The organism is Janthinobacterium fluminis (genome assembly GCF_028595325.1).
Lineage (GTDB): Bacteria > Pseudomonadota > Gammaproteobacteria > Burkholderiales > Burkholderiaceae_D > Janthinobacterium > Janthinobacterium fluminis.
The window spans coordinates 168,847-225,081 of the sequence record NZ_JAQQXR010000001.1 but is presented as its reverse complement, the minus strand read 5'-3'; the positions used below and the strand labels follow the sequence as shown (position 1 = coordinate 225,081).

The following is a 56,235-nucleotide window of genomic DNA, read 5'->3' as shown; positions in this document are numbered from 1 at the left end:
AGCAGCGTGCCGGCGGCCTGGGCGCTGAGCAGCACCTGGCCGCCGTCCGCCTGGATCAGCCCGCCGTTCTGCACCAGCGCCCGCAGCGCGCCCTGGTTCACGGCCACGTTCAGCAAGCCGTCGCCGGCGACATCGAGCGTGACGGCGTTGCCGGCGGCCAGCGCCACCGAACCGAGGCGGGCGTTGATGGTGCCCTCGTTCGTCACCTGGGCGCCGAGCAGCGCGACATAACCGCCGGGCGCGCTGATGCTGCCCTGGTTGAGCACCGCACCGGCGCCGGCATTGCCGAAGCGGTAGCGTCCGGCCATGAAATCGGCATCGGCAATGCCCAGCGTCGACGCCGCCAGCCCGCCGACATTCACCGAAGCGCCCTTGCCGAACAAAATGCCGTTCGGATTGACCAGGAACACCTTGCCGTTGGCCGACAGGCTGCCGAGAATGCTCGACGGCTGCGCCCCCAGCACCCGGTTCAGCGCCACCGCGTTCGCGTTGGGCTGGACGAACTGGACCGCCTCGCCCTGGCCGATATTGAAGCTGCTCCAGTTCAGCACGGCGTTCTGGCTGCCCTGGGTCACCGTCAACTTGCCGGCGCCGCTGGCCACCGTGGCCGCGCCGGCGGCGACGCTGGCGCCCGTCGGCAAGGCCAGCGCCGGCGCGCCGAAGGCCAGTAACAGCGCCGCCGCCAGCGCCTTCAGCGCCGGGCGCGTGCCGCCGGCGCCGGGCAGCGCCCGCTTGCCCGCGCTCTTGACCAATTCCGAGACGGCCACGAAAGTGCCGGCGCGGCGGCTCCAGATCGAACGATAGATGCGATTCATGATGCGAGCTCCCCAGGCCGGCGCGCCGGCGCGTATCCAGTGCCGGCAATGGCGGCGTTAAAAATATTTGACGGCCTGCAGCCAGACGCGGCTGGCCGAATCCGGCGCCGACGTCGCCACGGCGCCGCCCAGTTTGTGGGCGTAGTACAGCTTCAGCGCCAGGCCGTTCTGGCCCATCCAGGTCAGGCCGAGGCCGGCGCCGCTGAGCGTCTTGCGGTTCTCCCCGGCGGCCCAGGGATGCTTGTTCAGGCTGACCGTGCCCGTGTCGACGAAGGCGAGCGCTTGCAGCTGACCCGGCAGCGCCGCGCCGAAATCGGGCAGGTTGCGGCGCAGCTCCAGGCTCAGCACATAACCCTGGTCGGCATAGCCCTCGCCGCCGGGATAGGCGCGCACGGCGCCGACGCCGCCCAAGCCCATTTTTTCCGAAATATCCAGGTTCTTCGAGGCCATCTGCACGCTCAGCGAGGCGAACAGCGAGGTGTTCTCCGCCAGGCTGTGCAGGTGCATCAGGCTCAGGCTCCACTTGTCGAAATGGCCGTTGCTGCCCACCGTCGCCTGGTCCGCCGCCAGCGCCGCCGCACTGCGGATGTCGACCTTGCCGCTGGTCCAGGTCAGCGAATAAGTGCTGGCGCCGCCGCTGCCGCGCCGGTCGCCGTTCAGATTGGCCATCCACACCTTGACGTGCTTGTCGGCCAGCGCGCCGCTGACGTCGGCCTTGTCCTGGAAACGCTTGCTGTCATAGTTGAGCTGGGCATACAGGCTGTTGTTGCGCGAGCGGATCAGGGGATAACTGCCGTACACGCTGGCGATCCTGGCCGTGCCGTTCGCCTCCAGGCTGGCGAATTCCTCGCCGAGACGGTAATGCATGGCCGTGTAGGCCAGCCCGCCCTTGGCCAGGCCGAACTGCCCCTGGTAGGACAGGCGCGCATAATTCAAGCCCTCGGCCGAAGTGAAGGCGCGCACGGTGGCGACGTCGGCGTAGCCGAGCAACTCGTTGACGTTCAGGGTCGCACCGACGCGCTTGGTGCCCGTGTAGCGGTTGCCCTGGTTGTCGGCGTCGACGCTGCCGTTGACGCGGCTGCCCGGCACCACCTCGACAATCAGGTCGGAGGCGCCGACGGAGGCGCCCGGCACCAGCGTCGACCTGACCTCGACGCCCGGCATGTCCGACAGCAGCAGCAGGCGGCGCTCCAGCGGGGCGGTGGCGATGGGCTCGCCCTGCCCCAGGCCGCCCAGCACCGCGCCGGCCAGGCCGTCGGCGACGCGGCTGCTGTTGCGCAGGCTAACGTTGCCGTAGCGCCCCTCCAGCACGGCGATGGTGACGCCGCCATCCTCGATATCCTGGGCCGGCAGGAAGGCTTGCGCCAGGAAATAGCCGCGGCTGTGGTACAGGTCGGCGACCTTGGCCGCCATCGCCCGCAACTGCGCCAGCGTCAGCTCGCTGTCCGGCTGGAAGCCCGTGGCGGCCAGCAGCTCGGCCTCGGGCACGCCGCCGCCGGCCTCCACGCGCAAGCGCTTGACGAGAATTTTTTCATGGTCGTCCAGCACGGCGGGCGCCACCGCACCTTGCTGGATGCGGATTTCCGGCGCGCGCTTCTGCGGCAGCGGCACCGGCGGAACCTGCTGGATCTGGCTGCCGGCACCGGGCGGGTCGACGGCGAAAGCACCCTGACTAACGGCCAGCAGCGCCAAAGGAAATAATTTGCTTGCCAATCTCAGCCCCCCTTAAATCCGATACCGGCGCCGCGCACTTGCACGCAACCGGCAGATGAAGAGTTCCAATGGAGAAATAGTCTAACAAAGCGAGGGTGGGAAAAGTAAACCGTGTTGAGATTTCGCAAAGTCATGCCGTATTAACATGAAATACGCTTGGCGGCGCCGCCGCCGCCCTATGAAAACGGGGAAAACCGCGAGCTTGCGGCAAGCGCTTGCCTGTGACAAAAATGCCACAGGCAAGGCTATCGACATGGAAGCGACTGGCGCCGCGCGGCTGGCGGCGGAAAACGGGCGGCGGGCGCCGCCCGAGGGACTTACTTAAGCAGCTTGGCGCGCGGCGCGTGGCTGTTGAGCTTGAAGATGCTGACGATCTGCGCCAGGCCGGCGGCCTGGTCGTTCATGGCCTGGGCGGCGGCGGACGCCTGCTCGACCAGGGCCGAGTTTTGCTGCGTCATATTGTCCATCTCAACGATCGCGTGGTTGATCTGGTCGATGCCCGAGCTTTGCTCCTGGCTGGCCGAAGAGATTTCCGCGACGATGTCGGTGACGTGCTTGACGCTGGCGACCACCTTCTCCATGGTGCTGCCGGCCAGTTCGACGAGTTTTTCGCCGGCCTCGACCTTTTCCGCCGAGCTGTCGATGAGCACCTTGATTTCCTTCGCCGCCGAGGCCGAGCGCTGCGCCAGGTTGCGCACCTCCGAAGCGACGACGGCGAAGCCGCGGCCCTGCTCGCCGGCCCGGGCCGCCTCGACGGCCGCGTTCAGCGCCAGGATATTGGTCTGGAAGGCGATGCCGTCGATGACGCTGATGATGTCGACGATCTTCTTCGACGATTCGTTGATCGAGCCCATCGTGTCGACCACCTGGCTGACCACGTTGCCGGCCTGGGTCGCCACCGCCGAGGCGGAAATGGCCAGCTGGTTGGCCTGGCGCGCATTGTCAGCGTTCTGCCGCACGGTCGAGGTCATCTCTTCCATCGTCGAGGCCGTCTCCTCCAGCGAACCGGCCTGCTGCTCGGTGCGCACCGACAGGTCGTGGTTGCCCGAGGCGATCTCGCCGGACGCCGTGGAAATCGAATCGGCGTCCATGCGCACCTGGCTGACGATATTGGCCAGATTGTCGCGCATGGCCTTGATCGCGAACAGCAGGCTGGAACGGTCGTCCGCCTTCGTGTCGATTTGCGTCGTCAAGTCGCCCTTGGCGATCTGGCCGACGATGCCGGCCGCGTAGTCAGGCTCGCCGCCCAACTGGCCGAGGATTTTGCGCAGCATATGCCAGGCCAGGCCGCCGACGACCAGCATCAGCGCCACGCCCAGGCCCAGCAGGATGGCGGCCTGGCGCCAGAACTGCGTGTTGATGTCGTCGATATAAGTGCCGGTGCCGATCAGCCAGTCCCACGGCGCGAAGCGGACCACCGCATACATCTTGTCGACCGGCTCCTTGACGCCGGGACGCGTGCCCTCGGCCTTGACCAGGCCGATGCGCTGCTGCGCCAGCACGGTGCGGTAGCGGTCGCCCGAATCCTTGGCGCCCTTTTGCGGCACGCCGACGCGCGCCGGGTTCGGATGGACGTACAGGATGTCGTTGCTGAAATCGCGCACGAAATAGTACATCTCATCCTTGTGGAAGCTGCCGACCACCTGCTTGGCCTGGCGCTGCGCCTCTTCCCGCGTCAACTTGCCGGACTGCTCCAGCGCATACGCCTTCTCCACCGCCGCATTGGCCAGTTCGACCAGGGTCGTGATTTGCGCCGCGCGCTCGGCCATCATGGTCTGGCGCAGCGAGAACAGCGATACCGTGGCGATGATGACGATGCCAAGCAAGGTGCTAATGCAAAGCAAGAGGATGCGGGTGCTGAGTTTCATGTTTTCCTCTGAAAGAGCGATCTTTTGTTATTGGATATGGCGTGCGCGCGCCAAACGAAGCGCTCGGCAACGGTCAGGCAGCGTCAGGTCGGCCAGGCGGACGGCGCCGCGCTGCAGATGCGGAAAGGCCAGACCACGACAACGAATAATTGCCTATGATAAACTAAATGCCCGACCCAGCGCCAGCACTAGCACAAAGTGTGCGCCGGAAATTCCTGGGGGAACAGCTCTAAACTGAGGGAAATGCCGCGCGGTGTGGCGGCGCGGTGACAGCCTGCTATTTCCCTATTCCAGTGGCCGAGCTCACTGAGGAATATATTATCCTGGGCGCCGAGCACCCTGAAGAACGGGCGCAACATTGCCATATATCCTAGACAGCCGTTTTTTGGCCGGGGGCACGGAGCAGGGCCATGCTGCGACGGGGCATATGATCGAGGGGCGCCGTGGTGCCTGCCCGGAGAGGAAAAGACTCCCCTGCCCGTCCAGAGGTTGTGATGATGCGCTATTGAATGCATATTTACATCATTGCTGATTCAAGGAGTCCCCATGAGAACCACCGTCACAATCGACGACGAACTGTACAACAAAGCCCTTGAGGTCGCAGATCCGTCCATGGACAAAACGGACCTCTTCCGCGAGGCCATCAAGACCTTCGTGCGCGTGCGAACTGCCAAGCGCTTGGTAGCGTTGGGAGGCGCGATACCAGGAATACCTGAAGTGCCACGTCGCCGCCCAGAGCCAGTTCAATAAGTGGCGTGTCCGTTAATACTTTCGTGTGGATAGACCACTTTCGGAACCGCAACGAGGCGCTTGAGAACTTGCTCAACCAGGACTTGGCACTCACGCACCCTGTGGTAGGCAGATTTGCATGGACGCAGTTAATTTCGAAGCATTTTGCATGGACCGAAATTGCGGATTCACAAAATCTCGCCGAGCTTGCGAGTGTCAAAGGCCGAAGGGACTCATACCTGGGTTGATAAAATGTCTTAAATGACAATTTCAAGCTAGAATACTCTTCAACACAACAACGCACTCTGCGGAGATATCAATGACTGACTTAGCTTCCCAAGCTGTTCCATTGATTGCGTTACTGCTCGGCGCTTTCTTCATGTGGCTGTTGATGAATAGCCGAATTAAATCAGCCGCTTTTGCAGCGGCGGCAGCGGCGACAACTGCGCTTCAAGTTGAATTAGCCCAGGCGACCGAAAAAATTCGGTCAGCCACAAATGAGTTGGACGCGGTGAAGGAGGATTCTCAGCAGAAATCGCAGCTACTTACCACTGTACGGGCGAGCTTCGATGAACTGAAGGATGAGCAAGCGCGCATGACTGAGCGCTTACTGAGGTTGCCCTTAGTTGAAGCCGAGCTACGTTCTACGATGGAACAACTGAAGTCCAGCATTGATGATGCTCGGCGACTAGCTAGTAGCGAAGCACAAAAGGCACAGTCCATTGAGTCGTTACAAGAGCATTTGGAGGCGCTTCAGTTAGCTAAAAAATCACTCGATCAGCAGTACCGAGATGAATCAGTTCGCTTACAAGATTCTTTACAGCGCAAGGCCACGCTCGAGGAACAAGTGGCCCGCATTCCTGAATTGGAGACAAAACTTCTCGAAGGCGGGCGACAGTTTGCTGAGTCAAATTCCAAGCTGCAAGCGTCGAACGAGTGTCGTGTCGCACTTGAGCAGCAGGTTGCTTGTCTACCGTCGCTTGAGTCCAAGCTAGTGGACTCAACAAAACAGCTAGGTGAGCTTAATGTGCAGCTTCGAGAGTCAGCAGAGCGCCGTGTAGCGTTAGAGGAACAGGCTGCTCGCCTGCCAGGTTTAGAGAGCCAGATAAAGGACTCGGCACGACAACTTGTCGACACAAATATGCAATTGACCGACCTCCGGGAATCAAGTGCGCGCGATAATGGAAAGCTTAGAGCAGAGTTGGCCGCAGAACGTACGGCCGCGGCTCTCGTGGTAGCAGAGCTAGCGACAGCAAAGACGGCATTTTCGCAAGCCGACTCGCAGGTGAACGGACTCACGGACCAGCTCACCCAACTTCGGACTCATGGCGAGGCTGAGCAAAAGAGCGCGGTCGAAAAACTTGAACTTTTGCTACAGGCCAAGACGGCACTTTCAGATCAATTTAAGACATTGGCCAACGATATTTTGGAAGAGAAGTCGAAACGCTTCGCGGAGCAAAATCGTGAAGGTATTAGCCAGTTGCTCGAGCCATTGAAAACGAAATTGACTGAATTTCAAGGCAAGGTCGAAGAGGTCTACGTTAATGAGGGCAAAGACCGCTCAGCGCTTTCGGAGCAGGTACGCCAACTCGTTGAACTTAACCAGTCACTCAGCCTGGACGCGAAGAATTTGACCCTGGCACTCAAAGGCTCCGCGAAGACACAGGGCAATTGGGGCGAGCTCATTCTCGAGCGTGTGCTAGAGGCATCAGGACTACGCAAGGGCCATGAATACCACGTGCAGGACAGCCAGACCCGCGAGGACGGTTCGCGCGGCCAAGCCGACGTCATCATCGACCTGCCTGAGGAGAGAAAGATTGTGGTCGATGCCAAAGTCTCGCTGGTAGCGTATGAGAAATTCACCTCTGCAGACACTGATGAGGCGCGAGCCCTGTCGCTTAAACAGCATTTAGACTCCGTACGCTCGCATATCAAGGGCTTGTCGGAAAAGCGCTACCACATGATGTATGGAGTTAAATCTCTCGATTTCGTCCTCGCATTTGTGCCCGTGGAACCCGCCTTTATGACAGCGGTTACGAACGACGACAACCTTTTCATGGACGCATGGAATCGTAACGTTCTGCTAGTTAGCCCATCCACATTACTATTTGTCGTTCGCACTGTGGCGCACCTGTGGCGCCAGGAAGCTCAGAGCAAGAATGCCCAAGAGATTGCGAAGAAGGGAGGAGACTTATACGACAAGCTTTGCGGGTTCGTTGAAGACTTGGAGTCTGTGGGCAACCGCCTGAGCCAAGCTCAGAAAGCATATGATGCTGCGCATGGAAAGCTGTCGGTCGGGCGCGGAAATGTTATTCGCCAAGCAGAAATGTTACGGGATTTAGGGGTAAAGCCGACGAAGGCTATGTCGTCGGCGACTCTCGCAATGTCAAGCGACGAAGCGCACCAACTCGGCGATAATGTAGTTACGCTGCCCCCGCTTACGACGCCCCAGTCTCCGAACTCCTCCGCATAAGTCCTTAAGACTGCGCGGAAAAATTACACAGGTGCCCCCCTGCTCAACCGTTCAAGTTACTTTGAATTTTATAGCCTGACTTCGTAACACTTGTGCAAAGAGCGCGCTGGCCTTCCCGTTTTCAAGTCGGGATAGCGCAGCGGTCGAGATTTGGAGATTGCTTGCGAGCGAAGCAAGTTCGGTGTTGCCATTTTGCACCATGACTGCCTTGAGCGAAAATGAAAAATTTCCTGCAGGGGCCTCAGGCGAGCGCCTCCTTAGCCGCCTCTTCCGGCGTCAAGCCGTCATAGAACTGGTCGGTGAACCACTCCACCTGCTCTTCGATATGTTCCTGCGCCTGGGCCTGCGTTGCGCCGCCCGCCACCAGAAAACCCTCGACTTCGATACACCAGTGTATCAAGGCCAGCGTTTCCGGATCCAGCTCTTCTTTCTTTGCCATCGTGCAACCTTTACATGTCTTGTAACAGGCCACAGTTTAACAGCAACGGCGCGCGCGCCCCAGGCCCGCGCCGCCGCCAGGCTCACCGCTCCGGATACAGGACCACCTGGACATAATTGTCCAGATTGAAGTAACGCCGCGCCGCCGCCTGCACATCGGCCGGCGTGAGCGCCCTCACCTCGTCCTCGTAGCGCAAGATGTCGGCCGGATCGCTGCCTTGCACCAGGGCCGTCTGCAAACGCCCCAGCCAGTAGCCGTTTTCGCGCAGCGCCTTCTGGTGGTTCTTGATCCAGTTCTCTTGCACCTTGGCCAGGTCTTCCGCCAGCGGGCCGTTCTCCTGCATCTGCCGGATCGCGGCAAAGGTCGCGGCGATCACCTTATCGACATGTTCCGGCCCCGTCGGCAAGCCGGCGCTGATCGAATAATTTCCATATGGCAGCTTGTTCAATGCGCCCTGCATGCCGCCGCCATAAATCAGGCCCATCTTCTCGCGCAGCACCTCGACCAGCTTGATGTTCATCACCTCGACCAGGGCCTGCAGGCGCAGCTGCGCCGCTTCCGAATACGCGGCGTCGCCGCTGAACGTCAGCGAAATACTGCTCTTCGCCTCCGTCCCCTTGCGCACGGTTTTTTTGACGACGCCGCTGACCGGGCGCAAGCCCAGGTCCTTGTAGGCGCTCGCCACTTCGGCGGCCGGCAGGCTGGCCAGATAGGTGGCGATCAAAGGCTTGACCTTCTCCACCTCGAAGCTGCCGACGAGGAAGAAAGTGCTGCCGCGGGCGCTGGAAAAGCGCTCCTTGTAAATTTCCAGCACGCGCTCCAGCGACACCTTGTCGAAATCCTCGGGCCGCGCCGCCCGCGCCAGGCGCGGATGGTTGTTGTACAGCGTAGTCTGCACCGTGTCGACGAACACCGACTCGGGCCGCGACATGGTGTGCTTCGCCAAGTCCTGCTGCTTGCCGACGAAGGAACGGTACAGCCCGTCGTCCTTGCGCGCGTCCGTGTAGCGCAGATACACCAGTTGCAGCATGGTTTCCAGGTCGGCGACGCTGGAACTGCCGCCCAAGCCTTCGCTCAGGTTGCCCAGGAAAGCGCCGACATTCACCGTTTTGCCCGCCAGAATTTTCTGCAAATCCGTCGGCGTATACGTCTTCAAACCCATCTGGCCAATGATGGCGCTGGCGTAGCGGGCGTTATAGGTGTCGGCGTCGCCGAACAGCGACTGGCCGCCGAAGCGGGTCGAGCCCAGCAACACCTGGTCGTTCTTGAAATCGGTCGGCTTCAACACGACCTTCACGCCGTTGCTCAAGGTCAGCTCAGTCAAGCCCAGGGCCGCGTTGTGCGTCTCGGCGACGATGCCGCCGGGCTGGGGCGGCGTCTCAAGCAGCGTGCTGCCCAACAGCTTCTCTTCCTTCGGCTTGAGCACCTGCCGCTCCGCCGCGTCGACGGCCGCCAGCAGGGCCGCGCTGGACGGCGCCGCGCCGCCGTCGGCGCCCATGTACACCACCAGCTTTTTCTCATGCAAAGGCATGGCCTTGGCGAATGCCTGGTTCACCTCGGCCAGCGTGATGCCGGGCAGCATTTCCCGCACATAGTTGTACTCATTCTCGATGCCGGGGATGGCTTCCTGTTCGAGGAAGTTGCGCACGTATTCGGCCACGTAGCCGGCCGAATCGGACTTGTCGCGCTCCAGGTAGGCGCGCTCGAAATTGCGCAGCATATCCTTCTTGCTGCGCTCCAGCTCGATGGCGCTGAAACCGAAGCGGCGCACCCGCCCGTCCTCCTGCAGCAGCGCGTCGACGGCCGGCGCGACGCCGCCCTTGCCGAGCAAGGCATAGGCGTTGAACGACTCGTAGCCGCGCACCAGCTTGCCCATGCTGCTGCCGCCCTGGATGAAGGGCGGATTTTCCTGCTGGCTCAGCTCCTGCATGCGCGCGCTGAGCATATCGCCGTACAGGCCCTGGACCAGCTTGTCGCGGTAGCCGCCGAACGTCGCGTCGGTCTTCGACTCGCGCACCGGATAACGGATGAAGACGAGGCTGTTGCTGGCCTCCTTGTCGGTGATCACCAACCCCTCCGTCTGCGTGCGCGTCGGCACCTTCGCATACGCGCGCGGGCGCGCCGGGACGGGATTTTTCAGCTTGGCGAAGTGTTTGGCGATCAGCTTCTCGGCCTCGGCCGGCTCGATGTCGCCGACCACGACGACAGCCATCAGGTCAGGCCGATACCAATCCCGGTAAAAGCGCTTGATCGCCGCGTACTTGAAATGCTTCAGGGTCGCCTCCTTGCCGATCGGCAGGCGCTGGGCGTAGCGCGAACCGTTGAACAACTTCGGCATCAACACCTTGTTCATGCGGTCCTCGGCGCCCTTGCCCAGGCGCAGCTCCTCCAGCACGATGCCGCGCTCGCTGTCGATGGCGGCCGCGTCGAAGGACAGGCCGTGGGCCCAGTCTTCCAGCACGAGAAAGCCCTGCTCGATGTTTTCCCGCTTGTCGGTGGGGATAGGCAGGATGTACACGGTTTCATCGAAGCTCGTGTAAGCGTTCAAGTCCGCGCCGAACTTGACGCCGATCGACTGCAGATAGGAAATCAGCTCGCTGCGCTTGAAATGGCGCGAACCGTTGAACGCCATATGCTCGGTGAAATGGGCCAGGCCCTGCTGGTCCTCATCCTCCAGCATCGAACCGGCCTTGACGACGAGGCGCAGCTCCAGCTTATTGGCCGGCTTGCCGTTGCGTTGAATGTAATACGTCAAACCGTTGGCCAGCTTGCCGACCTTGACCTGGGGGCCGAGCGGAACCGGATCGTCCAGGCGGATCTCGGCGCGGGCCAGCAGCGCCAGGGCCAACAAGGCCGCGCCGGAAAGAATGCGGAGGGAAGACAGTGTCATTTTTGCCGTGTGAGAGGAAAGAATTTTTCTACGGTACACCGAAAGCCGGGGACAGACCACGATTTTCGGGTAATAGTTTCCCGGAAATCGTGGTCTGTCCCCTAGTTTGCGCTTCTCTGCTACACTAATGCCGCCGGCAACTTTGCCGGTAACACAATACGTCTTCGGGGCGGGGTGCGATTCCCCACCGGCGGTAAGACCGGCAACGGTCAAGCCCGCGAGCGCCCGCCGCGCAATCGGCGGGGTCAGCAGATCTGGTGTGACTCCAGAGCCGACGGTATAGTCCGGATGAAAGAAGATGTGCGGTATCCGCAGTCCCGCGCCGAGCGATCGGCCCGGCTCATTGCGGCTGTTCGCTTGCCCTGAAGCGTTTTTCGCCATGATGCGAGGAGCGTTTCACATGTTAGTCAATCAATACACCCTGATCTCCCACGACCTCGACGGCCGCATGCACGCGGCGCTGGCCGCCATGCGCGCCGGTGTCCCGGTCATCCTGCTCGACGATTTCGACCGCGAAAACGAAGCCGACCTGATCATCGCCGCCGACAAGCTCACCGTCGAGACGATGGCCCTGCTGATCCGCGAGTGCAGCGGCATCGTCTGCCTGTGCCTGCCGGCCGACACCGTCGCCGCGCTGGAGTTGCCGCCGATGGCGCCGGAGAACGGCAGCCGCTACGGCACGCCGTTCACCGTGTCGATCGAGGCGCGCGACGGCGTCACCACCGGCGTCTCGGCAGCCGACCGCGTGACGACGATACGCGCCGCCGTCGCCAGGGACGCCAAGCCGCAGCACCTGGTGCGCCCCGGCCACGTGTTCCCGCTGCGCGCCGCGCCCGGCGGCGTGCTGACGCGGGCCGGCCACACGGAAGGCTCGGTCGACCTGGCCATGCTGGCCGGCCTGAACCCGCCGGCCGTGCTGTGCGAGCTGATGAACCCGGACGGCAGCATGATGCGCGGCGACGCCATCGAACGCTTCGCCGAGCTGCACGGCATGCCCATCCTGACGATCGCCGAAATCATCGAGTGGCGCCAGCGCCAGGCCGGCTGAAGCGGCGGCGCGGGCCGCCCGATGCTAAGATGAGCGGATGATTTCACAAGCAATGCTATTTTCCGTTCTGCGCCGCCTGCACCGCTCCGCCATGGCGTGGTTGCGGGGCTGGTGGCGCCTGCTCCATTTCGCCGTCCTGATCTTCTCGCTGGCGCTGTCGCCGTCCACCTACGGCCGCGCCGGGCGCCCGGCGCTGGCGCGCCAGCTGGTGCTCGCCACCGCGCCCAACCTGATGTGGTTCACCGTGCTGTCGGCCCTCATCAGCCTGGTGCTGATCCGCATCGTCGTCGTCACCGCCCTCAGCTACGGCCTGTCGCGCTATGCGCTGGAAATGGTGGTGCGCGTGCTGGTGCTGGAACTGATACCGCTGACGGCGGCGCTGTTCGTCGCGCTGCGCATCACCCTGCCCGACGGCATCGAGTTCGCCCAGATGCGCGCCAGCGGCGCCCTCGACGCCCTGCAGCGCCAGGGCGCCGACCTGCTGCACCGCGAATTCTTCCCGCGCGTGGCCGCCGGCGTCTTCGCCGTGTGGATGCTGGCCGCCGTCAGCTGCGTGCTGACGCTGGTGCTGGCCTACCTGAGCATCTACGGCTTCACGCCATGGGCGCTGCAAGGCTACACCCGCGTCGTCGGCCAGGTCTTCAACCCGGCCGTGTCGCTGATCCTGGCGCTGAAGATCGGCTTCTTCAGCTTCGCCGTCGGCCTGATCCCGATGGCCTCGTCCTTCTACGCCGACGGCGCCGCCGGGCGCCGCCAGCGCCTGCCCGGCACCCACGGCCTGTCCGACATGCTGCGCCTGTTCTCGGTCATCCTCCTCATTGAAATCGCCTCCCTGATGGGCAACTACTACTAATCGCCGACACGCCCCATGACAGAACCCACCCCCACCGCGGCCGACGCGCCGCTGCCCAGCGCCCCGCCGGTGCGCAACGCCGAATTCAAGGCCGCCCTGCTGCTGGTGCTGATGTTCGTACTCGTCAGCGGCTCCGTGCTGTACCTGATGTACGCCCGCGGCGCCTTCGAGGCGACGCAGCAACTGGTGCTGCTGGCCGAGGACTCCGACGGCGTCGTCGTCGGCATGGACGTCACCTTCTCCGGCTTCCCGGTCGGGCGCGTGCGCCGCATCGAACTGGGCGCCGACGGCAAGGCCCGCGTCGTCGTCGACGTGCCGCGCTCGGAGGCCCACTGGCTGCGCAGCACCAGCATCTTCACGCTCGAGCGCGGCCTCGTCGGCGGCGCCAAGCTGCGCGCCTTCACCGGCATCCCCGACGACCCGGCGCTGCCGGACGGCGCCGCGCGCCCCCTGCTGGTCGGCGACGCCGGCGCGGAAATCCCGCGCCTGCTGGCCGCCGCCAAGGAATTGCTGCAAAACCTGACGGCGCTGACGGGCGCCGAATCCCCGCTCGACCTGACGCTGCGCAACGTCCAGGGCGTGACGGGAAAACTCAACGGCCCGGCCGGCGCGATGGGGCTGATCGCCGGCGACGACAAGAATTCGCAACAGCTGCTGGCGCGCGCCAACGCGCTGCTGCTCAAGACCGACAGCCTGATCGGCAATGCCGACAGCCGCGTCTTCGGCCGGGGCGGCATCATGACCGACGCCCAGGCCACCGTGGTGCAACTGAACGCGCTGCTGGCCGACACCCGCGGCAGCCTGAAGAAACTCGACGCCGTGCTGGTCGAGGCGCAAGCCGTCGGCGCCAACGCCAAGGCCGCCACGGCCGACCTGGCGCCGCTGCGCGCCGACGTCGAAAGCAATCTGCGCAAGGTCGAGCAACTGGTCAACGAAATCAACCGCAAATGGCCATTCAAACGCGAGCCGGAGATCAAACTGCCATGAGCGCCACCCTGCCCCGCCGCCTGTTGGCGGCCTGCCTGCTCGCCGCCCTGGCCGCCTGCGCCGGCGGCCCGCCCGTGCCCGACTGGAAAATGAACGCGCAAAGCGCCATCGAGCGTTTCCAGGCGGCTTATCTGGGCGGCAACGAGCGGGTCGAGGCGGCCGAGTACCAGCGCGCCCGCGAGCAGATCGCCGCCACCGGCAAAATCGAGCTTGTGGCGCGCCTGGAGCTGGTGCGCTGCGCCACCCGCGCGGCCAGCCTCGTGTTCAATGAATGCGCGCGTTTCGAGCGGCTGCGCAAGGACGCGGCGGCGCCGGAGCGCGCCTACGCCGCCTATCTGGTTGGCGCGGCGAAACCCGAGGAAATCGCCTTGCTGCCGCAGGCGCACCGCGGCGTGGCCGGCGCCACCTCCGACACGGCGGCGGCCGCCGCCGTGGCCGGCATCGCCGACCCGCTGGCGCAACTGGTGGCGGCGGGCGTGCTGATGCGCACCGGACGCGCCAGCCCGGCGCTGCTGGCCACGGCCGTAGAGACGGCCTCGGCGCAAGGCTGGCGGCGGCCGCTGCTGGCGTGGCTGGGCGTGCAAGCCATGCGCGCCGACAAAGCCGGCGACGCGGCAGAGGCCGGGCGCATCCGCCGGCGCATCGACCTCGTCGAAGGGAAAGACCCCGGCTAAGGGCCGCTACTTCTTCTCCGGCATGGCCGACGAATGGTGGCTGGTAATCAGCCACTGCCTGCCATCCCAGCGATAAGTATAGGTATAGCGGGCGCTGACGGAAGCCCCCGTTTTGGCGAAGGCAAACGTATACAGCCCGGCGTCCACGGCGACGTTGCAGCCGATGTCAATGAAGCGCATGTCGATCTTGCCCGAGGGACGGTTTTCCAGGAAATGGTGGAAATAATCCTCTTTCTCGGCCGGCGTCAGACGCGGCTGATTCGACACCGTGGGCAGCAGAATGGAGCGCTGCGCATAGTTGGCGACCACCTTGTGGGGATCGCCGGTTTGCAACGACTGATTCCAGCGGTCGAACAAAGCCGCGACCTCTTGCTCCGACGTGGCTTTGCAACTGCCGCTGCGTGCTGCCTGCATATTGTCCGGCATGCCCTGATTGATCGCGCATCCCGTTAACGCGACGGCCAAAACCACAACACTCGCTAGCTTCATGGAAACTCTCCTTCAGGTGGGTAGTGTGAAAGTGAGACAGTCATGATTCAAATAGCCCTGCAACCCGCGCAAGCGGACGAACGCCGCCGTCGGGTGCATCACAGCATACGTGAAAGCCGGGGACAGACCACGATTTTCGAGAAATAATTTCTCGAAAATCGTGGTCTGTCCCCGAGCATATCCCGGCGGCTCAGCGCTGCGCCGCCTTGCCCGTCTCGCAGGCAAGGTTGCGGTAGAACACGAAGCCGCCCAGTTGAATCGACTCGGTCGATGCCGTGACGCGGTAGACCAGCGCCCGCTTCGCCGCTTCGACCCGCAACAAATTGCCTTGGTGGTGTTCGAGCTGGTAGTTGGCGGATTCGGCCGGGGATGCGATGGTGCCGCCCAGCTCGATGCGCAGTTCCGAGCGGGCGCTGTCGTAGGACCAGCGCGATGGATGATAGAAAGTGAAGCCGCCGGCAAAGCGCAGTTCGCCGCCAGGCGCCAGGGTCATGCAAATGCCGGGAAATTCGGCCGGCGGATTGAACCAGGCGCCGGCCGGCCCGCCGCCGGCATCCCTCTTGTCCATGGAGCCGCAGCCCGCCAGCGCGAGGCCCAGCAATGCCGCTAAAAGAAATCGCTTCGCCATTTGCCTACTCACGAATATTGATATTCCGGCGATTATAAACATCACTTCATTGCATGGCCTTACCCGCCCTTGGCGGCCGCTTCGCGCAGCTTGTCCTTTTTGCTTTTGCGCGCACCTTTGACGCCGCCGTTGACGCAGTCGGTAGCCGGATGCGGCGCGCTGGCGGCGGCCGTCTCGACCGGCTCGAAGCCGGCGATGACTTCGCGCGGCACCAGTGCGTTCTGGCGCTTTTCGATCAGGCGGAAGTGCGCCTCGGTGTCGGCGCTGACGAAGCTGACGGCGACGCCGCTCTCACCGGCGCGGCCGGTGCGGCCGATGCGGTGGGTGTAGTCGACCGCCGAACGCGGCAGGTCGTAGTTGACCACCGCCGGCAGTTGCGCGATGTCGATGCCGCGCGCGGCGACGTCGGTGGCCACCAGCACCTGCAGGCGGCTGGCCTTGAAGTCGGCCAGCACCTGGCTGCGCGCGCCCTGGCTGAATTCGCCGTGGAAGGGGTCGGCCTTGATGCCGTTGCGCTGCAATTTGTCGGCCACGTGCTCGGCCGCGTACTTGGTGGCGACGAAGACCAGCACCCGGCTCCACTTCTGTTCCTTGATCAGGTGCTTGAGCAGCATCGTGCGGCGGCCCGTGTCGACCAGGATGGCGCGCTGCACGATGTCGGGCGCGTCCTGCGGCGTCGATGCGACTTCGACGCGCACCGGCGCGCGCAGCAGCGTGTCGGCCAGCGCCTGCACGTCCGGCGGGAAGGTGGCCGAGAAGAACAGCGTCTGGCGCTGCGCCGGCATCAGGCCGAGGATGCGGCCGAGCTCCTCGCTGAAGCCCAGGTCGAGCAGGCGGTCGGCCTCGTCCAGCACCAGCATCGACACGGCCGACAGCTTCACCGCGTTGTGCTCGACCAGGTCGAGCAGGCGGCCCGGCGTGGCGACGACGATGTCGGCGCCGCCGCGCATCGCCATCATCTGCGGGTTGATCGAGACGCCGCCGAAGACGATGGCGACCTTCAACGGCACCGGCAGGTGCTTGGCCAGCGCGCGGATCGCCTCGCCCACCTGGGCCGCCAGCTCGCGCGTGGGCACCAGCACCAGCGCGCGCACCTGGCGCGGGCCGCTGCACGGCGCCAGCATCGCCTGCAGCAGCGGCAGCGCGAACGCCGCCGTCTTGCCGGAGCCGGTCTGGGCCGCGCCCAGCAGGTCGCCGCCGCGCAGGATGACGGGGATGGCGCCGGCCTGGATCGGCGTCGGCGCGGCGTAGCCGACCTTGCCGGCGGCGCGCACGAGTGAGGGGATCAGACCCAGTGAGGAAAATGGCATAGCGGGCCTTAGCGTTCGAGAGAGTGAAACTGGCGGGCGGCGCGCGCAACGGCCGGCGCCGCGCCGGTGAATGCCGACAGTATAAAGCAGGGGATGGGGCTGGGATAAAAACCCGGGGCCAGCCCCGGGCTTGCGCCTCAGCGCGCGCGCACCTTGCTCAAGGCCGCCCTGCCCGGCTCGGTCAGGAAGGGCTGCAATCTGGCGTAAGGCACGGTGATGTCCATGTCGCACGCCTGGGCCACATGCGGGAAGGTCGTCGAGAACACCATGCCCTTCTCGCCCAGCGCCGCCTGGAAGTAGCGCTCTTCGAGCAGCATGGGGCCGCAGTCGCTATCCGTGGTGTCGGCGCCCTCGCCGCCGAGGATGACTTTTTGCAGGTCCGGCGGCACCGCCGAGCCGTCCTTGTTGTAGTGCTTGAAGAAACTCCACAGGTCGACCTCCTTGCCGCTGGCCAGGTCGATGCTGCGCTTATGGACGCCGTGGAAGGGGTAGGCGCCGCCGCAATAGCCTTCATACGACTCGTCGATCGACAACCAGTCCTTGCTCCAGAACGTGATGGTCGAGCCCGAGTTGTAGTCGTGGTTCGGCCCCGAACACTCGAAATAGCGTTGCATCGCGGCGCTCAGCAACTGAGCCAGCACTTGATTGACGGCGCCCGTGCGCGGCGCCGTTTCCGCCAGCGCCAGCCCCTCGATCGCGCCCTCCAGCGTCGACAGCTTCACATACGGGCGCCGCTGAAACACGGCCGCTTTGCGGACAATCTTTTGTGCGTCCAGGCGCGGGCCGTTGAACGCCGCCGACAGCGCGTTGTCGCGCATGCTGCAAGTGCCGTTGCCGGCCTTGTCGGCGTAGCCGCGGCTCAATAAGATCGGCAAGGTGCGCTTGCCCTTCACCTCGGACCAGTCGCCCTCCATGCGCTCCGGCGCGACGCTGCGCAACTGCCAACGGCCGGTCGCCTCGTAGTCGCGGCCCTCGGTCCAGGCCGCGCTGCCGTCATCGGCGCCGTTCAAGTCGATGTTCCGGAAATGCTTCACATAGTAATAGGCGGCTTCGCCCGAGCGGGAGAAGCAGGCGACGATTTTCTGGCCGCCGAGGCTGCCCGTCCAGACGCCGGCGCGGGCTTCCGCCTGCGCCGTCACGGTTGCCGTCGCAGGCGACGACGCGGCGACAAAAAAAGCGCACAATAGGCCCTGTATCAATTTTGACATGTTGAATGATGTAGAAGTAGCTCGTAGTACCGCCATTATGCCCCTGCGACTGATTTTTTGACGTTCAGCCGGCCACGGGCATGGAAAAGACGTTTCCCTTTAACTCGACAGGAGAACACCATGACCGAAGCACAAGTGAAAGCCATTCCCGAAGGTATGCACTCGATCACCCCGCACCTGGTTTGCGACGGCGCCTCCGACGCCATCGCCTTCTACAAGCGGGCGTTTGGCGCCGTCGAAGAGGGGCGCATGGCCGGCCCCGACGGCAAATTGATGCACGCAATGGTGCGCATCGGCGATTCAACGGTGATGCTGGTTGACGAATTTCCGCAATGGCATAGCTTCGGGCCGAAAACGCTGAAGGGCTCGCCCGTGACCATCCACCTGTATGTGGAAAACGCCGACGCCGTTTTCGCCAAGGCGCTGGAGGCCGGCGCCACCGTCAAGATGCCGATGCAGGACATGTTCTGGGGCGACCGCTATGGCGTCGTCGAAGACCCGTTCGGCCACCAGTGGTCGATCGCCACCCACATCCGCGATGTGAGCCCCGAGGAAATGCAGCAGGCCGCCAAGCAAGGCTGCTCCGACGCGGCGAAGGCTTGACGGAGGCGGCGATGCGATTCATGCTGATCGTTAAAGCCAGCCCGCAATCGGAGGCCGGCGTCATGCCGAGCGAAAAATTATTGACCGATATGGGCAATTACAACGAGGAGCTGGCCAAGGCCGGCGTCTTGTTGGCGGGCGAGGGCCTGCATCCCAGCGCCAAGGGCGCGCGCGTGATATTTTCCGCGGCCGGCCGCAGCGTCGTCGACGGCCCTTTCGCCGACACCAAGAGCTTGGTTGCCGGCTTCTGGCTGATCAAGGTCAAGTCGAAGGAGGAAGCGATCGAGTGGGTCAAGCGCTGTCCGAATCCGATGGAGGGCGAGGCGGAGATCGAAATCCGCCAGGTCTTCGAGACGGAAGACTTCGGCGCCGCGCTGACGCCCGACCTGAAGCTGCAGGAAGAGCGCCTGCGCCGGCAAGCAGACGCGGGGAGGTAAGCGGGGGGCGGGCTTGCCCCGCCCTGTGGCTTGCCGCGCGCCTATCACGCCTGTTTGCATTTCATTCCTTTAATTTTGCAATTCATCACATTGGCGGCGCCGGCGCGCGCGCCGCCCCCTATAGTGCGATCCTCCCCCACTCCATAAAAAATATAAGGACCGCAATGAAACTTTCCCCCCGCGCCGGCGCCGCCGCGCTGCTCCTGTCGCTCCTGATGGGGCTGGCCCACGCCGGCGGCGACATCGCGCCCGACCTCGACGGCCGGCGCAAGGCATTGGCCAGCCTGATACAGGAACAGTGGGAATACAATTTGCGCAACAATCCCGAGCTGGCCTCCATCATCGGCGACAAGCGCTACAACGACCGCCTGACGGACTTTTCCCAGAGCGCCATCGACGCCGACCTGCGCGCCAACGCCGCCTTCCTGGCGCGCTTCGAGGCGATCGACAGCAGCGGCTTCCCGGCGCAGGAACAGATCAACAAGGATTTGATGCTGCGCACGCTGCGCCAGAACGTGGCCGGCGCCCGCTTCAAGGAATGGGAAATGCCGGTGCTGCAAAATTCCGGCATCCACCTCGACATGCCGCAACTGGTGTCCTCGCTGGCCTTCGACACCGTCAAGGACTACGAGGACTACGTGGCCCGGCTGCGCCAGTTGCCGCGCGCCTTCGACGACACCGTCGTGCAGATGCGCAAGGGCATGCGCGACGGCCTGATGCCGCCGCAATTCCTGATCCCCGCCATCGCCCGCCAAAGCGCCGGCATCGCCGCGATGAAGCCGGCCGCGTCGCCGTTCGCCGAGCCGCTCAAGCAATTCCCGGCCAGCTTCTCGGCGGCCGACAAGGCGCGCCTGCGCGCCGCCGTGCTGGGCGCCATCGCGCGCGACGTCGCGCCCAGCTACCGCAAATTCTCCGCCTTCGTGCGCACCACATACCTGCCGCACGGCCGCAAGGACGTCGGCCTGTGGTCGCTGCCGGACGGCGCCGCGCGCTACAGCTTCCGCGCCAAGGCGTCGACGACGACCGAGCAGACGCCCGAGCAAATCCACCAGCTCGGCCTGGCCGAGGTGCAACGCATCGAAGGGCAGATGCTGGGCGTGGCGACCAGGCTCGGCTTCGCCGACCTGAAGAGCTTCAACGCCAGCCTGGACAAGAACCCGGCCGTGCATCCGAAGTCGGGCCAGGAAATGCTCGACCTGTACGGCAAGTACACGGAGCAGATGTACCAGAAGCTGCCGCAGCAATTCGGCATTCTGCCCAAGGGCAAGGTCAAGATCGCCGCCGTCGAAGCCTTCCGCGAGAAGGAGGCGGCGGCCGCGTCCTACAACCAGGGCACGCCGGACGGCTCGCGTCCCGGCCGCGTCATGGTCAACACGGGCGACTTCGCCAAACGCATGACGATCAGCATCGAAACGACGGCGCTGCACGAAGGCGTGCCGGGCCACCACATGCAGATCGCCATCGCCCAGGAGCTCGACGGCCTGCCGCCGTTCCGCCAGCAAAGCCACTACACGGCCTACGTCGAAGGCTGGGCGTTGTATGCCGAACGCCTGGGCGAGGAGCTGGGTTTCTATAAGGATCCGTACAGCTACTACGGCCACCTGCAGGATGAAATGCTGCGCGCCATCCGCCTCGTCGTCGACACCGGCCTGCACTACAAGAAATGGAACCGCCAGCAAGTGGTCGACTACTTCCACGACCATTCCGGCATCGAGGAAGTGGACGTGCAAAGCGAAACCGACCGCTACATCGTCTGGCCGGGCCAGGCGTTGGGCTACAAGATCGGCCAGTTGAAGATACTGGAGCTGCGCGCCTACGCCAAGGCCGAGCTGGGCGAGAAGTTCGACATACGCGACTTCCACGACCAGGTGCTGGGCGCGGGCGCCCTGCCGATGGACTTGCTGGAAGCGCGCATCAAGGGCTGGGTGGCGGCGCAAAAAAGCGCCTGACGCCGCCGGCGACGGGAATTCGCCGACTCGCGCCTCGACCGCTGCGCCGCGCCCGGCCATTGCCCGGTGTCTGGCGCGTCGGCCGCCGCATTCAAGTCTTGCGGGAAATCATCAACGCGAATGGCAAGCTCGGCGAAGCTGGCGGAGTCGGCGCCGCCGGGATATTTCGGGTAATGTACGTGGCTAAACCGAAGCCACTTCAAAACCGGATAAGGCTATTGCCGAAGCGCGCTATCGGGCCATTGTTCAGAAAAGGAAAGCAATAAAATGAACAAAATCGATACGCAAGTGCGACATGTCACCAAGGCTGGCGCGAACCTGTTCGCTGAACTCGGCTTTGCTCCGGACGACGCAAAGCGCTATCAAGCGGAGTCTCGCGAGCGGATTGAGCATACTCTGGCGATCAAGGAGCAGCTTATGGGGGAACTGGCGTCATGGATCAAGGCCAGCCACCTCAAGCAGGACGAGGCGGCGGAAATTTTGCATGTTACCCGCCCTCGGGTATCGGACGTTATCAACAAGAAAACTAGCAAGTTCACGATCGATGCGCTGGTTGATATGCTGGCTCGCGTTGGCAAATCTGTCACCGTAGTGATCGGTTGACGCTTGGCATTGCCCCTCATGTCCGGTTCCCTCGACCAGACTAGCAGCGCTGACTGTGGCGCGCCCGGACGCGAAATATCGGTGCGCCGGCGCGCCTAGTGCTGCCGCAACGGACGATTGCCGCGTCGGCATGGGGATTTGCTTGACTTGGCGCCGCACTTTTGCGCTGGCGCGCGGCACGCACGGACCAAATCAGGTTAATATTGCGCAATAGCAATGTTAACTGGAGCGCAATTTGTTAGTCATTCTCGGATTTATCGTCGTCCTGCTGGCAATCTTCGGCGGTTTCGCGCTCCAGGGCGGACATTTGGCGGCGCTGTTCCAGCCCACCGAATTATTGATGATAGGCGGCGCGGCCATCGGCACCTTCATCGTCGGCAACGACTCGAAGGCGATCAAGGCGACCATGCAGGCGCTGCCGTCGCTGATGCGCGGGTCGAAATACACGAAGGGGCTGTATATGGAGCTGATGGCCCTGCTCTTCGAGATCCTGACGAAGATCCGCAAGGAGGGCCTGATGTCGCTGGAAGACGAGATCGACGACCCGTACCGCAGCCCGATTTTCCTCAAGTATCCCTACACGCTGTCCGATCCGCACATCATGGAATTCATCACCGACTACCTGCGCTTGATGGTGTCGGGGAATATGGACGCCTTCCAGATCGAAAACCTGATGGACAATGAAATCGAAACCCATCATGAAGACGGCGAAATGCCGATACAGACCATCTCCCAGCTGGCCGACGCCATGCCGGCCTTCGGCATCGTCGCCGCCGTCATGGGCGTGGTGCACACCATGGCCTCGGTCGGCCTGCCGCCGGCCGAGCTGGGCGTGCTGATCGCCAACGCCCTGGTCGGCACCTTCATCGGCATTTTGCTGGCCTACGGCTTCGTCGCGCCGGTGGCCAGCCTGCTGCGCCGCAAGCACCACGAGTCGCAGAAGATGCTGCAATGCGTCAAGGTGACGCTGCTGGCCAGCCTGAACGGCTACGCGCCGGCCCTGTCGGTGGAGTTCGGCCGCAAGGTCATTTCCAACACCGAGCGGCCCTCCTTCAACGAGCTGGAAAAGCACGTGCGCCAGATCAAGGCGAGAAACTAAGCGCTCGGCGGGCCGGCAACGCCACATGCCTCACTTCGGATCGGGACAGCGCCAGCCTTCCTCGTCCCCGCCGGGCTGGATGGCCATGCGCACGCCGTCCAGTTGCAGATCCTTGATCGGCCGCGCCACCAGCTTGAAATCGCCGGCCGACAGCTTCTTGCGCAAGGATGCGCATTTGCTGGAGTTGAACGGCAATTTCCCCACCGTCACCCAGTCCCCCTGGGCATTTTCGCCCATCAATGGCGACCAGGCATGCTCCTGCGTCATCAGCAACACCTCGGGCTTGCCGTCGCCATCGAAATCGATGACATAGGCATCGCAGTGCGTGTCCTTGGACTTCAGGCAAGGCGACACTTCCCAATCCGACGTGTGCTTTTGCCAATCCTTGCGCAGGAAACTGTCGGGCAGGCGCGCCTTGGCCGGCCAAACCGTGAGGTTGGCGGCAATGTCCTGCGGCTGCGGCGCGGGCTCCTTGTTTTCCTCTTCCCAGCGGTTTTCCGCCTTCAGCACGGCCTTCGCCTTGGCCCGTATCAGCGCGGCCTCGGCGCCCTGGGTGCTGTCGCGCAGTTGCTCCAAGGCTTGGCGGCCGTAGCGCGCGCCGTCGAAACGCAGGTATTTGAAGTCGAACTGCTCGGCCTTGATGCTGCCGGCGGCCAGGCGGGCCATCTGGTTGTTGACGGACAGGCGGGCCGAATCGCCCAGCGGCGAAAACAGGGCCAGCAAGACCGCCAGCACGACGAAGGCCGTGGCGACGTTGACCTTGGCCACGCCGCGCATCCAGTGCGCCCGTTCGCGCCCGCCCTCGCGCGCGGCCCAGCCGTAGCCGAAGGCGTAAAACGCGGCCACCAGCAGGCAGGCGGCGGCCGTGATGCGGTCCGCCGTCCAGCCATAGTCGCCGACGCGCAGCGACAGCGCGTACACGGCGATGGCCCAGATCGGCAACAGCAGCAAGGCCGCCAGCCGCGCGCTGACGGCGATGACGCGGGCCACGCCGGCGCTCACTTCGCCGTTCTGGTAGGCGGCGTTAATCAGGATCACCAGGGCCGCGGCCGTGCCCAGCAGTACGCTGGTGGCGTGGCGCGTTTCCCACAGGGCCGACAGGCCCGTGAACGGCAGGCTGAACAGGAAACCACCGACGATCAGCACCGTCACCGGCAAAATCCAGGACAGCAGCACCAGCAGCAGCGTGCGGATGCCGCGCACGATGGCCGGGCGCACGTCGGTCAGGTGCATCGCGCAGGAAAACGCGAAGCAGGTCACGGGAATGAAGAACCAGGATTCGGCCAGCACTTCCTTGAGAAAATTCAGCTTGACCAGCATGAACAGGGCCGAACCGAGCCACAGCACCATCCACAGCATGTTGATGAAGAACAGGGAAAACTGCAGTTGTATCGCCAGCTTCCAGGCCATCTCGAAATAGCTCGGATAGTGGGCGATGCGGCGCCGCTCGCTGGCGCCGGCCAGCACCAGCGCGTGGGCGATGAAGAAGCCGCCGATGCTGGCCACGAGCAGCAGCGGCGACGGCGTCGGCAGCGTCGGCAGACGTTCCGGCTTGGGCCAGCCGGTCGGGATGCCGCCCAGGCGCCAGACGTCGTAGACGGCCAGCAACACCATGACGAGGGCCGCCACCGCCATCCACACGGCCGCGCGGCGCGGCGCCAGGTGGCCCAGGCTGGAGATGAGCAGCACCGGCAACAGCACGCCGAGCAGCAGCAGCGTGGGGAACAGGTAGGCTTCGGTGGCGGGCCACTGCTGCGCCCTGGCCGCGAAGTACAGCAGATACAGCAGCACCCCCTGCGCCAGGCCGACCAGCAGGCGCGCCAGCGCCACTTTCGGCGTCACCACCGCGTCGAGCATCAAAGAGTCTTTTCCAGGGGGAGCTTGCTGCATAGAACTATCCGTTTCAGGTAAGGGGGGCCGCCGCATTATCGCACCGACTTGCCTTTCGCTCAACGATGGCACAAGCCCAACGCGCGCGGCAAGAAACCGCCATGTCTAGACCTGACCCCAGCCGTTTTGGGCCAACAACGCTATAATGGCTGGGCTTGACGGCGGCCGCTCGGCCGCCACCTCCCAACCGCTTTCCGCTCCGGCCCGCTACGTGAATCCACATCTCGACAAACTGCAATCGTATCCGTTTGAAAAACTGCGCCATTTGTTCGCCTCCGTGACGCCCAATCCGGCGTTTTCCGCCATCAGCCTGGGCATGGGCGAACCGAAGCATCCGACCCCGCCTTTCATCGGGCAGGCGCTGTGCGACAACCTCGCCGGGCTGGCCAGTTATCCGACCACGCAGGGCTCGGCGGCGCTGCGCGGCGCCATCGCCGGCTGGCTGCAGCGCCGCTACGGCATCGCGCCGCTGGACCCGGCCACCCAGGTGCTGCCCGTCAACGGCTCGCGCGAGGCCCTGTTCGCGCTGGCGCAGACGGTCATCGATCCGGCCGCGCAATCGCTGGTGATCAGCCCGAACCCGTTTTACCAGATCTACGAGGGCGCCGCCTACCTGGCCGGCGCCGAGCCCTACTTCGTCAATTCCGACCCGGCCCGCAATTTCGGCTGCGACTACGACAGCGTGCCGGCCGCCGTCTGGGAGCGCGTCGCGCTGCTGTTCGTCTGCTCGCCCGGCAACCCGACCGGCGCCACGCTGTCGCTGACGGACTGGGAGCACCTGTTCGCGCTGTCCGAGCGCTATAACTTCGTCATCGCCGCCGACGAGTGCTATTCGGAGATTTACCACGGCGCCCAGGCGCCGCTGGGCGCGCTGCAGGCGGCCCACATGCTGGGCCTGGCCAGCGTCGAGCATCCCTACGCCCGCCTGGTGGTGTTCTCCAGCCTGTCGAAGCGCTCCAACGTGCCGGGCATGCGCTCCGGCTTCGTGGCCGGCGACGCCGCCGTGCTGAAAAAATTCCTGCTCTACCGAACCTACCACGGCGGCGCCATGAGCCCCACCGTGCAGGCGGCCTCCGTCGCGGCCTGGAACGACGAAACCCATGTCGAAGAGAACCGCGCGCAATACCGCGCCAAGTTCGCCGCCATCACGCCGCTGATCCAGGGCGTGCTGCAGGTGGAATTGCCCGACGCCGGCTTTTACCTGTGGGCCGACGTCAGCCGCACCGGCCTGTCGGACACCGAGTTCGCGCAACGCCTGTACGCCGAATATAATGTCACCGTACTGCCCGGCAGTTTTCTGGCGCGCGACGCCCACGGCGTCAACCCCGGCCGCAACCGCATCCGCATGGCCCTGGTCGCCGAAGCGGCCGAGGGCCTGGAGGCGGCGCGCCGCATCGTGCAATTCTGCCATTCTTTATCCGCATCCTGATTCACCAACCGAAGAACATCATGAGCCAACAATTAGAGCAAATCATCGAGCAGGCGTGGGAACAACGCGCCGACATCAACCCGGCCAACAGCCCCGCCGAGCTGCGTGAGGCGGTCGCCCACGTCATCGCCGGCCTCGACGACGGCAGCATCCGCGTCGCGCAAAAGACCGGCGCCGACTGGGTCGTCAACCAGTGGGTCAAGAAGGCCGTGCTGCTGTCCTTCCGCCTGGAAAACAATGTCGTCATGCCGTCCGACGGCACGATGCAGTTCTACGACAAGGTGCCGACCAAGTTCGCCAACTACACGGAGGCGGACTTCATCAAGGGCGGCTTCCGCGTCGTGCCGCCGGCCGTCGCCCGCCGCGGCAGCTTCATCGGCAAGAACGTCGTCATGATGCCGTCCTTCGTCAACATCGGCGCCTACGTCGATGAAGGCACCATGGTCGACGCCTGGGCCACCGTCGGCTCCTGCGCGCAGATCGGCAAGAACGTCCACCTGTCCGGCGGCGTCGGCATCGGCGGCGTGCTGGAACCGATGCAGGCCAACCCCACCATCATCGAAGACAACTGCTTCATCGGCGCCCGCTCGGAAATCGTCGAAGGCGTCATCGTCGAAGAGAACTCGGTGATCTCGATGGGCGTCTACATCGGCCAGTCGACCAAGATCTATGACCGCGCCACCGGCGAGGTGAGCTACGGCCGCGTGCCGGCCGGCTCCGTCGTCGTGTCGGGCAACCTGCCCTCGGACGACGGCAAGTACAGCCTGTACTGCGCCGTCATCGTCAAGCGCGTGGACGCCAAGACCCGCGCCAAGACCGGCATCAACGAACTGCTGCGCGGCGTCTAAGCCGCAGCCGGGGACGGGCCCGTGGCGGCCCGTCCCCAACCTTGAAGGGGATTGCAGATGGCGATGGAACGCTTATTCCAGTTGATGAAGGAAAAGAACGCGTCGGATATGTTTTTCGCGGTCAATTCCCCCGTCCACCTGAAGATCAATGGCAATCTGATCCCCATCAACCAGCAAAAGCTGGAGCCCGAGAATATCGGCGCCCTGCTCTCAGAAGTCTGCTCGCCCGGGCAGATGGCCGAGCTGGAGCGCGACAACGAGCTCAATATGGGCGTCTCGGTGGCGAACCTGGGCCGCTTCCGCCTGTCCGCCTTCCGCCAGCGCGGCAGCATCTCCGCCGTCTTCCGCTTCGTCCCCGCCGCGATCCCGGCCCTGGCCGACCTCGACCTGCCGCCCATCCTTGCCCAGCTGATCATGGAAAAGCGCGGCCTGATGCTGGTCGTCGGCGCCACCGGCTCCGGCAAGTCGACGACCATCGCCGCCATGCTGGACCACCGCAATGAATTGCGCTCCGGCCACATCCTGACGCTGGAAGACCCGATCGAGTATCTGTTCAAGAACAAGCGCTCCATCGTCAACCAGCGCGAGATCGGCAGCGACGCCAAGGATTTCCACACGGCGCTGCGCAACTCGATGCGCCAGGCGCCCGACTGCATCCTGATCGGCGAGATCCGCGACAAGGAGGCCATGGCCGCCGCCCTCGCCTACGCCCAGTCCGGCCACCTGGTGCTGGCCACGCTGCACGCCAACAACAGCTACAACGCGCTGAACCGCATCATCAGTTTCTATCCGCTGGAAAACCGCGCCGCGCTGCTGCAAGACCTGGCCTCGACGGTCAAGGCCATCGTGTCGCAGCGCCTGGTGCGCTCGATCAAGGGCGGCATGCGCACGGCGGCCGTCGAGATCATGCTCAACACGCGCCACATCGCCGACTTGATCGAACAGGGCGACATCAGCCAGATCAAGGAAGCGATCGAAAAAAGCATCTCGCCCGGCGCGCAATCCTTCGAGCTGGCCCTGCTGCAACTGGTCAAGGATGGCGCCATCAGCGAGGAGGAGGCGCTGGCCAACGCCGATTCCGCCACCAATCTGCTGTGGCTGCTGAACAACGGGCCGGACAGCAACAAGACCCAGGTCGAGCCGGACGCCAAGCTGGGCGCGGAAGCGTCGTTCACCGAGTTCACGCTCGACCCCTGAGGCGGGGCCGCTAGCGCACTTCCCGCGCCAGCTTGAGCATCTGATAGCTCAGCGCCAGCCCGCGCCGTTTCGCCTCCGTGTGGTTGATGCGGAACGCCAGCCCGTTCGGCTCCAGCACCAGGCCGATCACGGCGCCGCTGCGGAACGATTCGGCGCTGTCGCCGACCGTCAGCACGGGCTCGTCGGCCAGCGCCTCCTGCCAGCGCTGCAATTCCGCGCGGCCGCTCATGCCCAGCACCAGCAACTGGCACTGCGACGCTTGCTGCGGCTCGCTGAGCGGCTGCAGCCGCGCCGGCACGGGCGCCTTCTGCATCAGCACGCGCAAAGCCTCCTGCAGCGGCGCGTTGCCGACCACGCAATAGGTGAACTCGCGCGCCGGCGCCGGCGGCCACTGGGTCAACTGGGCGAAGCGGTAGATGAACGCCGCCTTCAGCGCCACTTCGCCCTGCTCCGCCTGCGCCGCCGCAGCGGCGCACAGGCAGCACAGCGCGCACCACCAGCGCCGCCCCCTCATGAGCCGAAGCGCCGCGTCAGCGCAAAGCGCAGCGCCCGGCCCTCTTGCCGCAGCGGCGGGCCGAGCAGGCCGGGCCGGTCGACATAGCGCGTGTTGGCCATGTTGTAGAGGCCCAGCGAGAGCTCGGTGTCGGGATCGGCGCGCCACAGCAGTGTGGCGTTGACGAGGGCGTAGCCGGGCAGGTCTTGCGCGGCGCTGCCGCGCCGGCTCACGCCCAGCGCCTGCCAGGACAGGCGCAGGGCGTCGCCGGCCAGCGGCTGGCTGTACAGCAGCTTGAGCAGCGCGCGCGGCGAATTGCTCAGGCGCCGGTCTTGCGCGTCCTTGCTCTCCTGCAGCGACAGGGACAGGCGCAGTTGCTCGCCGCCGTCCCAGCGCCGCTCCAGCCCCAGTTCCGCGCCGACGTTGCGGATCGCCCCGCTGTTCTCGAACACCCCGGTTTCCGGGCTGACGCTGATCAGCCCGCGCAGGCGCGAGCCGTACAGCGACACGCGGTATTGCAGGCGCGGCGTCAGCGCGTGCTCCCAGGCCAGTTCCAGCGTGCGCACGCGCTCCGGCGTCGGGATGGGCGCCTCGAACGGGGCGTTGATCTGGAATTCGTACAGGTTCGCCTCGCGGAAGGCGCTGCCGTACATCAGCTTGAGGGTGGCGTCGGCGACGCCGCTCCACACCCAGGCCAGGCGCGGGTTGTTGTTGCTGCCGCCCAGCATGGCCTGGTCGCGGCGCAGGCCGAGGATCAGCCGGTGCGTGTCGCCGAGGCGCCAGGCGTCCTGCACGAACAGGCCGCGACGCCGGTTGTCGCCGAAAAACTCGCCGAGCGGCTCTTCGCCGACGGTGCCGTGGCTGATGGTCTGTTGCCGGTCGAACTGGTATTCCACGCCCGCCATCAGGTCGTGGTCGCGCCAGCGCCGCGTGCTCAGGCGCAGGTCCACATTCAGCCAGCGCCCCACCGCCACGGCCGCGAATTCGCTCGGCACCAGCCCTTCGCGCAGGTAGGGGAAGCGCGTCTGGTAAGCGCTGCGCTTGGCCGACACGGCGCCATACAGCGACCAGTGCTCGCCCAGCGCGCGCTCGTGCGCCAGCGCGACGAAGCTGTTGTCGTAGATGCCGCGCTCCTGGGCGAACTGGAAGCCGTCCGGCACCGCCATCAAGGCCGGCAAGCCGCGCACCCGCCGGCTCAGGCCGCCGCGCAGCGTCCAGCCGCCCGCCCGCGCCATGCCCAGCAGGCGTTCGCCGCGGTCCCAGTTGTGCGCGGCGATGGGGCCGCGGTCGGCCTCGCTGACGTCGATGTCGGCGTCGATGCGGTCCTGGCGGAAGGCGCTCAGCGCCAGCCAGCCTTCCACGCCGCCTTCGGTGCGGCGGCCCCAGCTGGCGCGCATCTGCCGCCGCCGGTTGGAATCGACGCCGGCGCTGAACTGCGCGCCGGCCAGCTTGTCCGTGCCCTTGGTGATGACGTTGACGACGCCGAGGAAGGCGTTGTTGCCGTACAACGCGGAACCGGGTCCGGGCGCGAATTCGACCCGCTCGATCAATTCGACGTCGACGAAGAATTCGCTGCCCAGCAAGGCGGCGTCGTAAATGTTTTCATTGACGCGCATGCCGTCGACGAGGAACAGCAGGCGCGCGTTAAAGTCGCCAGGGCGGCCCAGCCCGCGCGCGCCCACATAGCTGAAATTGCCGTCGCCGCTGACGAACAGCCCCGGCATCGTGCGCAGGATGTCGCCCATGCTGCGCAGGCCGTGGCGGGCGATGTCGGCGTCCGTGACGACATAGGTGAGCGACGGCGCCTGCGCCGCGCTTTCGGCGAAGCGCGACGAGGTCGACACCTCGACGTCGCGCGGCACCTCCGTCAGCGGCCGGCGCAGCAGTTGCTCCAGCGTCGGCGCCGCGTCCTGGGCGCGCGCCGCCGGCCAGCAGGCGGCCACGGCCAGCGCCAGCCACAGCGCCCTAGTCGGCTTGCGCATCCCGCGCCCTCCTGTAAGTGTTCTTGCCGGCCCGCTTGGCCGCGTACATGGCGCGGTCGGAAGCGTTCAGCAAGGCGCCCGGATCGCCGGCGTCGAGCGGGAAGAAGGCCAGGCCGACGGTGGCGCCTATCGGCATCAGCCGGCCGTCGACGCGCAGCGGCGCGCGCACGGCCTCGATCAGGCGCCGCGCCAATTGCTCGGCGGCGGCCTGGTCCGGCAGGGCCGGCAAGATCAGCGCGAACTCGTCGCCGCCCAGCCGGCACAGCACGTCGCGCGCCCGCACCACGCCGGCCATGCGCCGCGCCACCTCGCACAACACCGCGTCGCCCGTGTCGTGGCCGTGCTCGTCGTTGACGGTCTTGAAATTGTCCAGGTCGATGAACATCAGTGCCATCAGCTCGGCCGCGTGGGCGCTGTGCGCCAGGTGGCGCTGCAGCTCGCCCTGGAAGAACAGGCGGTTCGGCAGCCCCGTCAGGCTGTCGCAGTGGGCCAGGCGGTGCAAGTGCTGGCCGGCCTCCTGCTCCTGCTCCAGTTGCTGGTGCAAATCGGCCTGCCAGATCTCGATGCGTTTCAGCATGTCGTTGAAACGCTCGGTGAGCCGCCCCACCTCGTCGCGCCGGTGGACCTTGGCGCGGCGGCTGTAATTATGTTCGCGCGACATGCGCTCGGCCAGGTCGGACAGCTCGACCAGGGGCGCCAGCGCGCTGCGCTGCACGGCGCGCAAACCGCGCGCCGCGGCCCAGATGGCCAGCGCGATCAGCGCGGCGGCCACGCCGGACAATAACAGCACGGCGCGGTGCAGGCTTTGCAGGCTTTCGCGCACCACCAGCACGCCGACGTGCTCGCCCTTCAGGCGCACCGGCACCCACACCTCCAGCGCCTGGGCCGAGGTGGTCGTCACGCTGTCGTGGCGCGGCAATTGCGGCGGCGGCGCCAGCGGGCCGTGCGGCGCGGCGCCGGCCGCGTCCCAGTGGGCGAACAAGGCGCCCTTGCTGGTGTGCACTTGCACTTCGAGCAAGTCGCTGCGGCGCGAAAACGATTGCAGCTCGCTGTGGGCGGCGTCGGCGTCGACGAACACCAGCATGGGCGCGACGCTATTGGCCAGCAACTGCGCGCTCAACTCGGCGCTTTGCATCTGCCGGTCGCGGGCGACGAACCAGGTCGCCGTGCCGACCAGGGCGAAGGTCAGCAACATGGTCGCCGTCAACACCAGCAGGTTCAGCCTGGTCAGACGCCGGACCAGCGAGTCGCCGGCTGCGCCGGGCGGCTTCAAATCTACTGCGGGGAACTCGGTCATGGCGGCGGTGCTGTCTCGGTGTCTTGCATGGGAAACGTCGGCGCGGCGACGCAACGCCATGCAAATTATTTCCATATGGAATCATCTTATTCTGGAATTGTAAGCCGAAAGCCTGTCCGGGTGGCGCAAAAGGGCCATGTTCTGTGGCGACAGACCACGTTTTTCAAGAAATAATTTCTTGAAAATCGTGGTCTGTCCCCGGGGCGGCGCGGGCTGCCCATGGTATCCTATCGGGCCGCGAGCGGGCTTGCATGCCCGATCAACACTGCCACCCTCCGATTTATCATGACAATTACCATTTACGGCATCCCCAACTGCGACACGGTCAAGAAGGCCCGCGTCTGGCTCTCCGCCCAGCAGCAAGAGTTCACCTTCCACGATTTCAAGAAACAGGGTTTGCAGCGCGCCACCGTGGCGCAGTGGCTTCAGCATGTGCAGTGGGACGTGCTGGTCAACCGCAAGGGTACGACCTGGCGCAACCTCAGCGACGCGCGCAAGGCCGCCGTCGTCGACGCCGGCAGCGCGCTGGAGTTGATGCTGGAGTCGCCGTCCGTCATCAAGCGCCCCGTGCTCGAACATGCGGCGCAATGCCACGTCGGCTTTTCCGATGCCCAGTACCGGACGATTTTCGGCTTGTAAGCCGCGCCGCCTGCCCCCCGTTCCACGCCGCCGCCCTGCGCCTCGCAGCGGCACCTATATTACTACCTGATTCCGACATGACCCATTCCAAGACCCTTGCGCTGACAGAAAAACTGCTCGCCCTCTCCTCTGTCACCCCCGACGACAAGGGTTGCCAGCGCCATTTGATCGAGCTGCTGGAGCCGCTCGGCTTCGTCTGCGAAACCATCGAGTCGAACGGCGTCACCAATCTGTGGGCGCGCAAGGGCACGACGGCGCCGCTGCTCGTCTTCGCCGGCCACACGGACGTGGTGCCGACCGGCCCCGTCGAGCAGTGGCGCTCGGCCCCCTTCATCCCCACCCACCGCGACGGCAAGCTGTACGGCCGCGGCTCGGCCGACATGAAGACCTCGATCGCGGCCATGGTCGTCGCCTGCGAGGAATTCCTCGCCGCCCGGCCGCAGCACAGCGGCTCGATCGGCTTCCTCATCACCAGCGACGAGGAAGGCCCGGCCACCGACGGCACCGTCATCGTCTGCAATATGCTGAAGGCGCGCGGCGAACGGCTCGACTATTGCCTGGTCGGCGAGCCGACCTCGGCCAACACGCTGGGCGACATGATCAAGAACGGCCGCCGCGGCTCGCTGTCGGGCAAGCTGACCGTCAAGGGCGTGCAGGGCCACATCGCCTACCCGCAACTGGCGAAGAACCCCATCCACCTGGCCGCGCCCGCGCTGGCCGAGCTGGCCGCCGAGCAGTGGGACGCAGGCAATGAATACTATCTGCCGACGTCGTGGCAGATGTCCAACATCCACGGCGGCGCCGGCGCCTCGAACGTGATTCCCGGCGAGCTCGTCGTCGACTTCAATTTCCGCTTCTCGACGGCCAGCACCTTCGAGGGCTTGCGGGAGCGCGTCCACGCCATCCTCGACCGCCACGCCATCGACTACGACCTGAAGTGGACGCTGAACGGCCGCCCCTTCCTGACCCCGCGCGGCGAGCTCAGCGATGCGCTATCGTCGGCGATCCTGGCGGAAACGGGCATCGAAACGGAGTTATCGACCACCGGCGGCACCTCCGACGGCCGTTTCATCGCGCAGATCTGCCCGCAGGTGATAGAATTCGGGCCTCCTAACGCAAGTATCCACAAGATCGACGAGCACATCGAAGTGCGCTTCATCGATCCGCTGAAGAATATCTACCGGCGTATGCTGGAAAACCTGCTGCCTTAACCCCAATATCCAGGCCCGTTCGCGGGCCGCCTTTTTTTTCGAGAGCGCCATGAGCCCGACCTCCTTCACCACGCCGCGCGACTTGCTGCGCTACGCCGTCACCCGCTTCAACACCGCCAAGCTGTTTTTCGGCCACGGCAGCGCCGAAGCCTTCGACGAGGCGGCCTACCTGATCCTGCACACGCTCAAGCTGCCGCTGGACAAGCTCGAGCCCTTCCTCGACGCCCGCCTGCTGCCCGAGGAAGTGGCGGCCGTGCTGGCCGTGATCGAGCGCCGCAGCGTCGAGCGCGTGCCGGCCGCCTACCTCACCAAGGAGGGCTGGCTCGGCACCTACAACTTCTACGTCGACGAGCGTGTCATCGTGCCGCGCTCCTTCATCGCCGAGCTGATCCCCGACTTCTTCTCGCCGTGGGTGCCGGATCCTGAAGCCATCGGCAACATCCTCGAACTGTGCACCGGCTCCGGCTGCCTCTCCATCATGCTGGCCGACGCCTTCCAGAACGCCGCCGTCGACGCCGTCGACATCTCGGCGGACGCGCTGGCCGTGGCCCGCCGCAACGTCGCCGACTACAAGCTGGAGTCGCGCGTCAAGCTGATCGAGTCGGACCTGTACCAGAACGTGCCGGACAAGAAATACGACCTGATCATCAGCAACCCGCCGTATGTGAATTCCGCCTCGATGGCCAAGCTGCCGCAGGAATACCTGTGCGAGCCGCAGATCGCCCTCGACGGCGGCAGCGACGGCATGGACCTGGTGCGCAAGATCATCGCCGGCGCGGCCGAGCGCCTGAGCGAGGACGGCATCCTGATGATTGAGATCGGCAACGAGCGCGCCTACGCCGAGGCGGCGTTCGGCGAGCTGGGCCTGACCTGGCTGAGCACCAGCGCCGGCGACGACATGGTGTTCCTGCTGACCGCCGACCAGTTGCGCCTGAACTGATCCAGACAACCTTGGCGCGGCACGCCCCGCGCCGGCCAGACCGGGGCGGTGTTCCCGCCCCCATAACAAAGCATAAAAAATGATACGTTTTCTACAAGTAAGCCTGATGCGCGGCATCAAACCGTTGTTGGAGCAGGTTGACGTCACCCTGAACCCCGGCGACAAGATCGGCTTGATCGGCGCCAACGGCGCCGGCAAATCGAGCCTGTTCGCGCTGCTGCGCGGCGAGTTGCACCCCGACCAGGGCGAGATCGACTTCCCGGCGAAATGGCGGATGGCTTACGTGGCCCAGGAAACGCCGCCGCTGGAGCGCGCCGCCCTGGACTACGCGATCGACGGCGACGTCACGCTGCGCAAGCTGGAGGCGGAACTGGCGCGCCTGGAAGCGGAACCGGAAACCAGCGAAAACGGCATCGCCATCGGCGAAATCTACAGCGCGCTGGCCGACGCCGACGCCTACACGGTGCAATCGCGCGGCGAGCAATTGCTGCTGGGCCTGGGCTTCACCCTGGACCAGATGCAGCAGCCGGTGGCCAGCTTCTCCGGCGGCTGGCGCATGCGCCTGAACCTGGCGCAGGCGCTGATGTGCCCGTCCGACCTGCTGCTGCTCGATGAACCGACCAACCACTTGGACCTGGACGCCATCATCTGGCTGGAAGACTGGCTCAAGCGCTACGCCGGCACGCTGCTCATCATTTCGCATGACCGCGACTTCCTCGACGAAGTCGTCAACGTCGTCGTGCACATCGACGAGCGCAAGCTGAAACGCTATTCCGGCAACTATTCTGGCTTCGAGCGCCAACGCGCCGCCCAGATGATCCTGGCTGCCAGCGCGCTGGAAAAGCAGACGCGCCAGCGCGCCCATCTGGAATCGTTCGTCAACCGCTTCAAGGCCCAGGCCTCCAAGGCGCGCCAGGCGCAAAGCCGCATGAAGGCCCTGGCGAAGATGCAGGAACTGGCGCCGCTGCGCGCCGCCGCCGAATTCTCCTTCGAATTCCGCGAACCGCTGAACGCGCCGAACCCGCTGCTGGTGCTGGAAGACGTGAACGCCGGCTACAAGATCGAAAACGCCGCCACCGGCGTCGTGACGGAAAAAACCATCGTCAACGGCATCAACTTCTCGCTGCAGATCGGCCAGCGCATCGGCTTGCTGGGCGTGAACGGCGCCGGCAAATCGACGCTGATCAAAACCATCGCCGGCGAAATCGGCCCGCTGACCGGCGACGCCGTCATCGGCAAGGGCTTGTCGATCGGTTACTTCGCCCAGCACCAGGTGGAGATGCTGCGCCACGACGAATCGCCGCTGTGGCATCTGGCGAAGATCGCGCCGACCACGCGCGAACAGGAGCTGCGCAACTTCCTCGGCGGCTTCAACTTCCCCGGCACCATGGTGACCAGCTCGATCCGGCCCTTCTCGGGCGGCGAAAAGGCCCGCCTGGCGCTGGCCCTGATCGTCTGGCAGCGTCCCAACTTGCTGCTGCTCGATGAGCCGACCAACCATCTGGACCTGGAAACCCGCGAGGCGCTGACGATGGCGCTGGCGCAGTTCGAGGGCACCCTGGTGGTCGTCTCGCATGACCGCCACCTGCTGCGCGCCACCACCGACCAGTTCATCATCGTCGCCGACGGCAAGCTGCAACCCTTCGACGGCGATCTGGACGACTACAAGGATTGGCTGTTCAAGACCAAGCTGGGCAAAGGTACCACCGTGCTGCCGGCCGCGGGCAAGGACAACAAGACCGACTTCCCCGTGACGCCGGCCGTCGCCGCGGCGGCCCCTGCCGTCGACAAGAAGGACCAGAAGCGCCAGGACGCCGAGGACCGCCAGCGCCTGGCCGCCTTGCGCAAGCCGATCGAGAACAAGATCAAGCGCCAGGAAGAGCAGATCGCCAAGCGCCAGGCGCAAAAGGCGGAGGTGGACGCCAAGCTGGGCGAGCCGGACGCGTATGACGCGGCCAACAAGGCCAAGCTCAAGCAGTTGCTGGCCGACCAGACCTTCTTCACCAAGGACCTGGCCCAACTGGAAGCGGAATGGCTGGAATTGCAGGAGCAGTTAGAGGCGCTGTCCGCCTAAACCAGGCTCAGGCGGCCTGCTTGGCGCCGACGCCGACCTTGCGGATCGACATCAGCTTGTCGATGTCGACGAGGATCAGGCGGCGCCCGTCCACCTCCCCCAGCCCCAGCAGATAATCGACCTTTTTCTCCATCCCCGCGCCGGGGATGGGGTGGATGTCGCTGTTGCCCAGCGTGACGATATCGGTCACGCCGTCGACCACCATCCCCATCACGCAACTTGACAGCTTCAGGATGATCACGTCGGTCATCGGGTCGCTCACGGGCGGCCGCTCGCTGAAGGCGATGCGCATGTCGACGATGGGCATGATGACGCCGCGCGAGACGGCGACCCCGCCGATGATCGCGCCCTCGGAGGCGAAACGGTCCAGCGCCTTGAGCGGGCGCAATTCCTGGACCCGGCCGAAATCGAGGCCGTATTCCAGGCCGCCGAGACGGAAGCTCAAATATTGCCGCTGCGATTCGTCGACGGCGTCGGCCTCGCCGGCGCCGCTGGCGCGCGTGGTCATGGGCTGCATGATGGTCCTTTCGTCCGGGATGGTTGCTGGCGAGCATACCCATGCTAACCAGAGTCGCCGGACGCGGCGTTGAGCGGCATCAACGATCCCGGCCAGGCGCCGGCCGGCGGCCAGGATTCTTGCAAAGCATAAAGAAGACGCTACAATGGGGCGGCCCCGCCCAGGCGCCGGCGGGCTTGCCCACATCCGCGTCCTCATCCGCATAGGTAGACACCATGTTCCGATGGCTGCAGCGTCTGTTCCTCCCACCGGCCGAAGCGGGCCCGCCCGCGGCCGCGCCGGCCACGCCGCCACCGCCGGCCGGCAGCGAGATCCGGCCGCCCGAGGCGGCCGCCGGCATCTCCTTCGAGCAAAAAGACCGGGTCAACACGCTGTACCACAACTGGCTGTTCGACAGCCGCGACGACGCCGACCTCGACGTGACGCCGCAGGAAAGCCAGGTGCTCGACGCGCTGGAGACGATCATGCAGTCGAAGCAATCCGGCGCCGACCTGGTGCGCCGCATGCCCGGCCTGATCCCCCAGGTGCTGCAAAGCCTGCGCACCGAGCACTTCTCCGGCGCCGACATCGCCCGCAAGATTTCCAGCGACATCGTGCTGGTGGCGGCCGTGATCCGCCTCGCCAACAACGCCATCGAGCAAGGCGGCAGCCGCATCACCAGCATCGAGCACGCCATCATCGTCATCGGCCAGGAGGGCTTGCGCCAACTGGTGACGAGCGTCGCCTTCCGCCCCATCATCGACCTGAACTCCGGCCACTTCACGCGCCTGCTGGCGCCGCGCATCTGGGACCAGTCCGAGCGCTGCGCCATCGCCGGCCGCATCTTCGCCGGGCAACAAGACATCGACCCGTTCCAGGCTTTCCTGGCCGGGCTGGTGCAAAACGTCGGCCTGATCGTCTCGCTGCGCATGATGGATCAGGTCGCCAACGACAGGCTGGGTTCGCCGCTATTCTGCGCCAGCCTGCTGCGCAATGCCCGCCTGCTCTCGTGCAGCATCGGCCAGGAGTGGCACTTCCCCGAGCCGGTGACGCTGGCCATCCGCGAACAATTGAACATGCACAAGCGCGCCGCCATGTCGCCGCTGGGGCAATTGCTGTCGATGAGCGACTATCTGAGCAAGATAAAAATACTGGCGGAACAGGCCCGTCTCGACGACGCCGACGCCGGCCTGTTCGCCGGCCTGCCGGCGCACGCCCGCGCCTGCTACGACGCGCTGGACGCGCCCGAAGCGGCCGGCGCCGACGGCGGCGCGCCATGAGCGCCGCCACCGCCCCGCTGGCCGGCATCCGCGTGCTCGACCTGACGCGGCTGCTGCCCGGCCCCGTCGCGACCATGCATCTGGCCGAGCTGGGCGCCGACGTGCTGAAAATCGAAGACCCCGGCGCCGGCGACTACGCCCGCGCGATGGGGCCGGCGCGGGCCGGGGCCTCGCAATTTTTCGTCGCCGTCAACCGCGGCAAACGCTTGCTGCGCCTGGACCTGAAGGACCCGCCCCAGCGCGCGCAACTGCTGGAACTGGTCGACGGCGCCGACGTGCTGGTCGAAAGCTTCCGCCCCGGCGTCATGGCCAGGCTGGGCCTGGGCTGGGACGAACTCAAGCGGCGCAAACCGTCGCTGGTCATGTGCGCCATCTCCGGCTACGGCCAGGACGGCCCCTTCGCCCAGATGGCCGGGCACGACATCAACTACCTCGGCTACGCCGGCATGCTGGCCAACAACACCGGGCCGGACGGCGTGCCCGTACTGCCCGACCTGCAGGTGGGCGACCTGCTGGGCGGCGCCCAGAGCGCGCTGCAAGGCATCCTGGCGGCCCTGCTGGCCGTCAAGATGGGCGGTCCGGGGCGCTTCGTCGACATCTCGATGACGGACGCCGTGCTGGCCCACAACATCATGCCCGTGGTGGCCGTCAACAACGGCGCGGCGGCGGCGCCGGCGCGCGGGCTGCTCAGCGGCGGCCTGCCTTGCTACAACATCTACCGCACGGCCGACGGGCGCTTCATGGCCGTCGGCGCGCTCGAACTCAAGTTCTGGCAACGCTGCTGCGCGGTGCTGCAACGCCCCGACCTGGCATCGCGCCACTGGCAACTGGGCCAGGCCGTGGGCGGCGCCGACGCGCTGGCCGTCAAGGCCGAACTCGACGCCCTGTTCGCCCGGCGCAGCATGGCCCAGTGGACGCAAGCCTTCGGCGCCAGCGACTGCTGCGTCACCCCCATCCTCAGCGCCGCCGAGGCGCTGCGCCACCCGCTGTTCCAGGCGCGCCGCATGGTGGCGCGGCAACGCCATCGCAGCGAAGGGGTATACTGGGCCATTGCGCACCCGATCAAATTTGAAACCTGATGTATAGAGTCACCGCCAGCGAAGTCGAGTTCAGCGCCATCCGCGCCCAGGGGCCGGGCGGCCAGAACGTCAACAAAGTCTCGTGCGCGATCCACCTGCGCTTCGACGTCGCCGGCTCGGCGCTGCCGGACGCCTACAAGGAACGCCTGCTGGCCTTGCGCGACCAGCGCATCAGCAAGGACGGCGTGGTCGTGCTGAAGGCGCAGCAGTCGCGCAGCCAGGAGCAAAACAAGGAGGACGCGCTGCGCCGGCTGCAGGAACTCATCGACAGCATCACCATCCTGCCGACTGTGCGCCGCGCCACCAAGCCGACGCGCGGCTCGCAGCGGCGCCGCCTCGACAGCAAAAGCACGCACAGCCTGCAGAAGCAGTTGCGCGGCAAAGTCAGCGTCTAAGCCCTCCCGGCGCGCGGCGCGCACGATTGAACATAAATTGCTTCGCGGACATTTTCATGGCAGCATAGGCCGCTCCCCTGTGAAAGGAAGCCCATGAATCCCAGCACCATCCTGGCGTCGTGCCTGCTTACCGCCCTGCCCGCCGCCGCGCTGGCCGACTCCGTCCCGCCGCCCCAGTGGGAAGCGGACGGCATGCAGGCCGTCTACCTGCCCGCCAAGCCGGTGAGCAAGCTGGCGATGGGCCGCTTCAGCGTGGACCTTGAAAAAACCACGCTGCAGCAGATCAAGAGCGCGCTGGGCGCCGGCATCATCACCCACGAGGGCGGCGCCCGCGACAGCCGCTACTGGCTGTGCTACACCGTGCCGGCGGGCGCCGCGGCGGAGCGCGTCTGGCTGATCGCCGGCCCCGGCGGCGCCGGGCAGCGCGTGACCATGGTGCACGCGCTGCAGCAGCCGGCGCTGCGCCCCAGCGCCGGCTGTCCGCAACTGCCGCGCAGCTTCCTGCCGCTGCGCTTCGACAAGGATATCTGGCTGCGCCAGGCATCGGCCAAGGTCGCGCGGGTGTTCGGGCCGGCGTCCGTCAACGCCCATGAGCGCTGGTCTTACGCGTACACGGGCAAGACCACGCTGCCGTACAAGGGCGGCACGCAGGAAGTGGAATTGAACAACCGCATCGAGCTACAAATCCGCAATGGCGCCGTCAGCGCCATCATCGCCACGCAGAGCAGCGGCGACTGAGGCCGCGCCAGCTCAGGCCGGGACCAGGCGGTAAGTCCAGTCCAGGCTGCCGCTATGGCCGGCGAAGATGATGTCGGCGCCGCTGGCGCCGCCGCGCAGCCTGGCCTTGATGTCGCGCGGCGGCTTGTCGTACACGCGTCCGCTCTCGGGATTGAAGACGCTGGTGCGCACGACGATGTCGCCGGACAGCGCCCGCACGGCGCAGCGCGACTCGGCGGCCGTGGCCTGCTTTTGCCGCTCCACCTCGGCCGCCTGCTCCAGCATCTGCGCCTGCTGGGTTTCCATGAACTTCATCTCCATCGACAGCTTGGAAATCGTCTTCAGCGCCGGCGCCACGGTCAGCGCCATCTTGTGGAACAGCGGCACCTGCTCCGGCAGCAGCACCAGCTCCTGCTTGCGCACCTTGTTCGCCAACAGCAGGTAATTGCGCACGTCGAGCTGCTCGCTGACCTGGTCTATCTCCTGCTGCAATTTGGCGACGGCGCGGGCGTAGCCCTGGGCGCGCACGCCCAGCTCGGCCATCTTGCGCGTCATCCTGGCCATGTCCGGCACCAGCGCATACACCAGCATTTCCGTCTGCTTGCGCGGACCGGCGCTGTCGATCTGTACGCTGCGGCCGGCGATGGCGCAGCCCTCGGCGACGCCGACGACCACCTCGTCGCCGATGATTTCGCAATTGCTGGCGTGGCCGACGACGATGCGCGTGCCGGAAATGATGCAGTTCTCGGCCCGCTCGACGCGCATGCCGCCATCGCTAGTCTGCAGCACCGAGCCGGAGGCGACGCCCTTGACGACGATGTCGCCGTGCGCGTTCAGCGCCGTGCCGCCGATCAGGTTCTTCAGCAGCGTGATGGTGCCGCCATGCGAGTGCAAATGGCCGAACACGTCGCCATGCACCGTGATGTCGCTGCCGTCGACGGTACGCTGCTCCTGCACCTCGCCGAATTCCTCGTACTCGGCGCGCAGCTTCAGGTTGCCCGTGGTGCGGCTGCTGACGCCGTCGCGACTGACGATCTTGGCGCCGATCGAAATCGCCCCGCTGGCGGCGTCGACATTGACGAAGCCGTCATGTACGGCCACCAGGTATTCGTCGCCGCGCACGCGCTCGACCAGCGTGCCCTCGCCCGCCAGCGGCGCCAGTTCGACCTCGCGCGGCGCCGGCGGCTGCACGGACTGGCCCGACAACTCGTAACCGGGCAAGCCCGGAGCGCTGGGCAACTTCTTCAGCAGCCGCGCATGCTTCTTCACCTGCGGAAAACGGTTCTTGAACGTCAGCAGGTCGAGGCGGCCGTCGGCCATCTCGCGCGGCGCGTCGTCGCGGTGCATGTCCGGCGACACCTCGACGACCGTGGCGTCGCGGCCAGGCGCCGCCTCAAGCCGGCGGGCGACGACGATGCGCTCGACCTTGCCGCTGTCGATGATGGCCTGCACGGCGGCCGCGTCGATGCCGAAGCGCACGCCCTTGGCCCACATGTCGGCGACGAACTCATCGAAGTCGAGCTTGGTCGGACGGGGCGCCACCTTGCTGCCGTCGGGCAATTCGAGGGCCTCGAAGAATTGCGCCTCGAAATAGTATTCGGCCACGCCGCGCTGGATCTTGACCAGCTTGTAGAGGGCGCGCCGCAGCGGATCGAAAGGCACGATGGCGGCGGCGAAGCGGATCAGCGGCGCGCCGCGCGACGCCGCTGGCAAGGGCGCGCCGCAGTTGTACAGCGCGCGGGTGAAAACGGCGTAATCGAGGCCGGCGAAATAGGCGTTCGACTGGAACACCTGGCCGACGGCGGCCAGCAGGACGGGCGCCGGCTGCGCGGCGTCGAAAAAGATGCCGTCGCCGCGCCGGACCATGCCGGCGGGCAGCGCTGCATCGCCGCCGGGCGGCGCAAGGGGACAGTCCGCTACAGGAAGGTCATCAGACACCTGTTTCCTCCGCGTTCAGAGATTACCAATCGGAATAATGCATCCATGTGTGTTACGGGGCAAACGACTGGGAAGCGCGGCCGGCTTGCGCGCCATAAATTAATCTTACACGCAAGCCAAATGGAGTTGGAAATATTTACAGCATAGCGGCAATCGGCACAACGCCGTCTTACGCCGCGTCAAAGCCGCCGCGCCGGCGACGCCGGGCGGCAGCTTGAAAATTTGCCATTTATCAAATACCATCCTTGCCTTTATGCCAAAACGATGGCGACCCGGATGTCTGGCGCGAGGGTGCGCGAGGATGCTGGTTTAGTGCCGTGGCGGCGTCGAGTAAATGTCCTGGCCGGCCTCGTTGATCTGGCGCCGCAGGTCGCGCCGCTCGTCGGGTGTCAGGCGGCCGTTGCGGCGCGAGGCGTCGGCCCGCTCCTGCATGGCGCGGCGCTGCTCCTCGGCGCGGCCGTCGCGGCCCTGCTCGGCGCGGCCTTCGTTGCGCTGCGCCTCGTCGCGCCGCTGTTGCTGCTGTTGCTGGGGTGTCGGCGGCTCGCTGGCGGCGCAGGCGGCGCTGGCGCCCAGCAGGGACAAGGCCAGCGCGGCGGCACAAGAGCGCATGCGGAACGGTACGCGCAGGGGGGCGTGAATTGTATTGAGCGCGATAATCATTATGTTCCTCTTCCGCAATGCCTGGTAACGATATAAGCTGAATGCCACTGATGCCCCAGTGTATGATGCTTTACGCAGAGCGGTAAGAGCAAATGGGTAAAGTTTGTAACACTTTGTAATGGCTTTCCGCAAGCATGTGCGTGCGGGCGCCGAGACGTTACCATAGCAACTTAGACCTGACAATATGGCAGCCACATGACAACAATTTCTTCGACAAATTCCGGCAACAATACCACGGCGCAGACCAGCAATGGCCACCAGGCCAAGATCATGGTGGTGGACGACGACGTGCGCTTGCGCGACCTGCTGCGGCGCTACCTGACCGAACAGGGCTTCAACGTTTTCACCGCGGAAAGCGCGACGGCCATGAACAAGCTGTGGCTGCGCGAACGCTACGACCTGCTGGTGCTGGACCTGATGCTGCCGGGCGAAGACGGCCTGTCGATCTGCCGCCGCCTGCGCGGCGCCGGCGACCAGACGCCGATCATCATGCTCACCGCCAAGGGCGAAGACGTCGACCGCATCGTCGGCCTGGAAATGGGCGCCGACGACTACCTGCCGAAACCGTTCAACCCGCGCGAGCTGGTGGCCCGCATCGGCGCCGTGCTGCGCCGCAAAGGCCCCGACGAAATCCCCGGCGCGCCGTCGGAGACGCCGCAATCGTTCGAGTTCGGCCAGTTCGTGCTCGACCTGGGCACGCGCACGCTGAAAAAGAACGGCGACACGGTGCCGCTGACGACCGGCGAATTCTCCGTCCTCAAGGTGTTCGCCCGCCACGCCCGCCAACCGCTGTCGCGCGAAAAGCTGATGGAACTGGCGCGCGGGCGCGAGTACGAAGTGTTCGACCGCAGCCTCGACGTGCAAATCTCGCGGCTGCGCAAGCTGATCGAGCCGGACCCGTCCAGTCCGCTCTACATCCAGACCGTCTGGGGCCTCGGCTACGTCTTCATCCCGGAGGGACAGCCGCGCTGATCCGCCGCTAGTACCGGATGAAACATTTACCCGTAATCAGCCTGGCGCGCATGAAAAGCGGCCTGTTCTGGCGCACCTTTTTCCTGCTCAGCGTACTCACCACCCTCAGCATGGCCGCCTGGATAGGCATGATCAGCGTCGTCCAGCGCGAGCCGCAGGCCCAGCAAATCTCCGCCCAGGTGATCTCCGTCGTCACCATCACGCACGCGGCGCTGACCCACTCGGCGCCGGAACTGCGCAAGGAACTGCTGTTCGAGCTGGTCAGCAACGAAGGCATCCGCGTGCTGCCGCTGGAGCCGGAGGACAAGGTCGAGCCGGCGCCGGACAACTGGCTGATGCCCGACATCGTCGCCATGGTCAAGGACAAGCTGGGCGAAGACACCCGCTTCTCGGCCCGCGTCAACGGCGTGGCCGGCTTCTGGGTCAGCTTCAAGATCGACGACGACGACTACTGGCTGATGCTGGAGCGCGAGCGCATCCGCGGCCTGACGGGCATCCAGTGGCTGGGCTGGGCCAGCCTGGTGTCGCTGCTGTCGCTGCTGGGCGCGGCCCTCATCTCGAACCGCATCAACCTGCCGCTGGCGCGGCTGACGGCGGCGGCGCGCGCCATCGCCGCCGGCAAGCCGCCGGAGCCGCTGCCGGAGACGGGGCCGATCGAAATCATCGAGGCCAACCGCAGCTTCAACCAAATGGTCGACGACCTGCGCCAAGTCGAATCGGACCGCGCCGTCATCCTCGCCGGCATCTCGCACGACCTGCGCACGCCGCTGGCGCGCATGCAGCTCGAAGTGGAAATGGCCCACCTGTCCGACGCGGCGCGCGAAGGCATCCAATCGGACATTGCGCAAATGGACGCCATCATCGGCCAATTCCTCGACTACGCGAAACCGACGGAAACGGCCAGCTTCGCCAGCGTCGACATCAGCGCCCTACTGGCCGACAGCGCCCGCGAGGCGATGCGCCTGCCCGACGTGGCCGTCGGCACGACCATCGCGGCGGACGCCCACGTCATGGGCAACGCCACCGACCTGAAGCGCGTCATCAACAACCTGATCGAAAATGCCCGCCGCTACGGCAAGACCGAGGGCGGCGACCTGACGGAAATCGACATCGGCTGCCACATCAAGAGCGTGCACGGCGCGCGCCGCGTCTACATCGACGTGCAAGACCACGGCCCCGGCGTGCCCGACAGCCAGATCGAACAACTGCTGAAACCGTTCACGCGCATGGACACGGCGCGCGGCCAAGCCAACGGCGCCGGCCTGGGCCTGGCCATCGTCGACCGCGTGCTGCTGCGCCACGGCGCCGAACTGCACCTGCGCAACCGCGACGGCGGCGGCCTGCACATCCAGATCGTCATGGCCGCGGCATAAGGGCGGCCGGGCGCCGCCTAGGTCAGCAACTTGCTCAGCAAGACCTCGGTGGCGCCGTAGCCGAACAGCGAATCGCTCTCCAGATTCGGCGTATCGTAAGGCACCGACTCCTCGCGCTCCAGCTTGCCCGGATCGGCGTCCGAATACGTCGCCCGCCAGGCCCGCTTCAACAAATCGGCGCGGCGGATAAACGACGGCATCGGCCAGGCGTCGCGCTCCCAGGAATCGGCCACGCCGATCACCGGCCAGCGCTCATTGACCAGGCCCAGATCGCCGGTGCGCAGGCGGCGGATCGCCTGGTGCGGCTGCAAGCGCTCCAACTCGGCCAGGGCCGGCAAGACATCGCGCTTCGGCCCGAACAAATACGCCAGAATAATGCGCCCGGCCGGCGCCATCCTGGCCACGACCCCGACGGCATAACCGCCGCCCTTCAAGGGCACCGCGAACCAACTCCCCTCCCGGTACGGCAACGGCTTCATCCCTGCTCCCCAAAAATTCGGCAACTAGCCCGAACCATACGCCAGGAAGCCAAAACGCGGCGCAGCGCACTACTCGTAATGGAACTGCGCGACGATGGGGCCGGCCTTGAACAGCGCGTCCTTCAACTCCTTATCGAGGCGGGTGTCGCGCCGGCGCATCCACTCCAACAACATCGCCACCTGCTTGCGGCTGGCGTCGGCGCGGTGCACCAGCACGCGGCGCAACTCCGGGTCCGTACACGCCTCGACGCGCTGATTGTCCGCATCGAGCGCCGCCAAATCCTCGCACAGCGCGCCGATCGCCCGGTGCATATCGCGCGTCGGCGCCGGCAGCGCCTCGGCAGCCTCCAGCAACACATCCTCAGACATCACAGCCTCCCAAAGTTAACATGCGCGCATTCTCCCCCGCCCGCGGCAAAACCTCAAGCGCCGCAAAGCAAGAATGGGGTCAGGTCTAGACATGGCGGTTTGTTGTATTTCCCGCTGGGGTCAGGTCTAGACATGGCGGTTTTGACGGCGAAAACCGCCATGTCTAGACCTGACCCCATTGTTGCTTTTGCAGTTCGTGGTAAGCTTCGCCTTCGCTAGGGGTCCTGGAACGCTGTTTCCGGGTGAGAGATACCCTTCGTACCTGATCTGGATAATGCCAGCGAAGGAAAGCGCAAAGTCCCCTTTCTTTGAGTGCTCCTGCGCTGGCCCCGGCCGATTATGCAGCATGTCGGCAGCGCCGACTTGAACCACGAGCATTTTATGTCTACTCCGAATTTTTCGTTTTCTTTGATCGCGCTGGCGATTTTGCAGGCTTTTTCCGCCTCCGCCGCGGCCCAGGCGAGCGGGCCGGACCTGCCCGAGGTGGTGGTGACCGGCAGCAAGGCCGGCGCCGCCACGCGCGCTTCCATCGCCGGTTTTTCCGATGCGCCCCTGTTGCAGACGCCCGCCTCCGTCAGTGTGTTCACCCGCGCCCAGATGCAGGATTTGCAGATACGCTCGACCAGCGAGGTGATGAAGTTCGACGCCAGCGTCAGCGATTCGTATAACGCCGTCGGCTACGCCGAGCAGTTTTCGATCCGCGGTTTTGCGCTCGATAATAGTTCGAGCTACCGCAAGGACGGCCTGGCCATCCCCGGCGATACCCAGATTGCGCTGGAGAACAAGGAGCGCGTCGAGGTCTTGAAGGGCCTGGCCGGTTTCCAGGCCGGCGTCGCCGCGCCGGGCGGCATCGTCGACTATGTCGTCAAGCGCCCGACGGCCACGCCGCTGCGCTCGGTCACGCTGGGCGCCAGCGAGCGCGGCACGCTGTACGGCGCGGCGGACTTGGGCGGGCGCTTCGCCGACCGCCGCTTCGGCTACCGCATCAACGCCGCCGCCGAGCATATCCGCTCCTATATCAAGGGCGCCGACGGCAGCCGCAAGTTCGTCTCCGGCGCCTTCGACTGGCAGATTTCGCCGCAGGCGCTGTTGCAGATCGACGCCGATTACCAGGACAAGTCGCAGGTGTCGGCGCCCGGCTTCCAGCTGCTCAACGGCACGGCGCTGCCGACCGGCGTGAAGGCCGACAACATGCTCAACAATCAGCCGTGGAGCAAGCCGGTCGACACCCAAAGCAGCAATATCGGCCTGCGCTTCGAGTATCAGTTCAGCCCGGAATGGCAGGCCACGCTGTCGGCCAACCGCCATTCCTTCAAGCGCGACGATTACACCGCCTTCCCGTATGGTTGCGGCTCGGCCAATCTGTACCCCGGCTACTGCGGCAACGGCGATTACGATGTGTATGACTACCAGAGCCTGGGCGAGAAGAAGTCGCCGCTGGCCATCCAGGCGCTGATCCAGGGCAAGTTCGCCACCGGCGCGTTGCGCCACGCGTTCACGGCCGGCGCCTCGCTGTTCAAGCGCGCCGACCGCGCCGGCGCCTATCTGTACGATTATGCCGGCACCAGCAATCTCTACCGCCCGGTGGTCGTCGCGCCGACGGGCAAAACCTCCGGCCCGGTGCGCGAGGTGCGCAGCGAGAACGAGCACGCCTTGTTCGCGCAGGATATTCTGACGCTGGCCAGCGACTGGAAGCTGCATGCCGGCCTGCGCTATGTGCAAGTGAAGCGCAATCAACTGGTGCGCGAGGACGCTGTCACCGGCGCCGTCATCCGCGCCGACAGCGAGAAGCGCTTTCTGCTGCCGAATCTGGCGCTGGTCTACAATCCGCTGGACAACGTCGCCGTGTATGGCGCCTACTCGCAGGGGCTGGAGCACGGCGGCATCGCCTCCATCAACGCGCTCAACCGCGACATCGCCCTCGATCCCAGCAAATCGAAACAGCTTGAACTGGGTGTGAAGGCCGACCTGACGCCGGAACTGATGGTGTCGGCAACGCTGTTCCAGATCCGCAAGGGCCTCGAATATGTCGACGCCAGCCGCTACTTCGTGCGCAACGGCGTCGCGCAGAACCGCGGCCTGGAACTGGCGGCGCAGGGCAAGGCGACGCCGAACCTGACGCTGGGCGTGTCGGCGACGGCGCTCAACACGCAACAGTCGGGAACCGGCCAGGTCAACATCGACGGCAAGCGCGTCACGAATGTGCCGGCCTTCAAGTCCTCCGTGTACGCCGACTACGCCATACCGCAGGTGGCCGGCCTGAAATTGAACGGCACCTGGCTGTACGCCGGCAAGAAAGCCTTCAACAAGGAAAACACGGTGTTCGTGCCCGGCTACCATGTGCTGAACCTGGGGGCGTCCTACGCGACCCGGATAGGCGCGCTGGCGACCACCTTCCGCGCCAGCGTCGACAACGCGCTCGACAAGTTCTACTGGCGCGACGTGACGCCGGAATCAGGCGGTTATCTGTTCCCCGGCGCGCCCCGCACCGTCAAAGTCACGGCACAGTTCGACTTCTAAACGTACCCCGCCAGCAGCGGCCCGGCCTGCAGCAGACGCTGCTCCAGGCTGCCGCTGAGCAGCGTAAACGGCAGCGCCCGCGCCGCCAGCTCGTCCAGCAGCATCTGGTGGATGGTCTGGCGCACCGCTTCCGACTCGCGCTGCAAGCCGTCGGCGATCCAGGGGCTGTCGGGCGCCGTCACCAGCGTCAGCTGGTAGTCCCGCGCCGCCGTCAGCGCGGCCAGGGCCGCGTCGGCGCCGCCGAAGTAGAAGCGGCTGTAGATCGCCGTCATCAAGGGCGTCGTGTCGCAAAACAGCAGGCGCGTGGCCAAGGCGTCGGCCGCCCGTTCGCGCGCCACCTGGGTGCTGGCGATGAAGAATTGGTCCCCCGCCACCGGCACGCGCTGGCGCGTCTCGACGAATTCGCGCAGGTACTCCGGCACCCAGACGGTGCCGTAGCGCGCCGCCAGGGCCGCCGCCAGCGTCGACTTGCCGGACGACTCGGCGCCGAGGATCGCCACCCGCACGCAGCGCGAAGCGCTCACTTCAACACCATCGCATCGGCCGCCGGACCGCCCGCCGCCAGCTTCCAGGCGCGCAGGCCCAGCGCCGCCATCGCGACGAAGACCGCGTACAGGATCGCCGTCAGCATCAGGTGCTTGTACAGGTAGAGGCCGACGTAGAGCACATCGACGACAATCCACACATGCCAGTTCTCCAGCTTTTTGCGCGACAGCAGCAACTGGCCGAGCAGGCTGCCGGCCGTCAGGAAACCGTCCGCGCGCGGCACGTCGGTGTCGGTGAACGCGTGCAGGAACCAGGCCAGCGCGGCGAAGCCGAGCAGCCAGCCGGCGCCGGCCACCTGCCAGCCGCGCCCGCTCAGGCGCGTCACCGGCAGTTGCGCGCCGCTGCCGACGCCGCGCAACCACTGGCTCCAGCCCCAGACGGAGATCACGATGAAGAGCGCTTGCAAGCCCATGTCGCCGTACAACTTGGCATTGAAAAACACCACCCCATAGGTGGCCGAGGAGACGATCGCGAACAACCAGGCCCAGTGGCTCTGGCGGATGTTGAGCAGCACATTGCACAGCGCTAACACAAAGGAAATCAGTTCCAGCGGGTTCGTGCTAAAGCCGAGCAAGTCTAGCGTTTGGTTCATGGAATCGGGTTGCTTGAATGAATGGGCGGGACGGGCGGGGCAGTATGCAAGCATACGCATAAATATGCAAGATAGTGGCTATCCCGGACAGCGGCGGCTGGTCCCGGCGGCAGGGGCGCCGCCCAGCCGGACTGCCCGCCGGCTCCGAGTCCCCATTAGGCCAATACATCCAGGACAATCCGGCGGGAATGCACATGTCCGCAAGCGCGCCACCCCTGCCGCTGCCGGACTAAATATCCTGGCCGGCGAGCCCGTCGCGCCAGGCGGCCCGCGCCGCGCCGCGCAGCATGGCCTGCGCGATGAGGCGGTGGAAAGGCGCAATCAGAAACAGATAGACGCGGCCCAGCCGATTGTGGCAATGCACGGCCGTCACCACGACGATCGCCGCGTCGTCGGCGCCGGGCTCGCCGCGGCACAGCAGCGACACGCGGAAATCCAGATGGATGTCATCCTCGCCGAAAACGATCTCGCGCGCGTCGCCGGAATAAATCCGGAACATGTCGATGCGCCGGATCGCCGCCCCCGGCGTCACCGCCTGCATCTGCGCCGCCGTCTTGATGCCGAAGCCGGCCACCAGCACATCGCGCAGGCGCATCAGCGCCCTGGCCCAGCGCGGCAAGTTAGCAAACATGCAACGCGCCAGGCGCTCCGGATCGACCTCGACGCCGGCCGGCAGGTGCACCGAATAGGCGTCGGCCAACTGGCTGCCCGGATACAGGCCGGCGATGCTGGCCTCGGCGGGCAAGGCAACGCTGCTCACTTGCTGAAATTTACTATTCTGCATATCTGCCCATGTATTCAATCACAACATGGGGCAGTGTATCTGAAATACCTGCGAGCCACATGACGCCGGGGCACGCCCCTTGCCGGCGCTCACCGCGGGGCCAGAAAGCGGGCCAGCTCCGGCGTCACCTCGATCCGGTACTGCTCCAGCAGGCGGCGATAGGCGCCGCTGGCGACAAAGGCGCGCAACTCGACGTCGAACTGGTCGCGCAGCGCCGTCAGATGGCGGCGCTTGGCGAAGGCGATAAAGCTGGGCACGCTATCTATAGGCTGCGGCAACTGCACGATGCGCGCGGCGACGCCGGAGGCGCCCAGCAAACCCAGCGTATACGAGGCCGTGTACAGATTACTGGGCGTCAAATCGATACGCCCCAGCGCCAGCTTGCGGAAATTCTGCTCCAGCGTGGCCACCTCCTGGACCTGCAACGCGGGCCGGGCGGCCTCGAACTTCGCGCCATAATTGACCATCAACACCGTGCCGACGGTGCGTGCGCCGAGCGCCCGCAAATTGCCGTCGAAGGCGACGGCGCCATCGCGCCTGGCGTAAAAATAGATAATCTGCGGAATAATCGACTCCCGGCTGAAGTCGAGAAACTGCGCCCGCTCGGGCGAATGGAAAATCGTGAACACACAATCGCGCTCGCCCAGCCGCGCCAGCGCCAGCGAACGGCCCCAGGGCAAGACCTCGACGCTGAGCGCATGGCCCATGCGGCGCAACACGGCGCCGACGATATCGACGGCCAAGCCATGCGCGCGGCCGTCGGCATCCTTCTGAATCAAAGGCGGATACTCCAGCGACACGCAGCGCAACACCTCCGCCGCCGCGCCCCGAGGCGGCGCGGCCAGCGCCAGCAAAACGGCCAACAGCCCAGCCCTCATCGCCCCTCCCGGCGCCGCGACCGGCGCAAGCACAAATCAATATAGCAGCAAATTGTTGCTTCACCCCGTGGGGTCAGGTCTAGACATGGCGGTTTTCATTCATTGGCGCAACAAAACCGCCATGTCTAGACCTGACCCCAGGGGGAAAGAAATTATTGCTAAATTTAAATTATTATTGATTTGGTAATTTGCTTATGGCAATATCCTCTCGCTGCGCCTGGTTTCAAGCCGCAGCGAAATGGGCATCCCCGTTTCAGATGGACGCCGGACGTGGCGTTGCACGTCAGCATTTTCTCATTCTTACCTTAGGAGTTTTAATGCGCACTTTTATTGTTCTGACTTCGCTACTCGCCGCCGGCGCCGCCCAGGCCGATTGGAAGCCCCGTATCACCTCTGATACCTATATTGCCACCGTCAGCATCGGCGGCGCGTCCCAGTCTTACTCGGAAAACCAGAACGCCAACGGCCCGCTGCTCGGCGTCGCCGCGCAGATGCTGGCGATTCAACCCGCGCTGGGGCGCAATTTAAACGACGTGTTGGGCCGCAAGGTGTCGGAGAACGGCGCCACCTTCCTCGGCGGTACGCTCAGCGGCGACCCGACCATTGCGCTGCGCCCCGCCGCCTCCGGCATCACGACGATGGCTTTGAGCGGCTTGAGCTATCAAATGCGCAACAAGTACAGCGGCACGCAATGGGGCGTCATCAACTATTCCTGCGTTAACACGCTGACGCTGAACAACATCGCCATCACCGCACAGTACGGCACAGCCAACGGCGCCATGCCGCCGGAGAATGTGGGCCTGACGGCCAACGTCGACTCCGCCACGGACTGCGATTCCAACCTGAGCTGGATTCTGCCGGTGATCGGCAATCTCATCGTTAAAGATGTCCAGGGAGAAATCAACAGCGAAATCCGCGAGGGCGTCAAGGCCGCGTTGGCCCAGGTCAAGGACCAACTGTTCTTTCAGCGCGACGCGAACTGGCTCACCGGCTTGAACCGGCTGATTCCCCGCGGCACGGCGGTGACTCTGCCCGACGGCAGCACTTTCCCGATCGGCAACTACGTGCAAGACAATCTGCAGTATCTGCTCTCCAACAGCCAGATGACGGTGCGCCTCGGCAGGGGTGCCCAGACCAGGCCGCACTACGGCAACGGCTCGCCTATGCATAATTCCTTCAGCGGCGACATCGTGGCCATCGACATCAGCTCGCCCGGGGCGACATTCTCCGTCAAATTGCATGAAATCGCGCAAGTGACGTGGAAATGGCAATGCAGCATTAACAATCCCAACCGCATTTGCCAGGAACCCTGATCGCGGCGGCGCCAAGCCGCCCCAGGGACGCCGTGCGGCCATCATCCGGATACTCCAGCCACACGCAGCGCAACATTTCCGCCGCCTCGCCCCGAGGCGGCGCGGCCAGCGCCAGCAAAACGGCCAACCGCCCAGCCCTCATCGCCGCGACCGGCACAAGCACAAATCAATATAGCGGCAAACTGTTGCTTCACCCCCTGGGGTCAGGTCTAGACATGGCGGTTTCATTCATTGGCGCAACAAAACCGCCATGTCTAGACCTGACCCCAGGGGGGAAAATTATTGTCAAATTTAAATTATTATTTATTTGGTAATTTACATATGGCAATATCATTTCGCTGCGCCTCGCTTCAAGCCGCGGCGAAATGGGCATCCCCGTTTCAGATGGACGCCGGACGTGGCGTTGCACGTCAGCATTTTCTCATTCTTACCTTAGGAGTTTTAATGCGCACTTTTATTGTTCTGACCTCGCTACTCGCCGCCGGCGCCGCCCAGGCCGATTGGAAGCCCCGCATCACCTCGGATAACTATATTGCCACCGTCAGCGTCGGCGGCGCGTCCCAGTCTTTCACAGAAAACCGGAACGCCAACGGCCCGCTGCTCGGCGTCGCCGCGCAGATGCGGGCGATTCAACCCACGCTGGGGTACAAGTTAAGCGACGTGTTGGGCCGCAAGGTGGCGGAGAACGGCGCCACCTTCCTCGGCGGTACGCTCAGCGGCGACCCCACCATTGCGCTGCGCCCCGCCGCCTCCGGCATCACGGCGATGGCTTTGAGCGGCTTGAGCTATCAAATGCGCAACAAGTACAGCGGCAAGCAATGGGGCGTCATCAACTATTCCTGCGTTAACACGCTGACGCTGAACAACATCGCCATCACCGCACAGTACGGCACAGCCAACGGCGCCATGCCGCCGGAGAATGTGGGCCTGACGGCCGACGTCGACTCCGCCACGGACTGCGATTCCAATCTGAGCTGGATTCTGCCCGTGATCGGCAATCTCATCGTTAAAGATGTCCAGGGAGAAATCAACAGCGAAATCCGCGATGGCGTCAAGGCCGCGTTGGCCCAGGTCAAGGACCAACTGTTCTTTCAGCGCGACGCGAACTGGCTCACCGGCTTGAACCGGCTGATTCCCCGCGGCACGGCGGTGACGCTGCCCGACGGCAGCACTTTCCCGATCGGCAACTACGTGCAAGACAATCTGCAGTATCTGCTCTCCAACAGCCAGATGACGGTGCGCCTCGGCAGGGGTGCCCAGACCGAGCCGCACTACGGCAACGACTGGCCTACGCACAATTCCTTCAGCGGCGACATCGTGGCCATCGACATCAGCTCGCCCGGGGCGACATTCTCCGTCAAATTGCATGAAATCGCGCGAGTGGAGTGGAAATGGCAATGCAGCATCCGCGATCCCAACCGCATTTGCCCGGAACCCTGATCGCGGCGGCGCGAGCCTGCAGCACTATCATTTGATTAATATTGCATAATAACTTGCGCCGTGCCACCATATCCACCCGGCACCGCCGAAGGCCGTCCGCGCTCTGCAGGACGGCCCAATCTTCTCGGGAGTCCAATGTTGCGCACCATATTGTTTGCCGTTCTCCTTGGCATTTTCACCCATGCCGAGGCGGCGCCGAGCGCCGACGCCGCCATCGCGCTGAGCACGCCGACCGGGCAATTGCACGGCGCGCTGCTGCTGCCGGCGGCGTCCGGCCCCGTCCCCGCCGTGCTGATCGTCGCCGGCTCCGGCCCCACCGACCGTAACGGCAACAACACCCTGGCGCCGGGCGCGAACAATAGCCTGATGCTGTTGGCGCAGGCGCTGTCGCAGGCTGGTTTCGCCACGCTGCGCTACGACAAGCGCGGCGTCGCCGCCAGCGCCGCCGCCGGCCCGAGCGAGGCGGCGCTGCGCTTCGATACCTATGTCGACGATGCCGCCGCGTGGTTGCGCCTGCTGCGGGCGGACCCGCGCTTTTCCTCGGTCGCCGTGATCGGCCACAGCGAGGGCTCGCTGATCGGCATGCTGGCCGCCCGCCAGACCAAGGCGGCCGCGTTTGTGTCGATTGCCGGCCCGGCCCAGGGAGCGGCCGATGTATTGCGCCAGCAACTGGCGCCGCAATTGCCGGCCGAACTGGCCGGCGACAACGAACGCATCCTGCGGGCGCTGGAGCGCGGCGAAACGGACAACGCCGTACCGGCGCCGCTGGCCGCCCTGTACCGCCCCAGCGTGCAGCCGTATATGATTTCATGGTTCAAATATGTGCCCACCCGCGAGCTGTCCACGCTGGCCGCGCCCGCGCTGATAGTACAGGGCGACACGGATATCCAGGTTGGCGTCGCGCAGGCGCAAGCCTTGCAACAGGCCAGTCCGGCGGCCACGCTGCTCGTCGTTCCCGGCATGAACCATGTGCTCAAGACGGTGCCGGCACAGATGCCGCAGCAACTGGCCTCCTACAGCGATCCGGCCCTGCCCCTGGCGCCCGGGCTGAGCCCCGCCATCGCCGCCTTTTTACATCAACATGCCAAGTAGCGCGGCTGCCACATCCATATAACAACAGGGATACTCCTGCTTTACTCGATTGCCGGCACCCTCAATGCTGGCCGCGCCTGATCGCTTCGTTTCTCGCCCTATTCATTCTGTACGATATCTATGCGGACCGCCAGACCCGCCCTTCCCTGCTGAGCCTGGGCTGCGCCGCGCTGCTGATGGCGTGTTGCTGGCCTCGGTCAGCGCGACGACCAAGCTGGCCGTCATGTGGCTGTTCAGGTGGGAGCGCCACAGCCCCGCCCCGCGGCGGAAACGGGATGCGCCGGCGACGGCTTGTCCTTAACAAAAAGGCCGCACCCGGCGATGCCCGGTGCGGCCTCCCCATCCAACGGTAGCCCGGCGCGCGGTGCGCCAGGCCATGCCCGCCTTTGCCTTACTTGCGCGGATACTTGATGGTCATTTCCTTGAGCAGGTTGTCGGCGTGGTCGACTTCCTGCATCACCCACAGCATGTAGCGGATGTCGAGGTGGATGGCGCGC

Annotated in this window: 51 protein-coding genes and 2 riboswitches (2 of these 53 cut by a window edge); of the genes, 28 read left to right on the top strand and 23 right to left on the bottom strand. The window is 65.2% G+C overall.

The window, feature by feature from the left end; translation table 11 throughout:
- From OIK44_RS01070 to OIK44_RS01060, 3 genes are all read right to left on the bottom strand, one after another.
- A protein-coding gene (locus OIK44_RS01070; RefSeq protein ID WP_273668802.1) for a YDG domain-containing protein crosses the window boundary here: on the bottom strand, positions 1–815 show its beginning. Its footprint begins 5,920 nt before the window's first position; the window shows 815 of its 6,735 coding nt (coding positions 1–815); it begins with the start codon at positions 813–815; the stop codon falls past the left edge of the window.
- Positions 816–872: 57 nt separating this feature from the next.
- Positions 873–2,528 carry a ShlB/FhaC/HecB family hemolysin secretion/activation protein gene (locus OIK44_RS01065; protein ID WP_273668801.1) on the bottom strand — a complete coding sequence of 552 codons (1,656 nt, stop codon included), beginning with the start codon at positions 2,526–2,528 and terminating at the stop codon, positions 873–875.
- A 317-nt stretch (positions 2,529–2,845) separates the two neighbouring features.
- Positions 2,846–4,396, bottom strand: coding sequence for a methyl-accepting chemotaxis protein (locus OIK44_RS01060; protein WP_273668800.1), 1,551 nt, complete (start codon positions 4,394–4,396; stop codon positions 2,846–2,848).
- Positions 4,397–4,942: 546 nt separating this feature from the next.
- On the opposite strand from OIK44_RS01060, the gene OIK44_RS01055 reads away from it, so the two are divergent.
- Together OIK44_RS01055 and OIK44_RS01050 are read left to right on the top strand one after the other, a co-directional pair.
- A complete protein-coding gene (locus OIK44_RS01055) occupies positions 4,943–5,146 on the top strand; it encodes a type II toxin-antitoxin system VapB family antitoxin (protein ID WP_273668799.1) in 204 nt (67 codons plus the stop codon).
- Positions 5,147–5,444: 298 nt separating this feature from the next.
- Positions 5,445–7,598: a DNA recombination protein RmuC gene (locus OIK44_RS01050; protein WP_273668798.1), complete on the top strand. Its 2,154-nt coding sequence runs from the start codon at positions 5,445–5,447 to the stop codon at positions 7,596–7,598.
- A gap of 241 nt (positions 7,599–7,839) precedes the next feature.
- On the opposite strand, the gene OIK44_RS01045 is transcribed toward OIK44_RS01050, so the two are convergent.
- Positions 7,840–8,037, bottom strand: a complete 198-nt coding sequence (locus OIK44_RS01045) for a hypothetical protein (protein WP_273668797.1) — start codon at positions 8,035–8,037, stop codon at positions 7,840–7,842.
- A gap of 82 nt (positions 8,038–8,119) precedes the next feature.
- Positions 8,120–10,927 carry a M16 family metallopeptidase gene (locus OIK44_RS01040; protein WP_273668796.1) on the bottom strand — a complete coding sequence of 936 codons (2,808 nt, stop codon included), beginning with the start codon at positions 10,925–10,927 and terminating at the stop codon, positions 8,120–8,122.
- Between the two features lie 156 nt (positions 10,928–11,083).
- A riboswitch (FMN riboswitch) is annotated at positions 11,084–11,231 on the top strand.
- A gap of 96 nt (positions 11,232–11,327) precedes the next feature.
- Between OIK44_RS01040 and ribB the strand changes: the two genes are divergently transcribed.
- From ribB to OIK44_RS01020, 4 genes are read left to right on the top strand one after another with little or no spacing between them, the layout of a single operon-like run.
- Positions 11,328–11,975, top strand: a complete 648-nt coding sequence (gene ribB, locus OIK44_RS01035) for a 3,4-dihydroxy-2-butanone-4-phosphate synthase (protein WP_273668795.1) — start codon at positions 11,328–11,330, stop codon at positions 11,973–11,975.
- Positions 11,976–12,012: 37 nt separating this feature from the next.
- Positions 12,013–12,828, top strand: a complete 816-nt coding sequence (locus tag OIK44_RS01030) for an MlaE family ABC transporter permease (RefSeq protein WP_420213799.1) — start codon at positions 12,013–12,015, stop codon at positions 12,826–12,828.
- A gap of 15 nt (positions 12,829–12,843) precedes the next feature.
- Positions 12,844–13,815 carry an MlaD family protein gene (locus tag OIK44_RS01025; RefSeq protein ID WP_273668793.1) on the top strand — a complete coding sequence of 324 codons (972 nt, stop codon included), beginning with the start codon at positions 12,844–12,846 and terminating at the stop codon, positions 13,813–13,815.
- Positions 13,812–14,489 (top strand): hypothetical protein, encoded by a 678-nt coding sequence (locus tag OIK44_RS01020; RefSeq protein ID WP_273668792.1) that lies wholly within the window; start codon positions 13,812–13,814, stop codon positions 14,487–14,489. The genes OIK44_RS01025 and OIK44_RS01020 overlap by 4 nt, the downstream gene beginning before the upstream one ends.
- A gap of 6 nt (positions 14,490–14,495) precedes the next feature.
- Here the strand turns inward: OIK44_RS01020 and OIK44_RS01015 are convergent, their stop codons facing one another.
- From OIK44_RS01015 to OIK44_RS01000, 4 genes are all read right to left on the bottom strand, one after another.
- Positions 14,496–14,978 carry an SgcJ/EcaC family oxidoreductase gene (locus tag OIK44_RS01015; protein ID WP_273668791.1) on the bottom strand — a complete coding sequence of 161 codons (483 nt, stop codon included), beginning with the start codon at positions 14,976–14,978 and terminating at the stop codon, positions 14,496–14,498.
- A 190-nt stretch (positions 14,979–15,168) separates the two neighbouring features.
- A complete protein-coding gene (locus OIK44_RS01010; RefSeq protein WP_273668790.1) occupies positions 15,169–15,546 on the bottom strand; it encodes a hypothetical protein in 378 nt (125 codons plus the stop codon).
- A gap of 119 nt (positions 15,547–15,665) precedes the next feature.
- Entirely contained in the window at positions 15,666–16,916 is a 1,251-nt protein-coding gene (locus OIK44_RS01005) for a DEAD/DEAH box helicase (RefSeq protein ID WP_273668789.1), read from the bottom strand.
- Between the two features lie 137 nt (positions 16,917–17,053).
- On the bottom strand, positions 17,054–18,124 hold the full coding sequence (locus tag OIK44_RS01000; protein ID WP_273668788.1) for a hypothetical protein: 1,071 nt from the start codon (positions 18,122–18,124) through the stop codon (positions 17,054–17,056).
- A 120-nt stretch (positions 18,125–18,244) separates the two neighbouring features.
- Here OIK44_RS01000 and OIK44_RS00995 point away from each other — a divergent pair, with 120 nt between their 5' ends.
- The 5 genes from OIK44_RS00995 (at position 18,245) to motA (ending at position 22,815) form a co-directional block, all read left to right on the top strand.
- Entirely contained in the window at positions 18,245–18,727 is a 483-nt protein-coding gene (locus tag OIK44_RS00995; RefSeq protein WP_273668787.1) for a VOC family protein, read from the top strand.
- Between the two features lie 11 nt (positions 18,728–18,738).
- Positions 18,739–19,164, top strand: coding sequence for a YciI family protein (locus tag OIK44_RS00990; protein WP_273668786.1), 426 nt, complete (start codon positions 18,739–18,741; stop codon positions 19,162–19,164).
- Positions 19,165–19,328: 164 nt separating this feature from the next.
- Positions 19,329–21,113 carry a DUF885 domain-containing protein gene (locus OIK44_RS00985; RefSeq protein WP_273668785.1) on the top strand — a complete coding sequence of 595 codons (1,785 nt, stop codon included), beginning with the start codon at positions 19,329–19,331 and terminating at the stop codon, positions 21,111–21,113.
- Between the two features lie 267 nt (positions 21,114–21,380).
- Complete coding sequence (locus OIK44_RS00980) at positions 21,381–21,716, top strand: helix-turn-helix domain-containing protein (RefSeq protein WP_273668784.1); 336 nt, start codon at positions 21,381–21,383, stop codon at positions 21,714–21,716.
- Between the two features lie 235 nt (positions 21,717–21,951).
- The gene (motA, locus tag OIK44_RS00975; RefSeq protein ID WP_273668783.1) at positions 21,952–22,815 is read left to right on the top strand and encodes a flagellar motor stator protein MotA; all 864 of its coding nucleotides are present in this window, start codon (positions 21,952–21,954) and stop codon (positions 22,813–22,815) included.
- Between the two features lie 30 nt (positions 22,816–22,845).
- Here the strand turns inward: motA and OIK44_RS00970 are convergent, their stop codons facing one another.
- On the bottom strand, positions 22,846–24,705 hold the full coding sequence (locus tag OIK44_RS00970) for a DUF4153 domain-containing protein (RefSeq protein WP_273668782.1): 1,860 nt from the start codon (positions 24,703–24,705) through the stop codon (positions 22,846–22,848).
- 211 nt (positions 24,706–24,916) lie between these two features.
- Here OIK44_RS00970 and dapC point away from each other — a divergent pair, with 211 nt between their 5' ends.
- The 3 genes from dapC to OIK44_RS00955 are packed head-to-tail and all read left to right on the top strand — an operon-like array spanning position 24,917 to position 28,179.
- Positions 24,917–26,134: a succinyldiaminopimelate transaminase gene (gene dapC / locus OIK44_RS00965; protein WP_273668781.1), complete on the top strand. Its 1,218-nt coding sequence runs from the start codon at positions 24,917–24,919 to the stop codon at positions 26,132–26,134.
- A 20-nt stretch (positions 26,135–26,154) separates the two neighbouring features.
- On the top strand, positions 26,155–26,982 hold the full coding sequence (gene dapD / locus OIK44_RS00960) for a 2,3,4,5-tetrahydropyridine-2,6-dicarboxylate N-succinyltransferase (RefSeq protein WP_273668780.1): 828 nt from the start codon (positions 26,155–26,157) through the stop codon (positions 26,980–26,982).
- Between the two features lie 57 nt (positions 26,983–27,039).
- Entirely contained in the window at positions 27,040–28,179 is a 1,140-nt protein-coding gene (locus OIK44_RS00955; RefSeq protein ID WP_273668779.1) for a PilT/PilU family type 4a pilus ATPase, read from the top strand.
- Positions 28,180–28,189: 10 nt separating this feature from the next.
- On the opposite strand, the gene OIK44_RS00950 is transcribed toward OIK44_RS00955, so the two are convergent.
- Genes OIK44_RS00950 through OIK44_RS00940 form a run of 3 tightly spaced genes read right to left on the bottom strand, consistent with a single transcriptional unit; the run spans position 28,190 to position 31,951 of the window.
- Positions 28,190–28,693: a YfiR family protein gene (locus OIK44_RS00950; protein WP_273668778.1), complete on the bottom strand. Its 504-nt coding sequence runs from the start codon at positions 28,691–28,693 to the stop codon at positions 28,190–28,192.
- Positions 28,690–30,654 (bottom strand): TonB-dependent receptor plug domain-containing protein, encoded by a 1,965-nt coding sequence (locus tag OIK44_RS00945; protein WP_273668777.1) that lies wholly within the window; start codon positions 30,652–30,654, stop codon positions 28,690–28,692. The genes OIK44_RS00950 and OIK44_RS00945 overlap by 4 nt, the downstream gene beginning before the upstream one ends.
- Complete coding sequence (locus OIK44_RS00940) at positions 30,638–31,951, bottom strand: sensor domain-containing diguanylate cyclase (RefSeq protein ID WP_273668776.1); 1,314 nt, start codon at positions 31,949–31,951, stop codon at positions 30,638–30,640. Before OIK44_RS00940 ends, OIK44_RS00945 begins: the two co-directional genes overlap by 17 nt.
- A 285-nt stretch (positions 31,952–32,236) precedes the next feature.
- Here OIK44_RS00940 and OIK44_RS00935 point away from each other — a divergent pair, with 285 nt between their 5' ends.
- From OIK44_RS00935 to OIK44_RS00920, 4 genes are all read left to right on the top strand, one after another.
- The gene (locus tag OIK44_RS00935; RefSeq protein WP_273668775.1) at positions 32,237–32,590 is read left to right on the top strand and encodes an ArsC family reductase; all 354 of its coding nucleotides are present in this window, start codon (positions 32,237–32,239) and stop codon (positions 32,588–32,590) included.
- Positions 32,591–32,667: 77 nt separating this feature from the next.
- Entirely contained in the window at positions 32,668–33,801 is a 1,134-nt protein-coding gene (gene dapE / locus OIK44_RS00930) for a succinyl-diaminopimelate desuccinylase (RefSeq protein ID WP_273668774.1), read from the top strand.
- A gap of 49 nt (positions 33,802–33,850) precedes the next feature.
- Positions 33,851–34,741, top strand: a complete 891-nt coding sequence (gene prmB / locus OIK44_RS00925) for a 50S ribosomal protein L3 N(5)-glutamine methyltransferase (protein WP_273668773.1) — start codon at positions 33,851–33,853, stop codon at positions 34,739–34,741.
- Positions 34,742–34,820: 79 nt separating this feature from the next.
- Positions 34,821–36,815 carry an ATP-binding cassette domain-containing protein gene (locus OIK44_RS00920; protein WP_273668772.1) on the top strand — a complete coding sequence of 665 codons (1,995 nt, stop codon included), beginning with the start codon at positions 34,821–34,823 and terminating at the stop codon, positions 36,813–36,815.
- A gap of 7 nt (positions 36,816–36,822) precedes the next feature.
- On the opposite strand, the gene OIK44_RS00915 is transcribed toward OIK44_RS00920, so the two are convergent.
- Positions 36,823–37,323 (bottom strand): chemotaxis protein CheW, encoded by a 501-nt coding sequence (locus tag OIK44_RS00915; RefSeq protein WP_273669765.1) that lies wholly within the window; start codon positions 37,321–37,323, stop codon positions 36,823–36,825.
- A gap of 224 nt (positions 37,324–37,547) precedes the next feature.
- Here OIK44_RS00915 and OIK44_RS00910 point away from each other — a divergent pair, with 224 nt between their 5' ends.
- From OIK44_RS00910 to OIK44_RS00895, 4 genes are all read left to right on the top strand, one after another.
- Positions 37,548–38,591: an HDOD domain-containing protein gene (locus OIK44_RS00910; protein ID WP_273668771.1), complete on the top strand. Its 1,044-nt coding sequence runs from the start codon at positions 37,548–37,550 to the stop codon at positions 38,589–38,591.
- Positions 38,588–39,670 (top strand): CaiB/BaiF CoA transferase family protein, encoded by a 1,083-nt coding sequence (locus OIK44_RS00905; protein ID WP_273668770.1) that lies wholly within the window; start codon positions 38,588–38,590, stop codon positions 39,668–39,670. Before OIK44_RS00910 ends, OIK44_RS00905 begins: the two co-directional genes overlap by 4 nt.
- Complete coding sequence (gene arfB / locus OIK44_RS00900) at positions 39,670–40,065, top strand: alternative ribosome rescue aminoacyl-tRNA hydrolase ArfB (protein ID WP_273668769.1); 396 nt, start codon at positions 39,670–39,672, stop codon at positions 40,063–40,065. The genes OIK44_RS00905 and arfB overlap by 1 nt, the downstream gene beginning before the upstream one ends.
- Positions 40,066–40,158: 93 nt before the next feature.
- Positions 40,159–40,803, top strand: a complete 645-nt coding sequence (locus OIK44_RS00895) for a hypothetical protein (RefSeq protein WP_273668768.1) — start codon at positions 40,159–40,161, stop codon at positions 40,801–40,803.
- A 12-nt stretch (positions 40,804–40,815) separates the two neighbouring features.
- Here OIK44_RS00895 and OIK44_RS00890 read toward each other — a convergent pair whose 3' ends face one another.
- Complete coding sequence (locus tag OIK44_RS00890; protein WP_273668767.1) at positions 40,816–42,720, bottom strand: flagellar assembly protein A; 1,905 nt, start codon at positions 42,718–42,720, stop codon at positions 40,816–40,818.
- A gap of 309 nt (positions 42,721–43,029) precedes the next feature.
- The gene (locus OIK44_RS00885) at positions 43,030–43,380 is read right to left on the bottom strand and encodes a hypothetical protein (RefSeq protein ID WP_273668766.1); all 351 of its coding nucleotides are present in this window, start codon (positions 43,378–43,380) and stop codon (positions 43,030–43,032) included.
- A 270-nt stretch (positions 43,381–43,650) separates the two neighbouring features.
- Here OIK44_RS00885 and ompR point away from each other — a divergent pair, with 270 nt between their 5' ends.
- Both ompR and OIK44_RS00875 read left to right on the top strand, forming a co-directional pair.
- Positions 43,651–44,352 carry an osmolarity response regulator transcription factor OmpR gene (gene ompR, locus OIK44_RS00880; protein ID WP_273669764.1) on the top strand — a complete coding sequence of 234 codons (702 nt, stop codon included), beginning with the start codon at positions 43,651–43,653 and terminating at the stop codon, positions 44,350–44,352.
- A 17-nt stretch (positions 44,353–44,369) separates the two neighbouring features.
- Positions 44,370–45,725 (top strand): sensor histidine kinase, encoded by a 1,356-nt coding sequence (locus OIK44_RS00875; RefSeq protein ID WP_273668765.1) that lies wholly within the window; start codon positions 44,370–44,372, stop codon positions 45,723–45,725.
- Between the two features lie 17 nt (positions 45,726–45,742).
- On the opposite strand, the gene OIK44_RS00870 is transcribed toward OIK44_RS00875, so the two are convergent.
- Together OIK44_RS00870 and OIK44_RS00865 are read right to left on the bottom strand one after the other, a co-directional pair.
- On the bottom strand, positions 45,743–46,204 hold the full coding sequence (locus OIK44_RS00870; RefSeq protein ID WP_273668764.1) for an Imm26 family immunity protein: 462 nt from the start codon (positions 46,202–46,204) through the stop codon (positions 45,743–45,745).
- A gap of 69 nt (positions 46,205–46,273) precedes the next feature.
- A complete protein-coding gene (locus OIK44_RS00865; protein WP_273668762.1) occupies positions 46,274–46,573 on the bottom strand; it encodes a ferritin family protein in 300 nt (99 codons plus the stop codon).
- Between the two features lie 207 nt (positions 46,574–46,780).
- Positions 46,781–46,879: riboswitch (TPP riboswitch) on the top strand.
- A 75-nt stretch (positions 46,880–46,954) separates the two neighbouring features.
- Between OIK44_RS00865 and OIK44_RS00860 the strand changes: the two genes are divergently transcribed.
- Positions 46,955–49,093, top strand: a complete 2,139-nt coding sequence (locus OIK44_RS00860) for a TonB-dependent siderophore receptor (RefSeq protein WP_273668761.1) — start codon at positions 46,955–46,957, stop codon at positions 49,091–49,093.
- On the opposite strand, the gene OIK44_RS00855 is transcribed toward OIK44_RS00860, so the two are convergent.
- The 4 genes from OIK44_RS00855 to OIK44_RS00840 form a co-directional block, all read right to left on the bottom strand.
- Positions 49,090–49,617 carry an ATP-binding protein gene (locus tag OIK44_RS00855; RefSeq protein WP_273668760.1) on the bottom strand — a complete coding sequence of 176 codons (528 nt, stop codon included), beginning with the start codon at positions 49,615–49,617 and terminating at the stop codon, positions 49,090–49,092. The two genes, OIK44_RS00860 and OIK44_RS00855, sit on opposite strands and share 4 nt — an antisense overlap.
- Positions 49,614–50,231: a nicotinamide riboside transporter PnuC gene (pnuC, locus tag OIK44_RS00850; protein WP_273668759.1), complete on the bottom strand. Its 618-nt coding sequence runs from the start codon at positions 50,229–50,231 to the stop codon at positions 49,614–49,616. The genes OIK44_RS00855 and pnuC overlap by 4 nt, the downstream gene beginning before the upstream one ends.
- Positions 50,232–50,460: 229 nt before the next feature.
- Positions 50,461–51,015: a DUF2867 domain-containing protein gene (locus OIK44_RS00845; RefSeq protein ID WP_273668757.1), complete on the bottom strand. Its 555-nt coding sequence runs from the start codon at positions 51,013–51,015 to the stop codon at positions 50,461–50,463.
- A gap of 89 nt (positions 51,016–51,104) precedes the next feature.
- A complete protein-coding gene (locus OIK44_RS00840; protein WP_273668756.1) occupies positions 51,105–51,893 on the bottom strand; it encodes a substrate-binding periplasmic protein in 789 nt (262 codons plus the stop codon).
- Positions 51,894–52,210: 317 nt separating this feature from the next.
- Between OIK44_RS00840 and OIK44_RS00835 the strand changes: the two genes are divergently transcribed.
- The 3 genes from OIK44_RS00835 to OIK44_RS00825 all read left to right on the top strand — a co-directional run bounded on the left by OIK44_RS00835 (position 52,211) and on the right by OIK44_RS00825 (position 55,738).
- On the top strand, positions 52,211–53,206 hold the full coding sequence (locus OIK44_RS00835; protein WP_273668755.1) for a hypothetical protein: 996 nt from the start codon (positions 52,211–52,213) through the stop codon (positions 53,204–53,206).
- A gap of 444 nt (positions 53,207–53,650) precedes the next feature.
- Positions 53,651–54,646, top strand: coding sequence for a hypothetical protein (locus OIK44_RS00830; protein ID WP_273668754.1), 996 nt, complete (start codon positions 53,651–53,653; stop codon positions 54,644–54,646).
- 135 nt (positions 54,647–54,781) lie between these two features.
- A complete protein-coding gene (locus OIK44_RS00825) occupies positions 54,782–55,738 on the top strand; it encodes an alpha/beta hydrolase (RefSeq protein WP_273668753.1) in 957 nt (318 codons plus the stop codon).
- A gap of 391 nt (positions 55,739–56,129) precedes the next feature.
- On the opposite strand, the gene OIK44_RS00820 is transcribed toward OIK44_RS00825, so the two are convergent.
- A protein-coding gene (locus tag OIK44_RS00820) for a S46 family peptidase (protein WP_273668752.1) crosses the window boundary here: on the bottom strand, positions 56,130–56,235 show its 3' portion. It continues 2,039 nt past the right edge of the window; only the last 106 of its 2,145 coding nucleotides appear in the window; its start codon lies beyond the right edge, outside the window — the gene reads right to left on this strand; the stop codon is at positions 56,130–56,132.

What these genes read in the sequence shown, in the direction of transcription:
- OIK44_RS01060 (WP_273668800.1), bottom strand. Translation starts at nt 4,396, where the DNA reads ATGAAACTCAGCACCCGCATCCTCTTGCTTTGCATTAGCACCTTGCTT.
- OIK44_RS01055 (WP_273668799.1), top strand. Translation starts at nt 4,943, where the DNA reads ATGAGAACCACCGTCACAATCGACGACGAACTGTACAACAAAGCCCTT.
- OIK44_RS01050 (WP_273668798.1), top strand. Translation starts at nt 5,445, where the DNA reads ATGACTGACTTAGCTTCCCAAGCTGTTCCATTGATTGCGTTACTGCTC.
- OIK44_RS01045 (WP_273668797.1), bottom strand. Translation starts at nt 8,037, where the DNA reads ATGGCAAAGAAAGAAGAGCTGGATCCGGAAACGCTGGCCTTGATACAC.
- OIK44_RS01040 (WP_273668796.1), bottom strand. Translation starts at nt 10,927, where the DNA reads ATGACACTGTCTTCCCTCCGCATTCTTTCCGGCGCGGCCTTGTTGGCC.
- ribB (WP_273668795.1), top strand. Translation starts at nt 11,328, where the DNA reads ATGTTAGTCAATCAATACACCCTGATCTCCCACGACCTCGACGGCCGC.
- OIK44_RS01030 (WP_420213799.1), top strand. Translation starts at nt 12,013, where the DNA reads ATGATTTCACAAGCAATGCTATTTTCCGTTCTGCGCCGCCTGCACCGC.
- OIK44_RS01025 (WP_273668793.1), top strand. Translation starts at nt 12,844, where the DNA reads ATGACAGAACCCACCCCCACCGCGGCCGACGCGCCGCTGCCCAGCGCC.
- OIK44_RS01020 (WP_273668792.1), top strand. Translation starts at nt 13,812, where the DNA reads ATGAGCGCCACCCTGCCCCGCCGCCTGTTGGCGGCCTGCCTGCTCGCC.
- OIK44_RS01015 (WP_273668791.1), bottom strand. Translation starts at nt 14,978, where the DNA reads ATGAAGCTAGCGAGTGTTGTGGTTTTGGCCGTCGCGTTAACGGGATGC.
- OIK44_RS01010 (WP_273668790.1), bottom strand. Translation starts at nt 15,546, where the DNA reads ATGGACAAGAGGGATGCCGGCGGCGGGCCGGCCGGCGCCTGGTTCAAT.
- OIK44_RS01005 (WP_273668789.1), bottom strand. Translation starts at nt 16,916, where the DNA reads ATGCCATTTTCCTCACTGGGTCTGATCCCCTCACTCGTGCGCGCCGCC.
- OIK44_RS01000 (WP_273668788.1), bottom strand. Translation starts at nt 18,124, where the DNA reads ATGTCAAAATTGATACAGGGCCTATTGTGCGCTTTTTTTGTCGCCGCG.
- OIK44_RS00995 (WP_273668787.1), top strand. Translation starts at nt 18,245, where the DNA reads ATGACCGAAGCACAAGTGAAAGCCATTCCCGAAGGTATGCACTCGATC.
- OIK44_RS00990 (WP_273668786.1), top strand. Translation starts at nt 18,739, where the DNA reads ATGCGATTCATGCTGATCGTTAAAGCCAGCCCGCAATCGGAGGCCGGC.
- OIK44_RS00985 (WP_273668785.1), top strand. Translation starts at nt 19,329, where the DNA reads ATGAAACTTTCCCCCCGCGCCGGCGCCGCCGCGCTGCTCCTGTCGCTC.
- OIK44_RS00980 (WP_273668784.1), top strand. Translation starts at nt 21,381, where the DNA reads ATGAACAAAATCGATACGCAAGTGCGACATGTCACCAAGGCTGGCGCG.
- OIK44_RS00970 (WP_273668782.1), bottom strand. Translation starts at nt 24,705, where the DNA reads ATGCAGCAAGCTCCCCCTGGAAAAGACTCTTTGATGCTCGACGCGGTG.
- dapD (WP_273668780.1), top strand. Translation starts at nt 26,155, where the DNA reads ATGAGCCAACAATTAGAGCAAATCATCGAGCAGGCGTGGGAACAACGC.
- OIK44_RS00955 (WP_273668779.1), top strand. Translation starts at nt 27,040, where the DNA reads ATGGCGATGGAACGCTTATTCCAGTTGATGAAGGAAAAGAACGCGTCG.
- OIK44_RS00950 (WP_273668778.1), bottom strand. Translation starts at nt 28,693, where the DNA reads ATGAGGGGGCGGCGCTGGTGGTGCGCGCTGTGCTGCCTGTGCGCCGCT.
- OIK44_RS00945 (WP_273668777.1), bottom strand. Translation starts at nt 30,654, where the DNA reads ATGCGCAAGCCGACTAGGGCGCTGTGGCTGGCGCTGGCCGTGGCCGCC.
- OIK44_RS00940 (WP_273668776.1), bottom strand. Translation starts at nt 31,951, where the DNA reads ATGACCGAGTTCCCCGCAGTAGATTTGAAGCCGCCCGGCGCAGCCGGC.
- OIK44_RS00935 (WP_273668775.1), top strand. Translation starts at nt 32,237, where the DNA reads ATGACAATTACCATTTACGGCATCCCCAACTGCGACACGGTCAAGAAG.
- dapE (WP_273668774.1), top strand. Translation starts at nt 32,668, where the DNA reads ATGACCCATTCCAAGACCCTTGCGCTGACAGAAAAACTGCTCGCCCTC.
- prmB (WP_273668773.1), top strand. Translation starts at nt 33,851, where the DNA reads ATGAGCCCGACCTCCTTCACCACGCCGCGCGACTTGCTGCGCTACGCC.
- OIK44_RS00920 (WP_273668772.1), top strand. Translation starts at nt 34,821, where the DNA reads ATGATACGTTTTCTACAAGTAAGCCTGATGCGCGGCATCAAACCGTTG.
- OIK44_RS00915 (WP_273669765.1), bottom strand. Translation starts at nt 37,323, where the DNA reads ATGACCACGCGCGCCAGCGGCGCCGGCGAGGCCGACGCCGTCGACGAA.
- OIK44_RS00910 (WP_273668771.1), top strand. Translation starts at nt 37,548, where the DNA reads ATGTTCCGATGGCTGCAGCGTCTGTTCCTCCCACCGGCCGAAGCGGGC.
- OIK44_RS00905 (WP_273668770.1), top strand. Translation starts at nt 38,588, where the DNA reads ATGAGCGCCGCCACCGCCCCGCTGGCCGGCATCCGCGTGCTCGACCTG.
- arfB (WP_273668769.1), top strand. Translation starts at nt 39,670, where the DNA reads ATGTATAGAGTCACCGCCAGCGAAGTCGAGTTCAGCGCCATCCGCGCC.
- OIK44_RS00895 (WP_273668768.1), top strand. Translation starts at nt 40,159, where the DNA reads ATGAATCCCAGCACCATCCTGGCGTCGTGCCTGCTTACCGCCCTGCCC.
- OIK44_RS00885 (WP_273668766.1), bottom strand. Translation starts at nt 43,380, where the DNA reads ATGATTATCGCGCTCAATACAATTCACGCCCCCCTGCGCGTACCGTTC.
- ompR (WP_273669764.1), top strand. Translation starts at nt 43,651, where the DNA reads ATGGTGGTGGACGACGACGTGCGCTTGCGCGACCTGCTGCGGCGCTAC.
- OIK44_RS00875 (WP_273668765.1), top strand. Translation starts at nt 44,370, where the DNA reads ATGAAACATTTACCCGTAATCAGCCTGGCGCGCATGAAAAGCGGCCTG.
- OIK44_RS00870 (WP_273668764.1), bottom strand. Translation starts at nt 46,204, where the DNA reads ATGAAGCCGTTGCCGTACCGGGAGGGGAGTTGGTTCGCGGTGCCCTTG.
- OIK44_RS00865 (WP_273668762.1), bottom strand. Translation starts at nt 46,573, where the DNA reads ATGTCTGAGGATGTGTTGCTGGAGGCTGCCGAGGCGCTGCCGGCGCCG.
- OIK44_RS00860 (WP_273668761.1), top strand. Translation starts at nt 46,955, where the DNA reads ATGTCTACTCCGAATTTTTCGTTTTCTTTGATCGCGCTGGCGATTTTG.
- pnuC (WP_273668759.1), bottom strand. Translation starts at nt 50,231, where the DNA reads ATGAACCAAACGCTAGACTTGCTCGGCTTTAGCACGAACCCGCTGGAA.
- OIK44_RS00845 (WP_273668757.1), bottom strand. Translation starts at nt 51,015, where the DNA reads ATGCAGAATAGTAAATTTCAGCAAGTGAGCAGCGTTGCCTTGCCCGCC.
- OIK44_RS00840 (WP_273668756.1), bottom strand. Translation starts at nt 51,893, where the DNA reads ATGAGGGCTGGGCTGTTGGCCGTTTTGCTGGCGCTGGCCGCGCCGCCT.
- OIK44_RS00835 (WP_273668755.1), top strand. Translation starts at nt 52,211, where the DNA reads ATGCGCACTTTTATTGTTCTGACTTCGCTACTCGCCGCCGGCGCCGCC.
- OIK44_RS00830 (WP_273668754.1), top strand. Translation starts at nt 53,651, where the DNA reads ATGCGCACTTTTATTGTTCTGACCTCGCTACTCGCCGCCGGCGCCGCC.
- OIK44_RS00825 (WP_273668753.1), top strand. Translation starts at nt 54,782, where the DNA reads ATGTTGCGCACCATATTGTTTGCCGTTCTCCTTGGCATTTTCACCCAT.